Here is a 56,006-nt window from a genome sequence, read left to right as displayed (position 1 = left end):
ACGGGCCGCTTGCTAATGATTGTAGCGGGCTGCGGACGCTCGGCAGCTTCGCCGTAGCTGTAAAAGCCTTGGCCGCTTTTTCGTCCCAGGCGCCCGGCGTCCACCAGTTCTTTTTGAATAAGCGAGGGCTGAAAGCGGTTATCACCGTAATAGGCATCAAACACCGAGCAGGTCACGGCATAGTTGACGTCATGGCCAATCAAGTCAGTCAATTCGAACGCGCCCATGGCGAAGCCGCCGGCATCGCGCATCAGCGCATCCAGTGTCGGATGATCGGCGGCACCCTCCTGAAGCAAGCGCAGGCTCTCGGCATAGAATGGTCGGGCCACGCGGTTGACGATAAAGCCTGGCGTCGAGCGGGTATGCACCGGTTTTTTGCCCCAGGCCCTGGCGGTGTCGTACAGGCAGGCCGCCAGGGCTGGATCGCTGGCCAGGCCGGAGACGATTTCCACCAGCGCCATAACGGGTGCCGGGTTGAAGAAGTGCAGGCCGAGCAGGCGTTGCGGATGGCGCAGTTGCGCGGCGATGCTGGTAATCGACAGTGACGAGGTGTTGCTGGCCAGGATGCAGTGCTCGCCGCAAATGTCTTCCAGCTGCCGGAACAGGGCACGTTTGACCTCAAGGTTCTCGACGATAGCTTCGATAATCAGTGCGCAATCGGCTAGGGCTTCGATGTCTTGCACGGCTTGCAGGCGAGCAAGGGTCGCGCTGCGGGATTCGGCGGACAGCTTGCCGTTCTCGACGCGTTTACCCAACTGTCGGTCGATGCCATCGATGGCCTGGGCGGCGGCGTCCGGACGATTGTCCAGCAACATAACCGAATGGCCGGCCTGTGCCGCGACCTGGGCAATGCCGGCGCCCATGGCGCCGGCGCCGATCACCGCGATGCGCGCGTTGGTGTTCAATGCAGTCATGACTCAGCGCCCCTTGAAGCTTGGGTTGCGTTTCTCCATGAAGGCGCTGACGCCCTCACGGTAATCCTCGCTGCGCCCGGCCAGGCGTTGCAGGTCTTTTTCCAGCTCCAGCTGTTCGTCAAAGGTGTTGCTCAGGCTGGCGTTCAGGCTGCGCTTGATCAGCGCCAGACCGTAGGTCGGTTGCGTGGCCAGGTGGCGGGCGAGCGTCAGGGCTTCGTTGCGCAGTTCGGCATCGTCGACGACCCGGTAGATCAATCCCCATTGCTCGGCCTGCTCCGCCGTCAGGCGATTACCGAGCAAGGCAAGCGCCTTGGCGCGGGCCATGCCGACCAGGCGCGGCAGCGTCCAGGTGCCGCCGGAGTCGGGAATCAGGCCGATTTTGCAGAAGGCTTGAATGAAACTCGCCGAGCGTGCGGCCAGGACCAGGTCGCAGACCAGGGGAATGTTGGCGCCCGCGCCGGCCGCCACGCCGTTGACCGCGCAGATCACCGGCAGTGGCAGGTCGCGAAGTTGGCGGATCAGCGGGTTATAGAACTTCTCAATGGATTCGCCAAGATCCGGCACAGCACTGTCCGGCGCGACATTGCGGTCGCTGAGGTCTTGCCCGGCGCAAAAGCCGCGCCCTTCACCGGTCAGCAACAGGACGCGCACGTCCGGGTTCTGTCGGACCTGTTTCAACGCTTCCTTCACTTCGCCATGCATTTGCGCATTGAAGCTGTTGAGCTGGTCCGGTCGATTGAGGCTGAGCAGGGCGACGCCGGCCTCGATGGAAAACAGGATGTGTTCGTAGTTCATGGTCATGGCGCTCTCTGAGAGGTCGTTCGAATCAGTGACTGATGGCCGGGTTACTGGCCGGTGAAGGTCGGCGTGCGCTTTTCCTGAAAGGCCCGGATGCCTTCATCACGATCGCCGGTGCCGGCCAGCACGGTGAAGGCGTGGCGTTCGAAGCGCAGGCCGCTGGCCAGGTCGGTGTCCATCGCCTTGAGCAGCGCTTCCTTGGCCAGACGCACGGCCAGCGGTGCTTTGCCGGCAATGCCGCGGGCGATTTGCAGGGCGCGTTCGACGGTGAATTCCGGTTGGGTCACTTCACTGACCAGGCCGGCACGTTGGGCCTGGCGGGCGTCGATCGCCTCGCCGGTCAGGACCATCTGCATGGCCATGGATTTACCGACGGCGCGCAGCAGGCGTTGGGTGCCACCGGCGCCGGGCATGATCCCGAGATTGATTTCCGGCTGGCCGAAGCGGGCGTCTTCACCGGCAATGATGATGTCGGCGTGCATCGCCAGTTCGCAGCCACCGCCGAGGGCGAAGCCGTTGACGGCGGCGATCAGCGGTTTGTTGAAGCGGGTGATGGTCTGCCACGACGCCTGGCGTGGGTCGTCGAGAATGCCGACCAGATTGCGTTCGGCCATTTCCTTGATGTCGGCGCCGGCCGCGAAGGCTTTGCGGCTGCCGGTCAGGACTACGGCGCGGGTGTCGGGATCGGCTTGCGCAGCGTTGAGCTCGTCCGCCAGTTCACCGAGCAGTTCGGTGGTCAGGGCGTTCAGCGCTTGTGGGCGCTGCAGGGTAATCAGGCGGACGCCCGGCTCGATGAACTCGACAGCAAGAGTTAGAGGCATGGCGGATGCTCTCACGGTGCACGCTCGGCTGTAATGCCGGCTCATTATTGGATCGGCTCGGTGGGCCGGTTTTGCCTGAGTATACCTATAACGTGATACGTAAATACAATAGTCAAAGTGATTTAATGTGTCTTATTGATGGCTGGTGTGCGTTTTTATGGCGGTCTTATGAGGAGGGTGGTGACCAGATAATCGCCAGTTTTATTGGTTTCAATGGCTTAGATAGACGCATCGCTGGGCCTTCTTCAAGCGTCGGGATTAAGTGATACGGTTTTCTGTCTTTGTGCTGGTAAGAGCGATGTGATACAAGATGACTCCATATCGGCATCGCTTTGTAAATAGACCCGGCATTGCGCTTAAAGGAACGTCCCATGACTTGCTACAGCCTCGATGGCTTGACCCCGGTGGTTGATCCCACTGCTTACGTTCATCCGTCGGCCGTCCTGATCGGTGACGTGATTGTCGGCCCCCATTGCTACGTCGGGCCGCTGGCCAGTCTGCGCGGGGACTTTGGGCGGATCGTGCTGGAAGAGGGCGCCAATCTGCAGGACACCTGCGTGATGCACGGTTTTCCAGACAGCGACACCGTGGTCGAGCGCAACGGCCATATTGGTCATGGTGCGGTGTTGCACGGTTGCCGGATCGGCGCCGATGCGCTGGTGGGCATGAATGCGGTGGTGATGGATAACGCGCGCATTGGCCCTCGCTCATTTGTTTCGGCAGCGGCCTTCGTCAAGGCCGGATTCGAATGCCCCGAGCAGTCACTGGTGATGGGCGCGCCGGCCAGCGTCAAGCGCAGCCTCAGTGATGAGGAGGTGTCGTGGAAGCAGGCGGGCACCCGCGAATATCAGCAACTGGCCAAGCGCTGCCTTGAGCAGATGCAGGTCTGCGAACCGCTGACCGAGCCGGAACCCGATCGCCCACGGATCAGCGATAGCGGTTTGCGGCCCAAGGGGGCGGTGGCGCTATGAGCATGCAGCGCAATAGCACGGTGGTCACGCGGGCCGGTCGCCGGGTATATTTCAGCCTTTTTTCCTGTCTGGTACGCCCATGTCGTCCCTTGCTCCGTTGAATTCTCTTATCATACGCTTTCAGGAGCAGACGCCGATCCGCGCCAGCTCGTTGATCATCACTTTGTACGGGGATGCCATTGAACCCCACGGCGGTACAGTCTGGCTAGGCAGTCTGATCCAGTTGCTCGAGCCTATCGGTATCAACGAACGGCTGATCCGTACCTCGATCTTTCGCCTGACCAAGGAAGGCTGGCTGACCGCCGAGAAAGTCGGTCGCCGTAGCTACTACAGCCTGACCGGCGCTGGTCGGCGCCGCTTCGACAAGGCCTTCAAGCGGGTGTACAGCTCCACAGTGCCGGCCTGGGACGGTTCCTGGTGTCTGGTGATGCTCTCTCAGTTGACGCAGGAAAAGCGCAAGCAAGTGCGTGAAGAACTGGAGTGGCAAGGTTTTGGTGCAATTTCGCCGGTAGTACTGGCTTGCCCACGCAGCGACCGAGCTGACGTCAACGCGACCTTGCTCGACTTGGGGGCTCAGGAAGAGACCATCGTTTTTGAAACCACCGCCCAGGATGTGTTGGCGTCCAAAGCGCTGCGCATGCAGGTGCGCGAGAGTTGGAGCATTGAGGAATTGGCGGCCCACTACAGTGAGTTCATTCAGTTGTTTCGCCCGCTCTGGCAAGCTCTTCGCGAGCAAGAGAATTTGCAGCCTTCGGACTGCTTCCTGGCGCGAGTCCTGCTTATTCATGAATATCGAAAGTTGCTGCTGCGCGACCCGCAGTTACCCGATGAGCTATTACCCGGGGACTGGGAAGGGCGTGCGGCACGGCAGCTGTGCCGCAATATTTACCGGTTGATCTACACCAAGGCCGAAGAGTGGCTGAACAGTGCACTGGAAACGGCCGACGGCCCGCTGCCGGACGTCGGTGAAAGTTTCTATCGGCGTTTTGGCGGGCTTAAATAGCCTGCCATCGTTCAGGGAGTAATCGCTGTTCAGCGAGATCCGAAGCGTCCCGATTTATCGTGGATTGGCGTAGAAAATAAAAATAAGCCTGCGTGAGGCCTGACATGATTTCTACAACTGCACATCGCCGTGATGGGTTTGATCAGTGGATCCATCAGATCAATCAGATCTGCGGCGCCTTCAACGCACAAACCCTCGGCGCTGAGTTTTCCGGCCAGATCCGGGAATACCAAAGCGGTGCGCTGAAGCTCAGTTTTGTCGATGCCTGCCAGGCTCGGCTGTACCGCACACCGCTGGAAGTCGCCGCTGGTGAAGGGGGGAAATACTTTGCGGTATTCCAGCTCGATGGCACCGCCGGTATGGCCCAGGGCGACAATCGGGTATCACTGTCAGCCGGTGATATCACGCTGATTGACGCTTCACGCCCCAGCGACTTCACCTACAGCGAGAACTCGCGGCAGTTGTCGCTGATTCTGCCGTACCCGTTGGTTGAGCAGACCCTGCGCTTCAATCAAGTCAAGTGCGGTCATCGGATTGCTGCGACTTCACCGATCGCGGTGCTTTCTCGCCACCTGATACTGGATGCCACTCGCCAGAAAAACCTGAGCCAGCAGGAAAGCGAAGCGACCCTGTTGGCCGTTGTCAGCCTGCTGCGCCCGGCTATCGGCTATACAGAAGACTGCAGTGATTTGCATGAACGGATCTTTCGCAAAACTCTCGACTACATTGACGATCATATCCGTTCGGAAGACCTCTGCCCTGAATGGCTGGCGCGGGAAGTCGGCATGTCAACCCGTGGGCTCTATCGGATGTTTGCCAAGAAGGGGCTGGTGGTCGCGCGCTACATCAAGAATCGCCGACTGGATTTGTGCGCTGAATCCCTGCGCCAGTCGGGCATGGAGCAGAAGTTGTCGGTACTGGGTTACTCGTGGGGGTTCTCCGATTCGAGCTACTTCTCCACGGCGTTCAAATCCCGCTTCGGGATTTCTCCTGGGGAATACCGCAAGCAACACGCTTGATTGCAGTGATGGTCGCTGAACGATTGCTGTGGCATTCGGGGAATGGGCTTTAAATACGTACGAAAAAGGAGGCTCCTCAGGAGCCCCCTTTTTAGTGCCTTGTTTATTTCGGTGCGTTCAAGTTCAAAGTGGGCGTTTCATCGAAGAAATTCCAGGGTTTCAACAGTACATGAACCCATTCGGTTGGCATGATTGGCCACTCTTCGGCCCGGGCGATGTGAGTGGTGCCGGTGGTCAGCCAGACAACATCATCGGTATTTTCGATGGACTGGTTATCGTGGGTGAACTGCCCTAACCCAGCGTCTTTGTCTGAACGATTAGGGTACTTACCTTCTGGGTACTTCTCTTCAGGATTGTAGCGAGTCACCCAGAGTTGCTTGTCCATGAAGCTCAGGCGGTGATAGAGCCATTCGTCCTTGCCGAAGTTGGCGCCTTTGGCTACCGGGTGCGTACCGCCGGCATAAGGAATCAGTTGGTAGGAAACCGGGTTGCCGACTTTGTTTTCCTTGCTGAAGTTGGTCAGCAGGCGGACGGTCGAGGGGTCGAATTTCTGTGCAGCCTGCTGTTCGGTGCCGACCACTTGTTGCTCGGTCTGCATCGTACTGGTCCGCGGCCCGCCACGGTCGTTCGCGGCAACCACCGGGTTCACTTCAACCAGTGAGTTGTTTTCACCGTCAACATCCATATCCAGACGGAAGTTGTAGATGTGCTGGTGGGTGGTGCCGACGATGTTGTGGTCCAGCAGGGTGCCGTAGCGGGTGTCTTCCTTGGCCGTGGCCTCATGCATGGTTTTGGATTTCACACCCTTGACCGCTTCGATCCCGGTGGCACCGGCATCGATGCCAATGGTGCCGTTTTGCTGGAAGACCCAGTCGAAGATGTAGTCGTAGTTGCCGACGGTGCTGATCCAGCGCACCACCAGTTCACGACGCTCAGTGCTGAGGTTGGGCTGGCCCATCTCCTGGTGTTTGTACTCCGGGCCGGCGTAGCGCTCGAACACCGCCATCGCGCGCGGGATCGAAGTCGGTGCGCCGGTGTAGTCGGCAATCGTCGCGTCCAGCAGCACGGCGTTTTCCGGAGCGTCCTTGCCGCGCGCGATTGGCGAGGTCAAGGTGCCCATGCCGTAATCGCCCGAGTCTAGATAGGCCTTGAAGTACCAGCCGCCATCGGGGTCGCCGTAAGGCACGATCATGCCGCCCAGCGAGCCCTCGTACATAATCTTGCGTTTCTTGCCCTTGTCGTCATAGGTGACTGTGGACAGGATCGGGCCGACCCGCGAATCGAGGCGAACATGAAAGTCCCAGTTCTGCCAATGAATACTGTTGCCGGTAATGGTGTAGTTTTTCCCCTCGGGCTCAATGATTTCCAGCGGCTTGATCTCCGTGCCTTTGCGGCCACGCCCGTCATAGGGTGTTGGCTTCATCGGGACCGGGATGATCGCCTCGTCTTCGATCTTGATCAGCTTCTTTTGCTCAAGATCGACAATCGCGACCAGGCCCTCGATCGGATGCGCCCAGTAGTTGCCGTCATCGGTGTTGAGGTAACTGACGATTTTCAGCAGTCGTTTATCTTGCGCCAGACCGTCTTTGCCATCGAAGTAACCGACGGTCAATGGGGTGGCCACGACCTTTTTGACGTCGGTGATGCCGCGCTTGACCAGTGCTTGCGCGTATTCCGGGCTCGATTCAATGGCAGACTGCACAGTAGCGAAGTCATCCAGCAAGACCATGCCGTGAGCGCCTTCGACGGGTTTCCAGGACTTGAGTGTCTTGCTGTCGAGATCGACCAGACCCTCGATCACATGCTTGCCATCGAGCACCACGATATTGGCCTGGCGAGGTTGGGTTACGTTCTGGCCGGTGTAGACGAAATTCCAGACCTGATCCTTGGGTGGCTCATTGACGGAAACTTCGGTGAAACGAAAGCCAGGCTTGTAGTTGGCGGAATTCTTGACGACATCCACCGCCGCCTTGATTTCGTCGGCGCTCAGCGGGTTGAGCGGGTTAGGGCGGGTCTCGACGACAAAGGTCTTGTCCAGGCCGGACTGGAATACCTGGTTGATGAAGTCCTTGGACATGAACGCGGTCTTGTCTTTGAACACCACCGGTACCGACAGCTCCAGCCGCTTGCCGTTAAACATGGCCACCTTGCTGTCCGGTTTGACCTTGAGGTAGACACCGTCCTTGGCAATGACAAACAGGTTGGCATAGTTGTCCCAATTGACCGTGGCGCCAAACTCCTCAAGGGTCGATTGTAGAGGTACCATTTCGGCAGCTGCCCCGTGGGCATTGGCATTGGATATCCAGCAAGGCAACCCGAGCGTGCCCAAGGTAATGGCCAGCGCGAGTCGGGCAAGCGGTTTTGTTTTTAGCAACGCAACGGACGTGAACATTTCTGAATTCCTTGAGACGAGCCGGGGACAGGCACACCTGCACTTTGCTACAGCTGGTGGATAGCTTCTTTTTGATTCTTGCCAGAAACCTTTTGCTCTGTGCCTAAATCAATTTTTCCCGACTGGCGACTCATCGAACGTGTGAGTAGTCGGGACTGGAGGGAAGGTAAAGGTCACTGACCCACTCATAGCCACCGAGCCATCTGAATTCAAATTGGCAGGGATAGAAACCTGTCTGGCACAGACGAAAAGTCAAACGAGCAATGGCTGAATTAGTCTCTAGCTGAGAGCGCTGTTACTCATAACGTGTCGTTGGTGAGTATTACAGTGGGCCGTTGTTTCCAATCATCAGCGCGAGGCAAGGATCATGAATTATAGTAATAAGGTCGCGACCCTGGACAGTGTCAACGCCTTCTTGAAGCAACGCCGTGGTTTGTACATCGATGGCGGTTGGGTAAGCGCGCAGTCCACCAGCACCTTGCCGGTCTACGATCCTTCAACGGGCCTTCAGATTGCCTCCACCGCCGACGCCAATGAGTTCGATGTAGAACGTGCTGTGAAGTCGGCCCATGAAGCTTTTCTTTCTGGCGTATGGTCTCGCCGTCTACCCGCAGAGCGCGAACGTATTTTGCTGCGCTATGCCGACTTACTCGAACAGCATGCGGAAGAACTGGCTCAGTTGGAAACCCTGGAGCAAGGCAAATCGATTGCTGTTTCGCGGGCCTTTGAGGTGGGCTGCACCTTGAACTGGATGCGCTATACAGCAGGGCTGACCACCAAAATCTCGGGGCGTACGCTGGACCTGTCGATCCCTGTTCCCGTCGGGGCTCGATATACCGCGTACACGCGCAAAGAACCCATTGGAGTGGTAGCCGGGATTATTCCCTGGAATTTCCCGCTAATGATTGGCATGTGGAAGGTGATGCCAGCGCTGGCGGCCGGCTGCTCGATCGTGATCAAACCCTCAGAGATCACTCCCTTGACGTTGATGCGCATGGCCGAACTAGCCACAGAAGCGGGTGTTCCTCCGGGGGTATTTAATCTGGTGACAGGCAGCGGCAGCGTGTGCGGTAAAATCCTGACCACCCACCCATTGATCAGCAAAATTAGTTTTACCGGCTCGACCGCCACGGGTAAGGGTATTGCCCGCAGCGCCGTGGACCGGCTGACCCGAATTACTCTTGAGCTGGGTGGCAAGAATCCGGCCATCGTACTCAAGGACGCCGACCCGAAGCAGGTGGTAGAAGGGTTAATGATGGCCAGTTTTCTGAATCAGGGTCAGGTATGTGCCGCAAGTTCACGCATTTACATAGAAGCCCCTCTTTTCGACCAGTTGGTGGGCGATTTCGAGCTGGCGGTCAAAGGGCTTTCGATTGGGGCGGGCATGGATCCATCCTCTCAAATCAACCCGGTCGCCTCTAAAGCACATCAACTGAAAATCGAGTCCTACCTGTCAGAGGCTCGCACCCACAATGCTGAGCTGATCAGCGGCGCAATGGTGCCGAACAATGAAGGCTTTTATGTCTCGCCTACATTGGTCATCAATCCCGATGATAGGCTGTCGCTGACCCGCGACGAAGTGTTTGGTCCTGTAGTAACCCTGACGCGGGTTGCTAATGTTGAAGAAGCGCTAAGCAAGGCCAACGATACCGAATACGGGCTCACGGCCAGTTTATGGACCAGTAGTTTGTCGGCCGCCATGGACCTGACACCACGTATTGAGGCCGGTACGGTATGGGTCAACAGCCACACGCTTATTGATGCGAACATGCCTTTCGGTGGTTTCAAGCAGTCTGGTAATGGACGAGATTTCGGTGTCGATTGGCTCGATGCTTTTACTGAAACCAAATCTATTTGCATACGGCATTGAGCCTTCATGACTAACGGTGGTTCACAATCTGATCGTTGTGAACCATTGGTCGTCGTTTCCCTGGCTTGGGTGTTCTTGGGTATTGGGAAGATATTGCCCCAGGCAGAGTATATGTTGGGGATTGGTCTCAATCCGACGTCGACTTGCAAAACGATTACAAGATTCAAGAATTCTCAAATGCTTTTTTCAATGCCGGGCGGTATCACGTTGTCGCAGACCTTTGTCATGGATAAATACGTCATAGCAGCAAAGCTTCCCGCTCTGCCTCGTCATTCCGTGTTCGGCAGTCCGGAAACCCACCTGATTAATCGATTGGGACGACACCTCTGTGTCGTGCCGTGTCGATTACTAACGCTGTCACTGCAAGAGATGACGGCGTTCAAGGTTATCGGTTAAACCTTTTTTACATTCGGATCATGAGTGCTGCCTCGATCGCATCACTTTTATATTCGTGAGAGGAGCTTGCTCGTTAAGGTCAGAGGTTCGATCGCTATCAGCAAATGTCGAAGTTGACGCTGCCATGCAGCTTGTCACTATCCATTTCCGGCACAATCTTCAGGCGGTTGCTGGCGCGGAATGAAACTTGCTGAGCCTCAACCTGTAAGCCTTGAGTGCGGACAGGATTTTCCAATGAACAATAATAATGTCTTGGTACAAGCAACCTCCGGATTCTCGACGGGACCGGCCTCTCATCTTCATCGAGTGCAAACCAGCGACATTGATGAACATGCCCACAATTTGAGTGGTTGGCGGATAGAGTACGACCAGTTGAGTCCCGGTCGCTTCCAGGGCGAGTTAATCGAGTTTCGTTCTGACTGGTTGCAACTCGTCCGCGACCGCTCTAATCAGGCCATGACCAAAAAAGGTGCAGCCAGGGAGGGCACGGTTACCTTCAGTGTGCCTTTGAGTCGTCAGGGGGATGTCCATTGTTCCGGGCATCTGATTCGTGAGCCAAGTGTGCTTGTGGCACACGGCGACAACCTGCCTGAGATACGTATTCCACAGATCATGGATGTGCTGATTGTGGCTATCGAGGAGCGGGCTCTTGAGCATGTGCAGGGGTGCCAGGGGAGTCGTTTTCGGATTACTGATTTTCCCACCTGTTACCGGCTCGGTGACTCCACAGTGGATGGCGAACTTAAAGTATTACTCGATGAGCTACAGGAGGGCGGCCAGAGTGGGGATTTCCTGTTGGGATATGAGTCGATTCGCCGTGGTATTCGCGATACGGTGATGTTGCATTTACTTGACGTTGTTGAGCTTGATCAAACGCCACCGCTCAACCCCACTGCGCGTAAACGGATGGTTGACCGGGCTCGTGAGTTTGCCCTGAGCCACCTTGACGAGCCGTTCTCGATCCTCGATCTATGCAACGGCATAGGAGCCAGCCGACGCAAGCTTCAGTATTGTTTTCAGGAAACCCTGGGGATTAATCCTGTGGCTTATTTACGGGCTCTGCGCCTTAATGCTGCGCGCCGTGAATTGCGAGATAGCACGTCTTCGCTCTCTGTGCAGAAGGTCGCTGCACGTTGGGGATTCTGGCATTTGAGTCGGTTTTGCGCTGATTATCGGGCTATGTTCGGCGAGCTGCCTTCGCAGACCCTACATCGCTGAAATCTTTGCCAATATCGGATAACTCTCGCTCGCCCCCGCTCTCTAGGATGCCTCCTACACCAATATCTGCGAGCCAACCTCCTATGACGACTTCTCAAAATACTGATGCGGATCTAATTTTTTTCAATGGCGCCATCTACACGATGAACGCTGATTACCCATGGGCCGACGCGCTGGCAATACGTGACGGTCGCCTGATTGCCGTGGGAAGCGAGGCCGCTGCTCGTGCAGCCGTGTCGTCCCGGGCACGAGTCATCGATCTCCAGGGGCGGATGGTCATGCCCGGTATCATCGACGTGCATAACCATTTTCTGTTTGCCGGACGCGCAGAGCTATATGAAACGGGTTTTCCTCCCAACCTCTCACTTCAACAGGTGCTTGAGCAGGTTCGTCAGGCCGCTATGAAGCAGCCGCCCGATGGCTGGGTAGTCGGCGGTATCTGGGGCAGCGGCCTGCTCGGCGAGTTGACGTTGGAGGCCCGTAAATCCTTGGATGAGGCTGCTGGCGGCCGGCCGGTAATGCTTAGGGACGACTCGCACCACAATCGCTGGGCCAGTTCCGTTGCCTTGCGTCTCGCCGGCATCGATGCCGCCACGCCGAATCCGCTCAACGGTGAGATCGTTCGCGATCCTGCCACTGGCGAGCCGACGGGCCTGCTGCTGGAGGCGGCCTCAGCGTTGGTCGAGGCCGCCGTGGGCAATGCTCTCGCATCATCGCCGCAACTTGACATTGATGCCGGCGCGCATGCATTGCGTCGACTCAATGCTTGCGGCATTACAGGGTTTCAGGAAGCACTCACATCGCGTCCGGTGATGGATGCCATCAAGGCGCTTGCCGATTCAGAGCAGTTGACGGCGTGGGTCGTAGGTTCACTGCCCGTCGTAGAGGCGGCACTCGCGCCGGGAGAATGGGGCGAAACCTTGTTCGCGCTACGTGATAGCTATCGCAGCCGTCATTTTCGCCCCGATGCCGGCAAGATCTTCCTTGACGGTGTGCCGACCACGCGTACCTCGGCAATGCTGGAACCCTATCTACCCGATGCCCTTCACGCCTGCTGCTTTCGCGGCGCGACCCTGCTGAGTGTGCCGCAGTTGGCGCGTGCGTTATCCGACTGCGAGGGGCAGGGTATCGCTGTGAAAATCCACTGCACAGGGGATGGCGCCGTACGGGCTGCACTTGACGCCATTGAGGTTGTGCGCAGCTTCAACGGGCTCGGGTTGATGCATCAGATTGCCCACGCGAGTTTTATACATCCGGACGATATACCGCGCTTCGCCGAGCTCAACGTGGCCGCAGATTTGTCGCCCATGATTTGGTTTCCGGGCATCTTCATTGAAGCGATTCGTGCGACCGTGCCGCTGGAGAGGGTAGAGCACTATTGGCCAAATCGTGACCTTCACGAGTCGGGTGCGCTGATTGCTGGTGGCTCGGACTGGCCGGTGACCCCGGATCCGAGTCCCTGGACCGGGATTCAGGGCATGGTCACCCGACGCGATCCCAGCGGGCGGTTTCCCGGGGCGCTTTGGCCCGAACAGGCGCTTGATCTGGCCACGGTGTTGCGCGCCTACACACTTAACCCGGCGCGAGCGATGGGCATCGCAGACGAGACCGGCTCAATCGAGGTTGGCAAATCCGCTGACTTGATCGTTCTCGACCGTCATTTGTTCTACATCCCGGTCGACGAGCTGGCTGCGACTCGCGTTCTGGCGACCTGGTTCGAAGGCCGTATCGTGTATGAGCAGACGCCATGAAGGACATTGTCGATTCACGCATACCTGTGACGTTGTTGACCGGTTTTCTCGGTAGCGGAAAAACCACCGTGCTGAATCACCTGCTGCAGCTTCCCGAGTTGGGGAACACGGCGGTCATCATCAATGAGTTCGGAGAGATAGGGATCGATCACCTGCTAGTCGAAGAGGTGAGTGAAAATTTGCGAATACTAAACAGCGGTTGCCTGTGCTGCACGGTACGCGGTGACTTGGTCGATACACTCCTGGAGCTCAACGCCAGGCGTGAGCGAAAGGAAATCACCGAGTTCACTCGGGTTGTCATCGAAACCACTGGTCTGGCCGATCCAGCGCCAGTGCTGCATACCCTGATGGTCGACCCTGACATCATCAGCCGATATCGTCTTCACTGCGTTGTGACTACCGTAGATGCTGTCAACGGCATGGGCACTCTTGATCGTCATACCGAAGCGGTGAAGCAGGCTGCGGTGGCTGATTGTCTACTGCTGACCAAGACTGACCTGGTTGCTGGCGAGGTAGTCGACACCCTGAGTGCGCGTTTGCGGGCCCTCAATCTAACTGCCCCGATGCGATATGTGGTCGATGGAAATGTCAGTCCGGACGATGTGCTGGGAGCCGAAGAGTACGACCCATTACGCAAATCGGCTGACGTCAGCGCTTGGCTGTCGAATGAGAAATTCAGTGATGGTCATCACCATCACGGGCATCATCATGACGTGAACCGTCATGGTGATCGTATAAGGGCTCATTGTATTGTGCTGGATGAGCCGGTAGAGGAGGCGGCCTTTTTCCATTGGCTGGACCTGATGGCATCCATGCGCGGCGAATCTATGCTACGTGTGAAAGGTCTTGTGCATCTGGTTGAGTATCCTGAAGAACCGTTGGTCATACACGGAGTGCAGCACATATTTCATTCACCGCAGAAATTGCCATCATGGCCTTCGGCTGACCGGCGCACGCGTATCGTCTTCATCACGGAAGACATCGACTATGCCGATATCGTTCGGACCTTTCAAAAGTTCGTAGGTGTGCACCCGATCATTCCTCAGCATCTCTGATTTCCTGGAACGCAACTCCCTGGCTGTTGCATTCTTGCCAGGGAATTGGTCGAGAAGTAAAGGGCTTTCACGCGTCCATGCGATGCGACAGTGGCGTGGCAGGCAGATGAAGGAACACGACCCCCAAGCGAAGAGACCAGGCCATAATCGAGACTGTCGATTCAAGCGCCCACGAGCAGCGGCAGGCCGGTGGTCAGAGCGGCGGCGAAGGGCATCTGCCAACGCCTGCCACTAGGGGGTGATAGTTAACAACAGGCGTAGTTGTTCTCCCAGTAGACGCCATCCCCTGGGGCTAGCGGCGATTGAAAGATGCTCAGGCTCGCGGTTCTCACCAATGCTCAGTATTCAACGTCCGCTCAGGACCAACGACCTCTCACTACCAGCCCCAGCAATTCTCGATGTCCGCTGACTCCCACCTTTCGATAGAGCCGTTTGATGTAGGTAGCGGCGCTAGAGCGCTGGATGCCCATCAGGGGCGCGATATCTTCAGCCCCAAGACCACAAAGTAAATACTTAAGTAGTTCACGGTCCCGACGAGTCAGTTCAGGATAGAGCAACTCGACGCGTTGACTTAGTAAGGACGGCATCTGATTGGCTTCGATAAAAGCGCGATAGTGCAATCGCGTGACTTGAATCAGTAACGGCGCAACCGACTCGATAAATTCAATTTCGCGCTGATTGAAGTTGCCGTGCTCGCGACCTCGATAGAAGTTGATCGACAGCCAGGCCCCGCCCTCGTCCTGATGATTGAGCAAGGCCATGCGCTGGGAGATTTTCGGTTGTTCGTAGCAGATCCGCCGATAGTCGCGATGGGTGATGTCTTCAGCTGACTGAAGCTGAGCCAGGATTCGCGCGCCGCCGTATTTTGCCCGGTGACCGAGCATCGCTTGGCGGTTGCCGTCCAGGCTGTGAAAACGCTCGACGTAGTCCCGGGAGATACGCGATATCTGCACTAGTCTTGCCTGATCGGAACACGACAACACCTGCGGCTCCTGGCCTTTTCGCTGGCGCTCAGTGCGGCCATTGGGTTCTAAACGGATGGGCTGAAACGCTTAATTTACTAGCTATCCGTCCGCAGCCTTAGAGATAATCTTTCGCAGCGTCAGCAGGGCAAGTGCGCTAACAGCCTTACAGATCATCTTGCAGGTGTTTATGATTCCCCCCGATCAAGCCCCCCAAAAGTCACTTTTTTTTTCTTGGCCTGTCGTTTGGTCTGGTGCTGAGTCTGAGTCTGAGTACCACGCTGGTGTTGATCTGGCTTCCTGACCAGACCCTGGCCCACAGTTATGCTGAACTGGCACTGATCGTTCAAACGCTTTTTCTGGGTAGTCTTTGCGTTTCCACACTCCACCGCCAGAAGCAGTCGGAGGCGCAGTTCAACGAATTGATTGCACGGAAAAACCAGATCAGATTCTTGAACGCACGTATCACCAACCTGATCAATGCAGCGACCCAGGTGGCGGTCGTCACCACCGACCCCGAAGGCCGGATAAAGCTGTTCAGCGACGGTGCCCAGGCCTTGTTCGGCTTCAGCCGTGAAGAGGTGCTGGGGCGCAATAACGTCGAATTGCTCTACGTTCAGGAAGACATCGCTACCCGTCGTACCTGCGCCGCTCCGACGTTTCAGGCCCTGACCGACAAACAACTGATCGGCCAACTCGCCCTCGATGACATGGGATCCAGCAAAGCCATGGAGTGGCATTATCAGCGCAAGGACGGTAGCCGGTTCACCGGCGAACTGCGCCACGCCCGATTTAATGACGCCAGTAGCGGCGAGGTCGAACACATCAGCGTGATCATCGACGTCAGCGAGCGTATCGAGTTGCTCAACCGGATCAAGGAAAGCAAAGCACTGTTGACGCTGCTGACCCAACGCATCCCCAACGTGCTCTACCAGTACCACTTGCGGCCACCGGGCGACGGTTACTTTTCATTTTGCAGCCCCAGCGTCGAATACGTTTTCGAGCTCAAGGCCGAAGCGGTCATCGGTGTCAATTTCGCCGGCAGTCCACTGTTCCAGCGCCTGCACCCCGAGGACCTGCCTTTGATCAGGGCGGTCACGGCTCAATCGGTAGAAACCGGCGAGGGCTGGACCTGCGATTTTCGCGTGTTGCTGCCGGTCAAAGGTCTGCGCTGGTTGCGCGGACAGTCCTACGCCGAGCGTCAGCCGGACCAGACATTCGTCTGGTATGGCTCGTTCAGTGACATCACCGAGCTCAAGGATCGCGAAGAAAAACTGCGAACCCAGGCCATCACCGATGAGTTGACCGGCATTTATAACCGTCGTCACTTCATGAGTTCGCTGGAGCATCTGGTGGACACCGGCAAACGTTACGCCGCCGGTTTTTCGTTGATCATGCTCGACCTCGATCACTTCAAATCCATCAATGACCGGTTCGGCCATGAGGTGGGTGATTCTGTACTCAAGCAAACCTGCACATTGATCCGCCAACGCTTGCGCGCCAGCGACGTGTTTTGCCGGATCGGTGGTGAAGAATTGGCTATCCTTTGCCCGTTCACGTCACAGGAAAGCGCCGAACAATTGGCCATCGTGTTGTGCCAGTCCCTGGCCAATCACGAGATCGCAGTCGCAGGCCGCGTCACCGCCAGTTTCGGTGTCGCCACCTGGACGGTAGACCTCAGCACCAAAGAATTGCTGCGCCGTGCCGACTTGGCCAGTTACAGCGCCAAACAGAATGGGCGCAACCGGGTTGTCAGCGCTTAGCATCGTCAAATTGTCTGAATACTGGTTAGCATGGCCTGACTATGCCGCCAGCCCTGATCACCCCCAGAACAGTAACAGTCCGGCGAACTCCATGAGCAACAGGCCAGTCGACTAAAGCATCTGGTGGACAGCTTGCGTACTTAAGTTGAAGGCATCGAAAGATGCCGATTATTTACAGATTTTACTGCTTGGGGGCAGTCTTGATCTCGGGCGAAAAGACTACGGATTTTTAGCTAAAGAGGCGACGGCCACGTGGGCCGTCGCAAGAGCGTTAAACTGAATGCAGTCGTCCTCTCACTACGTAATCCGGCGTACTGCTGCGGTCACATCGGATTAGAAGGAAAGGCTGGTTTACGGTGCATTTTATCTCAGATATTTCGCTTCCAGATCGCGCATTTGCGTATCGCCTTGCAGGGCGATGATATCTTTGACGGAGGGCAGGGCCTCATCCACATTCTGGATGCCTCCTTGCGCTCTAATCTGTGCGAACACGTTGCGCATTGCGCCGACGGCAGCCCTTATCGCATGGTTCCCGTAAATCACGATACCCACCTTGCCCAATGCGGCGATATCTGCTTCGGTCAATTGAGGATAGGCTGTTGGCACCAATAACAAAGGCACGGACCCGTTCCATGCATCGATAAACGCGAGCACTTCATCAGGTGTCTTCTGCTTTGAATGGATCAGGATTGCATCGGCGCCAGCCTCTACGTAGGCTTCGGCACGTCTGATGGCTTCTGCCTGCCCTTGGCCCGCAATCAGCGCCTCGGTGCGGGCAATCACCACAAAGTCCTTGTCGCGGCGAGCACCGACGGCAGCTGCTACTTTCCCCTGAAACTCTTCGATTCTGACTAGCTCCTGGCGGCCATCGGCTCGCAAGCTCGTGTCTTTGGGAAAAGTCTTATCCTCCATGACGATTGCGGAGGCGCCGGCCGCCTCGTACTGCGGGACGACATAGCTGACGTTGACGGCGTTGCCGAACCCGGTGTCGATGTCGGCAATCAGTGGAATAGAAACAACAGACGCGATTGCCCTCATCATTTCAAGGTGCGTGCCTGCGAACAGGATGTTGGCATCGGGTACGGCGTAGCTTGCGGAAAGTTCAAAGCCGCTCCCCCAGATGCCCGCAAATCCAGCCTCTTCAGCCAACTTCGCCGCCAGCGGGTTGTGGGCGGCCATCGCCGTGAAGAGCTTGCCAGTGGCAAGGGCGCTACGAAGGGTTTGATTCTTGGTCATGGTCAAAACTCGGCATAAAAAAATAGGTCGTGTGCTCTATGACATGATTCAGCGCAGTGCTGAACATGCCGCTGCGATGCGCGTCATGGCTTCAACCAGTTCGGCATCCGATGCGGCGTACGACACTCTGAAATGGCCTGGTAGTTCAAACGCACTGCCAGGTACTACTGCGACGCCTGCGCTGCGCAAGATGTACAAGGCGAGATCAGTATCGGTCTCGATCAAGTTGCCTGATTGATCGCGGGTACCGAGCAGTCCTTGGCAGCCAGGAAACGCGTAGAAGGCACCTGGGGGGACGTCGCACGTCAATCCTTTGATGGCTTGAAGCGCAGCGACTACCTTGTCTCGTCGTTGGCGGAATGAGTCGACGAATCCAGGCAAGAAATCCATAGGGCCATCTAGTGCCGCGACCGCTGCGGCCTGGCTGATCGAACTGGTATGTGACGTTGACTGTGACTGCACCAGATTCATGGCTTTGATCAGCTCCAGGGGGCCTGCGCCGAATCCCACACGCCAACCGGTCATTGCATAAGACTTTGACACCCCGTTGATTGTCAGCGTGCGTGCTGCCAACTGGGGGGTAACCATGGCGGGCGTTGCAAATGGCGTGTCGTCGTAGCGAATTTTTTCGTAAATATCATCGGCCATCACCCATACATGGGGATGGCGTAGGAGTACCTCGCCCAAAGCTGCCAGCTCGGCATGGCTATAGATGGCGCCACTGGGGTTCGATGGCGAATTGAGCATCAACCATTTCGTACGCGGCGTGATGGCCTCTTCCAGTTGCGTCGGGGTGATCTTGAAACGGGTGGAGGCGCCGCAGCGTACGATCACCGGTCGTCCACCGGCCAGCAACACCATCTCGGGATAGGACACCCACGCAGGCGTCGGCACGACGACCTCATCGCCCGGATTGAGGGTTGCCTGCAAGGCGTTGTACAGCACCTGTTTTGCTCCGCACCCCACTTGAATTTGATCAGGGCTGTAGTCAAGGCCGTTATCGCGTTTGAACTTTCGCACCACGGCTTCGCGTAATGCGAGCGTGCCCGCTACCTCGGTGTATTTCGATTCATTGCGCTCAATAGCCGCTTTCGCTGCTTCTCGGATGTGTTCTGGCGTCGGGAAGTCTGGCTCACCTTGGCTCAGTGTGATGACATCGTGACCCTCAAGCCGAAGTTGGTTGGCAAGCCGGGTCATTTCTTTGGTGGCCGAAGGTTTGGCTCCCAATACCCGTTGGGCTAGAAAATTTTGGGTGGCAGTAGTGGTCATTCAACAGTTCCTATTTTCAGGCGAAAGAGCCATCTGGCGATTGCCAAGGGAATAAAGATGGTCAGCAGCAGTACCAGGCTGTAAGCACACGCGAGCGCCAGGCGATCGCTATCCACCTGCTGGAATATCTCGATTGGCATCGTGCTCATGCCTCCGAAATACAGGACGATGGTTGCGGAAAGCTCTGACAGGGTGGTAACCCACATGAGCACGGCAGCAGCAGCAACCGAAGGGCCAATGACTGGCAAGACCACTTGGAAAAAACTTCGAATCGGGCTCACCCCCAGACTCATGGACGCTTCTTCAATTGAGTCCTTGAGGTTGTGCAGGGGGCCGATGGCTGCGCGAACGCTGGTAGGGACGCGGCGCAAGAAGTAGGCCAGCGCCATGATGACCCAGCTCCCTGTCAGCACCAGCCAGCCACTGCCGAACGTATTGATCAGCGCAATGCCTAACACGGTGCCGGCGATCGTCAGCGGCAACGTCACCAGGACATCGAGCATATGGGTAAGCGCCGAGCGTCTCTTGACGATGAGATACGCTGCGATGATGGTGAACAAGGTGCCTGCAATCGTCGCAACTGTCGCCAAGAGCAAGGAGTGGTAGAGCGGCTCCGGCGCGCGAATCAATACATGCGCCATGTTGCTCAGGGTGAAGCTGCCATAGCGCAGAACAGGCCCGGATGCTGGTGTAAATGCTGTGATGCTCACCACCACTGCGGGCAGCATCGACAGTGCGACCACCAAGAAAACGCTGAGCGCAGCGGCAATCGCACGCCAGCCGACAATGGGCGATGCAGCCGGGCTGCGCCCCGACTCCATCTGAAATTGTCGGCGTTCAACGAAGAACTTCTGTACCAGCAGTACGAGGGCGCCCAGGCCTACCAGCAGCGAAGCCATGGTCGTCTGCATTTGTGCATTACCGCCCATTTCACTCACGAACTCGTTGTAAGCTTTAACCGCCAACACAGGTGTTCGCGCGCCAAGGATGGCCGGTACGCCAAAGCTGCCGATAACCTGGGTGAATACGATCATCGCGCCGGCGAAGATCGAGGGCATCAACATCGATAGGGTTACACCGCAGATTACCCGCCCTATTGGGCGCCCCAGGCTTTGTGCAGCCTCTTCCAGATTCCGGTCCATGGATTTCAACCCGATGAATACGGCTACGAAGGCATACACGTAGTTGTTGAGCGTCATGACAAATACCAGACCCCACCACGAGTAGATGGACGGCAACGTCACACCCAGCGGTGCAAGGAGAGTATTCACAATGCCTTGCTTGCCCAGGATCAGTACCCATGCCGCCGCCACCACTACATCCGGAATAACCAGTGTGATGAGTGGCAGTGCGGTGACCAGGCCGACCAGCGGGAATTTGCAGCGAGCAACGACGATAGCAAGGCTGCCACCGACCAGCATGGAGCTGAAGGTCACAGCGACCCCGAGAATCAGCGTGTTCGAAAACGCTTCGCGATAGGACCGGTCCGAGAAAAAACGTACGTATCCGCTGAGGTTCACTGAACCATCGGGGCCTATTAGTGATTTGCCCAGCATAGTTGCCAGAGGCCAGACCAGAAAAATGGCAAGCGTGCCAATCGCCAGAATGGCTAAAGCAAGCCATACTGCGTCGCGTCGTAAAGTGCCTAGCATGGTCGACCCTCGACGATGTGCGCCGTGTGCGGGATCTCCAGCGCGACGGCGTCGCCGCGTTGGTGCAGTTGCGCGTTTTGCGAAGCCCAGGTATCGACATGAAGTGCACCGATAGCGGTTTGTATGGTGTAACCCACCGTACTTCCGCGATATTCAACGTGCTGAACCACCCCCGGCACTTTGCCGTCCTGTGTGGTGCCGGGAGTGTGCAGCAGGATTTCTGCGCAACGTACTGCCAGAAGTGCCCCGGGTAGACAAGGTGCGTCACTGTTCGTAAACAGCGTTCCTGCAGGTGTCCTCAATCGTCTTGTTCCACCACTGGCTGCAGGAAGTTCCTCAAGGATTGGAATGAGATTCGCGTTGCCGACGAAATCAGCGGCGAACGCCGTGCGTGGTTGTGCGTAGATTTCTTGGGGTGTACCGATTTGTACGATTTGCCCACGATCCATCACTGCGATCTGATCGGACATCACCAGCGCTTCTTCTTGATCGTGCGTGACGAAAACAGTGGTGATGCCGGCCTCTTGCTGCAGCTCCCTGATCATGTAACGTAATTCGACACGCAGTTTCACATCCAGCGCCGACAGTGGTTCGTCGAGCAGGAGCAGCCTCGGTTTTATAACCAGTGCCCGGGCCATCGCCACGCGCTGACGCTGACCACCAGAAAGCGCTGCCGGTGCGCGGTCCTTGAAGGCCTCCAGGCCGACGCGCTTGAGCATCGCTGCCGCCCGGTCCGCTGCCTCAGCCTTGGGCACACGACGGGCGAGCAGGCCGTAAGCGACATTTGCCAGAACAGAGCGATCAGGAAACAGCGCGTAGTCCTGAAACACGATGCCCACGCCCCGATGGTGCACGGGTACCGAGGTGACATCATCCTTGCCGAAACGTACACGTCCTGCATCGGGCCGAACAAAGCCCGCAAGCATGCGTAACAATGTGGTCTTGCCGCAGCCGGAAGGGCCCAGCAGCGTAAAGAACTGGCCGCTCGGGATTACCAGATCCAATTGAATGAATAGTGTTTGGTTGTCGTAACTTTGATCGATCTTTTCGAATGAAACTTGCATGTGATAACCCTGGCGCAGATATCAGTTGGAGGCCAGAAGTTGGCGCCATTGCGCAAGAAATGCGGCGCGGTCTGTTTCCATCTCATGATCATCCAGAGGGATTACCTTGATGTTCTCCAGCGCGGGTAGATCGGAAAGCTTGCTGACATCGATGTCCGTACGTACTGGGCGACGAAAAGCGCTTTTGAAAATGTTCGTCTGCACCGCTTGCGACGCCAGGAAGTCGTATAGTTTGCGTGCCTGCGCGGGGTGCTTGCCGCCTTTGATCAACGCCATGCCTTCGGGAGATAAGAACGTCCCTTCGACTGGATAGACCAGCTTGATGTCTTTCATCCCACCGGCCACGTATTGATAAGCGGCGTATTCCATCGTTACGGCCACCGCGAACTCACCGTTGGCGACACCTTGGTAGGCCGCGGAGGTGGTGCCGACAATGACGGCGTTGCGGACAATTTTCGCATAGAGGGTGTCGCCGAGCGTCTTCCTCAGGCCATAAAGGGCGACGTAGGAGGCACTGCTGAACATTGGGTCCGGAATGACCAGCTTGCCTTTCCACTTCGGATCAGCGAGGTCAGCCCAGCCTATGGGGAGTTCACCGTCCGGGGCTTGTCGCGCGTTGACCATGAGCACGGTGACATGGGTATTTGTGGCCAGCCACTGATCGTTCGGTGCGCGGTATTGGGCGGGTACAGCGTTTTCTGCAGCCGATTTGTAAGGCTCAAGCTGGTCTTGAAACGCACCGATCGTCGAAAGTCCGCCCGACCAGAAGATATCGCCCAATGGGTTGGCCGCTTCGGCCTTGATGCGCTGCATGAGCGCGCCTGTCCCGGCGCGGACTACCGATACGTTGATGTCAGGGTATTGCTGCTCGAACTGATCGACAAGGGCGCTGACAGTTTGCACGTCGTTTGAAGAGTAGAGCACGACATCCGAAGCATTTGCTACGCTGGCTTGAATGCCGAGGATGAGTGCTACGCATGATAAAATATTTTTACTGAGCATAAGTCTGACTCTTGGTTAATGGACAGTGGTCGAGTCGATGTTATGGTTTAGAGTGTGAAGCTTAGATGTCACTCGTTATCTACTATCTTGTTTTTAACCATCAATGATGAGTATTACTCATGGTGAAGAAAGTTGGCGTCCCGATGGTTGCGATTCGGGTGTTTGCAGCGGCGGGCAGGTTCGGCAACTTCACGCAGGCGGCCCAAGCACTTGGTATTACGCAGAGTGCCGTGAGCAGGCACGTCGCCGCGCTTGAGTTACTGGCAGAGCTGAAACTGTTCGAACGCCGTGGCCCTAACATCACGCTCACGCCCTCGGGTTCGCAGTTCTACGAAGCGGTGAGAGATGCCGTTTCCACGATTGAGTTGGCGACGCACCAGATGGTGCAGGGCCAGAAAAACCATGATCGGCTGATCGTGCGAACCTCTATGCCGAGTTTCGCCATGACGGTTGTGGTCCCGATACTGGGGATTTTCATGGACAGCCATCCAATAAAGGTCGATCTCATTACGTCCTTGTCTGCACCCCAGCCCCAGGAAGAATTTGACGTCTTGATTACCCGCGATCTGATCCTCCATGGAACGGAGAGCTGGGAGCTGATCAGGGAAGATTTGGTCTGTGTAGGATCGCCAGCGATGGTCGCGACGCATCGCGCGCAAACACTGAGCACATGGCCACTGATCGCCTCGAAGTCTCGACCTGATGCGATACCTGTATGGGCGGTCGCCAAAGACATTCCGGTGGATCGGCTACAAGTAGGCGCCGTCTACGACCATCTTTTTTTGGCAGTGGCGGCAGCAATCGGCGGCTCAGGGCTGCTGGTGGTGCCGCGTGTGGTGGTCAGGGATCAATTGCGTAATGGCACATTGATTTTGGCCGACGACGAGCCGGTGGCCTCTGGGGCTACCTACCTGGCCTATGTGAATACCCAGAGCACGCACGTCGACCTGGCGCGTGAGTTTTGTCGCTGGCTCAAGAGGATCTTGCGTGAAAGTGAACAGCATTTTTAAGTGTGGCGCATCTCCGGTTCACTGGATTTGACTGATCCATCGAGAGCCAAAGAGTACGGCGGCGATGTTCTGGCCCTGCTGCACTTCCCGGGCGCAGCGGGTGGCCAGAAGTCACCCTTTCGTTACTAAAAATTGAGTGTCAAGACTTTGTGATGGTCTTCAGCGCAGCGACCAGGCGGTCGAGGTCGGACGTCTTGGTGAACAGTGCAGTAGACACCCGCACACAGTCACCGCCAGCCACGCCGCCTCGCCGTACCGTGAAGATATTGTGTTTTTCACGCAGCTCGTTGGTAATTGCAGCATTGTCGGCTTTCGACACCTTGCCGGTGAGCCTGAAAGACGTGATCGCGCCGTAGCTGCCGGGCTCATCGGGCGTGAGTATGTTCATGCCCTTGAACTCCCTGACCCGCGAAACCCAATAATCACGCAGAAAACGCAAGCGAGCCTGCTTGTTCGCCGCGCCTAGGCTGGTGTGCAGTCCCAGCGCCGTGGGTACCGTCATAACGTTGGCCGTATTGGTGGTGCCAGAGTGCACACGAGAACGAATGTCGGTAGCCGCCGAGTCTTCATCAGCAAATGCCCGGTCAATGTCTGCAAGGCGGTTCTTGCGAATGTAGAGAAAACCGACGCCCAGAGGCGCACCCATCCATTTATGGAGGTTGAACGCGGCAAAATCCACGTTCAGATCAGGAATACTGAAATCCATTTGGCCCCATGAATGGGCAGCATCCACGATCACATCAATGCCTTTCGCTTTGGCCATGGCTGATATTTCAGCGATGGGCATTACCCTACCGGTACGATGGCTGATATGTGTCAGTAGCAGTAGTTTGGTTTTTGGGTTCGCGGTAAAGGTAGCCGCATAAGTATCCAGAATGTCTTGTTTCGATGCAGGCTCTGGAATAGTGAGGGTCACAACGTTGGCCCCTCGACGCTCGTGAAGATAGTTCATCGCATACTGCGCGCTGTCGTAGTCGAGATCCGAGTACATGACAACATCACCGGGCTTGATGAGGTTGTAGTTAGTGATCAGGTTTTGCAGGGCTTCAGTGGCACCACGGGTGATTGCAATTTCCTCTGGCAAGACACCAGCGATATTGGCAATCTGCGCTCGAACAGCCAACATGTCGGTCTCGTAAGCGGTCCGCATATAATAAGAGTTGTTCAGATTAAGCATCTCGATATTGCGGTGGTACTCCGCCAGGACGGTGTTGGTCATAATGCCGTAGAAGCCGTTTTCAAGATTGGTTATATCAGGAGACACCTGATACTGAGCAGCAATATTGACCCAGTAGCTTTCATCACTGGAACTAACGGTGGTCAGGAACTTCGCCTCCACGCCACCGCGGTCTGCAGCGAAAAGCGACCCGGTAGACGCCGCTAAAGCCACGCAGGCCGAGCGATTAATAAACGATCTTCGGGAAATTTCTATAGCCATGAAATTGATTTCCGATGTATTAATTGGCCGCAGATAGCGGATACTTGAACATAAACGTCAGGAGGCAAGCAGCCATCTGGTCCGCCACACGCCGGTGGTAGTCGCATAAAGGGCGTTCATCACGGCGAAGTTCATTTCTTACAGCGGTGGACGAGTCAATTTTAGGGTTTGGAATGTGAACCTTAGAGGTCACTCGTTATCGACTATCTTGTTTCTGCCCATCAATGATGAGTATTACTCATGGTGAAGAAGGTTGGAGTACTGATGGCTGCGAGAAACAATTACGAATGTCGAGAATTTGGGTTGCAGATACAGCCGAGGGTTCAGGTCGAAGAGAGGAGGTAGATCATCAATTTCTTGCAGCGCGGTGAAAGTGTCAAATCGACTATATGCCTGGGATGATTCCGTAATTGACAGGAGCTATCTCCACTGATTATTGCCCGTCCGCCCGGCTAGACGCGACTATCCGGCCATAGGTCCACTGTCCGCGGCCGAGACTCTAATGCCGCTGCGACTGATGGCCTTTCACTTATGGTGACCGCTGTTGGCAACAAGCAGTGCATATTCCGGTGCTACTGGGAGGGCGCCAGCAGCGCATGTCCTTCGGCATCTATCCTGAAGTCAGCCTCAAGCAAGCGCGTGCTCGGCGTGATGAGGCATGAGCGCCACACTGACTATTTCCGCCGAAATCACCCAATATGAAAGTCATCAATTTCAGTCATTCGGTATCCGTTTTGGAGCCGACGGCAGCAGCGCCCCGCGTTGTGCAAAATACTGTGCGGGCGTGCTCCCCAGTGCCTTTTTGAACATGGTGATAAAGGCGTTGACCGAGTTATAACCCAGCTCGGTCGCAACGTTCTGCACCTTTGCCCCACTGGCCAGCTCTCGAAGCGCAACGACCAGGTGCAACTGCTGCCGCCAGCGTCCAAATGTGAGGCCCGTCTCACGAATCATCAAGCGAGCCAGCGACCTCTCGCTCATCGCCACGCGTTTCGCCCATTCAGCTGACGTACTGCGGTCGGAAGGTTCGATCGTCAGCGCATCGGCTATCGCACGAATTTTAGGATGACTGGAGATGGGTAGGTTGAAGTGCTCACGCGGCATTTCGACCAGTTCGTCAAGGATCACTCTCGCAAGCCTGGCGGCATGGCCATCCGAAGGATAATCGGCAGGCTCACGAGCCAACCGATCGACCATTTCCCGGATCATTGGGGAGATGGACAAAGTGCAGCAATCCTCGGGTAGCTTTGCCGCCCCGGGGTTCACGAACAGATAATTGAGCCGAGCATTTGCTGTCGCCCGAGCGCTATGCGGCACCCCGCCCGGAATCCAGACGCCACAGTTGGGCGGCACGATCCAGATCTCGTTGTCCGCAGTACAGGTGACCGCCCCATGCAGCGCGAGGATCAGTTGGCCCTTGCGATGCACATGCATCGGCACTTCCGCTTGGTGATCTGCAAAGTCGAGCTGCCGCGCAACCGCCGGCCGATCCGTGAGGTCGGGGTCGAAGACAGAGACGGCTGATGGTGAGAGTGACATCGATTGGCAGCTTTTAGGTATATTTTGGAAGAATACTGAATTTATTTGCCTTTGCAACGCAGTAATAATGGTTCGCATGAACACCCTACCTTCTGCGAACAGACCACTGGAGAGAGCTCGCGTCGCAATAGCACGCGCGGTTTCGTCTCTCCTGCAAGCCCCTGCTGTGAAGGCAGATGTGGATGCGTTGCTGTTCTCGGCGAAGAGTTTTGCCGCAGCGATGCTGGCCTACTATGTTTCGCTGCGTATAGGACTTGCCAATCCTTACTGGGCAATAGTGACTGTCTATATCGTCTCGCAAACCTCGGCTGGTGCGTCGCTCAGCCGCGGTGTCTATCGCTTTGTGGGGACCCTCGCCGGGGCCGTGGCAACGGTGGCGATCATTCCGAATTTCGTGAACGACCCTATTGCATGCAGCGTGGTGCTCGCCTGCTGGATCGGTCTGTGTCTCTACTTCTCGCTGCTGGATCGCACGCCAAGAGCCTATGCCTTCGTGCTGGCTGGCTACACCACGAGCCTGATTGGGTTTCCCAGTGTGCTTGATCCAGGCGCGGTGTTTGATACGGCATCGGTGCGGGTCCAGGAGATCTCCATCGGGATACTGTGTGCCGTTCTGGTGCATCGCTACATCCTGCCCAAACGTATGACGGGCCAGTTCACTGGCAAGCTGTTGGCAGCGCTGCGGGACGCCCGTCGGTTGGCAGCTGACGCCTTGAAGGGAACGCCGAGAGAGAACCGTCGCGACCGCACCCAGCTCGCAGTGGATCTTCTTGCCCTGCAGGGGCTTGCGACGCACCTACCCTATGACCCGGCCCCTGTGATGCGGCACGAGTCGGTGCAACTGATTCATGACCGGCTCGCGCGACTGCTTCCGCTCGCTGCGGAGATCGAAGACCGGATCCATTCCCTTGGCATCGGCGGCGGCAACTCGCCTGATGAACTGATCGCTTTGCTCGATGATATCGTGACGTGGATCCCAGCCGTCGAGGCGGCCGAACGGGAGGGCGACGCAATTTGTTTGATCGCCCGCGCGCAGGCGATCCACAAACGTTTCGGCGCAGACGCCGCAACGCCTGGCGACAGGCTCGCGGGTAATCTCGCCGGTTATCTTGCCGAAATGATCGGCCTGCTCCAAGACTGCGACAGCCTAGGGCGCCACATCGTGACTGCAGACCGATCACACGAGGCGGCAGTGCTTCATTGGCCGAAGCCTGCGAAGGGCTACATCTATCACCGTGATCGCTGGATGGCGGGCCGGGCCGCGTTGGGTGCCATCGTCGGTATCCTTATCGGCTGCGCTTTCTGGATCTGGTCGGCCTGGCCTGAGGGCGGGACAGCCGTTTCCATTTTTGGCGTTTGCTGCACCCTGTTCGGGAATGTCGACGCGCCAGCCCCTAACGTCATCAAATATATGGTCGGCTCGATCTATGGGGTGGCAATCAGCTTTGCCTACAGCTTCGTCATTCTTCCCCAGGTCACGGACTTTGTTCTCCTTGTCGCGGTGCTCGCACCGGCATTCCTGTTAGCTGGCTCCCTGCAAGCGCGTCCCCCGACGACGTTCATGGCGCTCGGGATCACCCTGACCATTCCGATTCTTTCGGGCCTGCGCGCTACCTACGCCGGCGACTTTGCTGCCTCCCTCAACACCGTTGTCGCGCTCTTTGCAGCGGTCGGATTCGGGGTGGTAAGCATGACCTTGTTCCAGACCGTCCCGGTCGACGCGGCGATCAGCCGACTGCTTCGATTGAGTCGCAGGGACGTCAGCCGACGAGCCCTCGGTGATGCAACCGATGACATGCATTGGACGAACCTGATGATCGATCGGACGGTGCTGCTCCTACCAAGGTTACGGGTGTCCAACAAAAGCTATTTAGACGTTCTCGACGATACCTTGCACCATCTGCGCATCGGTCGCGCTGTTGGGCCGCTGCGCAAGATGATCCCGCAGGTCAACTGCGACATTGCCGAAAAATTAGGCGAGCTTCTTTGCGCGATCACCTTACGCTTCGGCGCCAGAGGCCTTAAGGGGCGTGTTGATTCGATCGGTTTTGTTCAGCGTATCGAGACGTTGCAGGTGATGATCGCCGACAGCTCGATCAACGACCGCTCGCGGATGGTCGACCTGCTCATCGACCTTAAGTTTGCACTAGGTCCCAGTAATGCAGCGAGCGCGGCTCATGATCGTTGATCTCGATGTTGGTGGTGTTCTCATCCCCGGTTTGCTGGCGCTGGTTTTCGTCGCGCTGTTTGCCACCCTCGCGATAATCCGCCTTCTCTCGGTCGTGGGCATCTACCGCATATTCGCCTACCGGCCGCTCATCGAACTCGCCACTTTCGTACTCATCTACGGCCTGCTCGTGCAGCACCTGCCATCAATCGGACGCTTATCTTGAAGCCTGTTCTATCCCTGCTCAGCCGCTATGCTCTGACTCTTTGCCTCGTTGCTGGCGCCACGCTCATTGCGCTGGGGGCGTGGGACCGCTACGAGCGGGCTCCCTGGACTCGCGACGGGCGAGTGAGCGCGGATGTTGTGCAAATCGCACCGGAAGTCTCCGGCCCGGTCAGCGCTGTCCCCGTTATTGATAACCAATATGTCCATCGGGGTGACATTCTTTATGTGATCGACCCGGAGCGGTACCGGCTCGCATTGGCGTCGGCTGAAGCCGACGTCGAGGCCAAGCGTCAGGATAGGCTGGTTCGTCAAGCGGCGGCGCGGCGGCGCAGCCAACTCCGAGATATCGTGTCCCAAGAAGATGTTCAGCAAACAGGAGGCGCGGCAGCAGTGGCGGGCGCCACCTATCAAGCAGCGGTGGCGACTCTCGACCTCGCCAAACTCAATCTCGCCCGCTCTACTATCCGCTCGCCGGTTGATGGCTATGTCACTAATCTGAGGCTGCGGCCTGGTGACTACGCGACGGCCGGTTCGACGACGGTTGCTGTCCTCGATGCGGCAAGCTTCTGGATCACTGGTTATTTCGAGGAGACGAAGATCCGGCAAATCCGCGTCGGCGACCAGGTGCATATCATGCTGATGGGCTTTGATCAGCCTGTGTCGGGGCATGTCGAAAGCATCGGTCGCGGTATCGAGAACAGCAACGATTCGCCGGGGCATCTCGGCCTGCCAAATGTGGCGGCGACCTTCACCTGGGTGCGTCTTGCGCAGCGGATTCCGGTTCGTATCCATATCGATCGGGTTCCACCGGACGTTGAGCTGGCGGCAGGTATGACAGCGAGTGTCGAAATCATCCCCCCGAAGACCGAGCTTGCTACGGATAATCGCTCATGAAACACGCGCTTCCACTCTCACCGACCCCTCTGCTTGCCAGTTGGTGGGTTCAAACCCTCATGTCCCACACCGCCGAATGGCATCCACCAATGCTCGTCAGGCCTCAGAACTGCGTTCTTAAGCGACTCGGCGTGCGTATATCCATGGACGATTACTGGACGGCGTATTCCTCGCTGAGCTACTGCGGGCAGTTTCTTTCGATGGGCTGAAGATAGACCTCAGTTTTTTTGAATAGGTTATCGCCGCACACAGAGACTGGTTGTGACTGGATGACGGCTATTTCAGCCTAGGTTGCGGAAGCTTCGCTGAGCTGTCTGTCGGTTCCTTAAGGGATGTGCCGGCTCCGGGTTCACTTGAGACGTGGAGGCATGAGGATAGTGTGTGCGGGGCCGCGTGGATAATCCGTGCGCCGGGTCTACGAAGACGCCAGCGCGCGTAGGTTGACTTATGTCAGGACGTCCATTGTTCGCCGCCCGGCCAATCTTTCGTCGGGATGTCGCTGATTGTGCCGTCTTTGACACCGTCGATACCGTAGCGCTCGATCGAGCCGCCGAGCACTTGGGCAAAATCATCAGCCTTGGCCTGCTGCTGACCTTCCCTGACCAACCCAGGGATCAGCGCGGCAAGCACGGCCACGCCTCCGGCCAGGACGCCCAGAACTCCGGCTGTACCGGCGACACCGGCCAGGTAAGGGATAACCCGCGGCAGACTGCTGCTGAGCAGCCCAAGGCCTCCTTCGACGGCTGACGCCGCACCGGCCAGGGCTCCCAGCGAGCCGGCCGTGATCCCGAAACCACCGGTCAGATTGTCGCCGCGACGAATCGCCTGTACGCCGTCAAAGATGCCGTAGGCGCCCATCGCCATACCTGCGAGACCACCCAGACCTTTGGCGCTGTCCTCGAATTTAGTGGCAATGACCTTGGCGTTCTTGCCGTCCTTGACGTTGTCCTTGACCTGCTGGAGCAAATCGCTGGGTAGTTTGCCGGTCCTCATGTCGTCGAGCGACTGTTCTCCGTTTTTGATCGCCGTGTCCAGGTACACCTTGTAAGCCTTGGCGCCGCCTTCGGTGAGCACGGTTGCGGTCTGGACCGAACCGGTCGCAATATCCACCTTGTTCCTTTCGGTCAGCTTGCCTGCGCCCTGGACGCCACGGGCAATCGTCACGCCAGCCAGGAACAGGCCGCTCACACCGTGCAGGGTGCCGCTGCTGTACGCGCCTTTGCCATCGCCACTGATATCGAATTTAGCCAACGAATTCATACTGTCCAGGGACTTGATACCCTGCCGGAACATGTCCCAGTTGCCGCGGAAACCCGCCAGGATTTGATCGGTTGTGGCCATGGTGCCGTCTTTGTTCATCAGCAGTTCGGGTGATTCCCGACGTATGTCGTCAATCAGCTTGCGCACTTTGTCTTCGTCTAGATCCGCGCCGCCATCCTTGCCATAGGCGGCTTTCAGATCATCGAAGGTTGCGCCCTTGAACGCGTTTTCCTGAACGATGCTGGAGAAGTTGTCGTTCAGCTGCTTGTCGAGTGTGCCAGTGAATTCCGGGTCCAGCGTGCCGTTATAGAGCGCCACTTCCATGCTGAAAGCGCCGGCGGCCGCTTCCGGGGGTTCGGTCTTGAGCAGCTCGCGCAGACGATCGCCCGAGGCCAGTGTGTCTTTGTAGTAAGCCTTGAACTCTTCGCTGTGTGAGGACTTGCCCACGCCTGCCTGGATCTCGGCGGCCTTGTCGATGCCCAGCATCGTCTGAAGGCTGCGCGCAGTGGCATAAAAGTCCGCCAGCGCCTTGGGTTGATCGACCTTGCCATCCTTGGTGGCGGCATCCCAGGCTTTGTCCAGCGCCTTACCGGATTTGATCTGGTCTTCGTAGGTTTTGGTCACCGCTGCCTTGAGCTCCGGGCTGTCATCGAACAGCGCCTTCATGGCCTCATCGCCACGTGTCTGGAGGAACTCAGCCGTAGGTTTGTCGTTCTGGAGAAGGGCGATGTGGTCGTTGATATCCTGCAGCACCTTGTCCGGTTGCCAGAACGCGCCGGAGCCGTTGGCAATGGCGACCTTGCCGTAATCGTCGCCCCACATCCCGGCGGTGGCGCCGCCGACCACCAGCTTTTGCGCATTCTGCAGGTCCATCAGCACGGCGGCCTTTTGCTCTGCGGTGTAGTTTTCGGGGTGTTCGAATACATCAGCACCCAGCTTGCTGGTGTCGACATTGTGGGTCACGTTGCCCGATATCACCGTCGACAACAGACTGGTCAGCCCTGGGGCATCAGCCGGGGCAGTGTTCTTCAGCCAGTTCTGGATGTCGGCCTTGCCGACCTTTCCGTCGGCGGTATTGGCCAGCGGGTTGCTGGCGGCGTCGAGCATTTTGAACGCGCCCGGCTGGGCCCAAAAGTCCAACGCTTCCTGCTCCTTGGCGCTGAGTTGGGGATTGGCGTCTTTGTAGTCCTTGATGTTCTGTTCGGTGAGCGCGCCATCGGCGCCGGTCTTGCCACGAATCGAGTCGTACTTCTGCTCAAGAATGGCAGCGTACTGGGCGATTTGTTTGGCGCCTTCGTCGGCGTCGGGTTTGGCCTTGAGAAAGTCCTTGTAGCTGGCGATATCCTCGCTGGCCTGGGCCTTGGGCAGTGACTCGAAGCCGAACTTGCCGAAATCCTGCAAGCGTCCTGCTTCGGTGCCGTTTCGGGCTTCGCCGCTTTTGGTGAACCCGTCGACACTGCTGTTGGCAACGTCGCCGCCGTTGAGGACCTTGCCGCTCTCATCGTAGCCAACAACTCGATCAAGCACCTGGCTGGCGCGGAAGGCGGCGTTCGGGTCATTCTCGAAGTCGCCGACACGTTCCTTGAGGGTGTCTTTTACACCGCTCTGGTTACCGAGGTTCTTCAGTAGGGGGTTGGCGTCGATGATATCGCTGGCAGAGCGCTTGTCGCCCTCCGGCAGCTCCCAGACGATACCGGCTTTCTCGCCTGCCTCGCGGGCCTTGGAATCGCCGCCAACGTTGGCGGCACTTTCAAGTTTGCCATTGAGACTGTCGAAGCCGCCCTTGCCGAAATCCTGCAGGCGACCGGCTTCAGTGCCGTGTTTGGCTTCGCCGCTTTTGGTGAAGCCATCTACGCTGTCATTGTTGACATCTTTGCCCGCCAGGCGTTCGCCATTCCCGTCAAAACGCACAACGTGGTCCAGCACCTGCTTGGCGCGATAGGCGGCGTCCGGGTCATTTTCGAAGTCGCCGACCTGCTCCTTGAGCATATCTTTCACGCCACTCTGGTTACCCAGGTTTTTCAGTAAGGGGCTGTCGTCGATTATCTGCTGTGCGGAGCGTTGGTCATTCTCCGGGCGTACCCATTGGATGCCCCGAGCGTCGGCCTTTTCACGCGCGACCGGGTCATCGGCAACCGCGTCGACGTTCTTGAGTTTGCCCTCGAGGTTATCGAAGCCGTATTTGCCGAAGTCCTGCAGGCGTCCGGCTTCGGTACCGTGCCTGGCTTCGCCGCTTTTGGTGAAACCGTCCACTCGGCTGTTGTTGACGTCTTTGCCGGCCACGCGACTGCCACCTTCGTCCAACTGCTCGATGTGTTCCAGCACCTGCGTGGCGCGATAGGCCGCGTCGCGGTCGGTTTCGAAATCGCCCACTCGCTCCTTGAGCTTCTCTTTTACGTCACTCTGATTGCCGAGGTTCTTGAGCAATGGGCTGCCATCGATGATCTCTTGTGTCGAGCGATGATCGTTTTCGGACAGTTGCCATTCGATACCGGCTTCCTTGGCCTTGGCGCGCTGAACCGAGCCGTCCCACTGGGATTCGGATTGGTTTACAGCTGGGTTTTTTTTCAAATCCGTCACAGAGATGGACATATTCAGGCTCCTGTATCGATGAATAACAAGTCAGTCACTTGTTAAGAGTAGGTGGCTGCGTAAATGCAAAGTGGCCGGCACTGCGGGGGTATTGTTGTGGTTGATAAATACAGCTAACTCATCGTTTGTTCGGCTGGTTAATTATCAGTGCACGATAAAAGTGTGATGTGGCGCACATCTTAGTTTCGCGGATCACGGGTCTGGTGAAGCGAGATGCGAGTATTTTGGGTGTTCAAGTCACGCTGGGAGGTTACTCGTCGAAGCAGCTTCAGTTGTTGAGCCTCAACTAGCGATGGACGAGGACATTATCAGAGTGGGGCGCAGGTGAGGGGCTATGCAGGGACGTTTTCACAACGTTTCACAACCGGATAGTCGCTGAAGCATTGGGCTTTGGCCGGCGGGTGGCAAATTACTGGTGGCTATTTGATCTCCTCCTGCTAAGGGCGAAAAAAAAGGCAGTTATTTAAAATAAAGTTCCACAAAAAGCTAAAGAAACATTTTGAATTATATTAAGTTTGGCGCTCATGAGTGAAGGCCAAATGATATTGCTTCGAACCTGGTTAGTTGCAGGCGTGAGGTTTCACAAGTTTTCACAGCGTCGAATGATTTCATCTGCGTAATATCGATTCGTGCGGAGCGGTGAGCTGAAGTTTATTTGTAATAAAGCTGCCTTACTGTGATGCCTGAAGTATTAGCACGCCGCTTTGCGGCTGAAGACATCCCATCTAAAGCAAGGAGATCCAAAATGAGTGAAGTCCCTCCAGCAAGCTCCGGCGGCGGCGCAGATGCAGCAATCGCAAAAATGGAAGCCACTTTCAATATGGCTATCGAGAAGTCGGCAAAAATCACCGAGCTGACCACAGCCAAAAAAGCTGAGCTCGATGCGACCAAGCAACGTCCGCAGAACTGACGTCGCTGCGCGGGCAGCTGCAAGGCTGCTCGCCTACCTGGCCCTTACGCTGCATTTCACTCTACGTTTTTCGGTGTCTGACTCGCCATTGCCTGCGCGCACCACACGGGTAACCCGATATGACAGCCCTGATTTCCCTGATCCCGGCGCCTGGTTCATCGGCTTCGGGAATGAGCGTTCCACTGCTCTGCATCACCCACGGCCTGCATCAAGGGGTAAATCTCTCCCTCGATAAAGCCATCTACATTATTGGAAGTGCCGGTAACGCTGATTTGTTGCTCAGTGATACCGGCATCGCTGAGCGGCACATGGCCCTGCGTTTCTCCAACGGCCAGGTGGCGGTCGAAGCCCTTGGCGGCGATGTCATCGTCATCGGGCGTGATGCCCGGGAGATCAGGATTCCCGTCGGCAGCGGCCATCGCGCGCGTTTTCCTCTGGCTGTCCGCATTGGCGGTGCTCGCCTGACCCTGAACGAAGCCTGCGATCAATCCGAGCCTGTGGACCGCGCCCTGCGTGCCTCGCGCCGCGCGCCGCAATGGGTCATCGCGCTGCTGTTGATGTTTTTATGCGTCGGCGCGTTTGCCTTTCGCGGTCAGCCCGTTTCGCCAATGGAGCTGGCGACCCACAGTCAATTGAGTTCGTCCGTCGATGCAAAACACCCAAGTACAGCAACGGCTGCGCAAGCCGCGTCCTGGCTTGAGCAGCAATTGGCGGCAACCAGTCTGAATCAGATAAAAGTCAGCGAATCCGATGGACAGCTCAACGTGCAGGGCAACTACGACCCCGCGCAGAAAAAACAGTGGATGCGCGTGCAACAAGCCTATGACGGCCGCTTTGGACAGCAAGTGGTGCTGCATTCTGCTGTCGTCCCTCGCGCCGAAATCGCCAAGCCACGGGTGCGCTTTCAGGCAGTCTGGTTCGGCACCAATCCTTATGTCGTCAATGAGAGCGGCAAACGCCTGTACCCAGGGGCCGCGCTGGCTGATGACTGGACGTTGGAGCGCATCGAAAACAACCAGGTGATTCTCGCCCGGGGTGAAGAACGATTCACCTTCACCCTATGAAAATCGACCCGCGCCCGCTGCTGCCGGTCACCGCCGAGAAAACTCCTGCGGTTGACGCTGTCCAGCCAGCGACCTCGCGTCAGGGGGCGCGTTTCGAAGCGGTCCTGAGCAAGCGTGAAGTCCTGGCACGTCGCTCATTACGTGGCGATGTCGAGCAGTCTTCAAGTGCCAACGGCATCAGTCCGGAGCTGTTCGGCAGCACCCGTTCGCTGGAGATACTTGAATATGTCCTGCACAACGTCCTGCCTGCCCTGGACGCAGAATCAGAGATAAAGATCCTGGCCCATGACCTGATCAGCGAGGAAATTGACATGCGACGCAGCCTGGAACAACAGCGCGTCGAGGTACAGGCCTGATGCGCCGCGAAACGCTCAGCCGTGAAGAGCAGGACGCCGTCGAGTTGCTCAAGGGCATGGGCGAGTCGTATCGCCGTGGCGGCCAGTCGCAGAAAGGGTTGGTGATGCTGCTGATTGCGGTGCATCTGGCGCCGCGCGATCCCATGCTGTTGCGTGGGCTGGCGATGGCCTTCACTGACAGCGCTCAGCCAGACCGCGCATTGAGTGCACTGGACCGCCTGGTGGTTGCCGAAGGCGAGTCGCCGGGCGTGTTGCTGCTACGCAGTCGCGCGTTGTGGGGCGCCGCCCGCGAGGACGAGGCGCGCCAGTGCTTCAAACGCTATCTGACCGCTCGGAGAGCCGCTCGATGATGCGGGTCATGAACCACCTCAATGCCCTGGCACGCATCGCCGCCAAGCGCAGCGACGTGATCATTGTTGCGTTCATGCTGATGGCCATTGTGATGATGATCATCCCGCTGCCCACCTGGCTGGTCGATGTGCTGATCGGCATGAACATTGCGTTGAGCATCCTGATCCTGATCGTCGCGTTTTATATTTCGCACTCGGTGGAGTTCTCCGCGCTGCCACCGCTGATCCTGCTCAGCACGCTGTTTCGCCTGTCCTTGTCGATCACCACCACACGTTTGATTCTGCTGGATGGCAACGCCGGTCACATCGTCAAAGCCTTCGGCGATTTTGTCATTGCAGGCCAGGTGGTGGTTGGCCTGGTGGTGTTCTTGATCATCACGGTTGCGCAGTTCGTGGTGATCACCAAAGGTGCCGAGCGCGTGGCTGAGGTCGCGGCGCGTTTTACCCTGGACGCGATGCCTGGCAAACAGATGAGCATCGATAACGACCTGCGTAACGGCGACATTGATCAGCCCGAGGCTCGTCGCCGTCGCTCGCGACTTGAACGCGAAAGCCAGATGTTCGGCGCCATGGACGGCGCGATGAAGTTCGTCAAGGGCGACGCTATCGCCGGGCTGGTCATCCTGTCGGTCAACCTGTTGGGCGGCATGCTGATCGGCATGCTCGAACGGGGTATGTCATTCGGTGACGCGGCGCACACCTACTCGCTGCTGACGGTTGGCGACGGGCTGATTGCGCAGATTCCAGCGCTGCTGATTTCAGTGGCGGCGGGGACAGTGGTCACCCGCGTCAACAGTGACAATGCCGAAGGCAATCTGGGCACCGAGATTCTGCAGCAACTGGGCGCCAGTCACATGGCGCTGGGTTTGACGGCCTTGATTCTGCTGGGCGTTGCATTGCTGCCAGGGTTTCCGGCGCTGGTTTTTATCGGCCTGGCGGCGGTGCTTGGGGGCGCGGCATTCGTCATGTATCGCCGTGGCCAGGTGGTCGAGGTGCTTCCCGCTGAAGCTGTCAGCGAAGCGGCCGACGATCTGGCACACCTGCCCGAGCAGCCCCAGGTGCTCGGCAAACCGCTGGACAGCCGCCTGTTGCTCAGCATGGGTTCAGCGTTGGGCCAGGCGGCACCGCAGTTCCCGCTGCGCCAGCGTCTTGAAGCCTTGTGTCATGAGATCCGCGCTGACCTGGGCATCGAAGTGCCGGTGCCAGATCTTTACATCGATCCATCGATGCCCGCCAACCGCTTTGTCATTGAGCTTGAGGGCGTGCCGGTCAACGAAGGTGAGTTACCCCCCGATTGCCTGTTGCTCAAGGACGATCCGGTGCATGCGCACTTGCTGGACATTCCTCTGCTGGAAGTCGACTCGCCGTTGAGCCGCCAGCCGGCGCAATGGATAGAACTGCATCATCAGGACAGCCTGCAAGAGGCGGGTATCGGTTTCATGTTGCCCGACGAGGTGCTGCGCACCATGGTCGAACGTACGGTGCGCCGCTACGCTGCTGATTTTCTCGGGATTCAGGAAACCCGCGCGATCCTGGAGCGCATGGAGGGCCTGTACGGCGAGCTGGTCAAGGAAGTGCTGCATATCGTGCCGTTGCAACGCGTCGCCGAGGCCCTGCGCTTGCTGATCGCTGAAGGTGTCTCGATTCGCAATCAACGCGCGTTGCTCGAAGCAGTGGTCGAATGGGGCGCTCGGCAAACCGATGCACCGGGTCTGGCCGAGCGACTGCGCGCCGCGCTGGCACGCCAGATCAGCCATCAGTTCGCCGATCGCAACCGGGTCATCAGTGCTTTCGTGCTCACGCCAGGTCTGGAAGAACAGTTGCGCGCGAGCACACGGCGTCTGGAGAACCCTGGCGATTCGTGGCCCGAACACACCAACCGCGCGCTGCTCACACAAATGCGTCACGCCTGCGAGCGCTTGCCTGAGGAAGGCCAGACGGTATTGCTGGTACATCCCGAATTGCGGCGTGGCATGCGTCGCCTGGTGCTGCGCGGTGAGCTTGAATTGGCGGTCCTGTCGTTTCGCGAGCTGGCCGGCGAATACAACCTGCAAGCGCTTGGCACCCTCAGCCTGAACGAAATTATTCATCGACGCCCAGCCAGCGGCGTCCCGATTACTTCAATGGCGAGCGCCTCATGACGTGTTTTGCGCAGTTTCGTGGCTTCTGGATAGCCGCTGTTGCAGCCCTGGCGCTGCCCGTGATTGCGTGCGCGCAGACCATCGCCGAAGGCAGTACCGGCAACCTTGACCTGGCCTCCGGCGAAGGGCGCATCCTGAGCTTCAAGGCACCCGTCGACTCAGTGCTCGTCGCAGACCCCGGTATTGCCGATCTGCAGGTGGTATCGCCGGGGGTGATTTACGTGTTTGGCAAAGCACTAGGGCAGACCAGCCTGATCGCCCTCAGCCCTGATGGCGAGCAACTGGCGGCGTTGAGTCTGTCCGTCAGCAGCGGCACCCAGGCCATCAGTCACCCGCTGAAAGAGATGCATCCGAACAGCAGCGCGCACATCTCTGCGGCAGGTAATCGAGTCGTGGCCAAAGGCAGCCTCAAGAGCGTGGGCGAGGCCACCGACCTGAACGCACTGCTGAGTACCGAGGGCCAGGATTTCAAGAGCGCAATCAACGGCGCGTCGTACGAAGGCTCGGCGCAGGTCAACATTCGCGTACGGTTTGCCGAGGTATCGCGCTCCGAACTGCTGCGCTACGGCGTCAACTGGAATGCGCTGTTCAACAACGGCACGTTCTCATTCGGCCTGCTCACAGGCGGCGCGTTGGCGGCAGAGGCGGCCAGCGGTGGCTCCAATGTGGTCAGCGCCGGGCTGGCGTCGGGCAATGTGAATATCGACGCGATGCTTGAGGCGCTGCAAAGCAACGGCATCCTAGAGATCCTTGCCGAGCCGAACATCACGGCCATGACCGGTCAGACCGCAAGTTTCCTGGCCGGTGGCGAAGTCGCCGTGCCGGTGCCGGTAAACCGCGATCTGGTCGGCATCGAATACAAGCAATACGGTGTGTCGCTGCTGTTCAGCCCGACGGTGCTGCCCAACGACCGAATCGCCCTGCAGGTGCGTCCTGAAGTCAGCAGTCTGATGGGCTCCAGCACCGTCAGCGTGGGCGGTTATCAAGTGCCGTCGTTCAGGGTACGGCGTGCCGATACGCGGGTTGAGGTCGGCAGCGGCCAGACCTTCGCGATAGCCGGGCTGTTCCAGCGCGAAAGCAGTCAGGATGTCGACAAGGTACCCATGCTGGGCGACATGCCGATCCTCGGCAGTCTGTTTCGCTCCAAGCGCTTTCAGCGCAATGAAACCGAACTGGTGATTCTGATCACGCCGTATCTGGTGCAACCGGTACGTGCGCGAACCCTTGCCACGCCATTGGACGCCCGCCCCGCAGATACCGCTACGGCATCTGCGGGGCCGCGCAACGGCGGGATGTTCGGCTTCTACATGAATTGAACAAGGAACAACCATGAATCGCGTACTGCTACTGATCAGCCTGACGCTGACACTGCTGGCGGGCTGCAAGACCCACCTGGCCCCCGCGAGCTATTCGCCGGATTACCAGGCGCTGGCCCGCGCCGACGGCCGGGTCGAACTGGTCCCGGTGGAATGCTTGAAGCCTTCAGCCGAGGATCAGTTGGGTACCGATGAAGTAACGCATGTGCCGTTATTGCCACCCGGCTGCGCCAACAACCTTACGCTGTTGCAGATGGTCGAGCAGCGCTCGGATTTGTTCCAGGGCAGGGCGACCGGTCCGACCATGGCCGCGCCCGTGGGGCGTGCGGCGCAGGTTTACATTGATGGTTACGACCGCGAGGAGCTGCGCCGGCGTCAATCCGAACAGCAGGCCAGGGCCGACAAGCAGGAGCGCCAATGACTGTCGCGGCTCTAATGCGTATCGACCAGCCCCAGTTCGCGCGCCTGGGCTTGCGGGTCTTTGATGGCCTGGATGCGTTGCGCTTCAGCCAACAGCTTCTTGCGTTCTGCGTTGGAAATGTCGTCAAGGCCCAGGGTGCGGATGTCCTTTTCACGGCCGGCGAGCACGCTGATCAACAATGCGTTGCGTTGGTGCCGGGGCAGGGCGCGTGCCGACTCAACGACGCTATGAATAGTGTCCAGCGCCAGTTGCGGCTTGCCGCCCAGGGCATAGGCCAGGGAAAGGTTGCAACGGGTGTCGAGGTCGTTGGGGGCCAGCGCGAGACTTTGGCTGAACGCCGCCTGAGCCGCGTTGGCCTGACCTCGCAGAATCTGCGCGATGCCCAGCCGGTTGAACGCTTGGGGTTGATCGGGTTGCGCACTCGCTTGGGTCAGAACCGTCACCGCGCGGTCCAGTTTGCCCTGGCGCAGTTGTGCGGTGCCCAGGCCCAACAGGGCGGCTGCGCTGTCCGGTTGACGTTCCAGCGCTTGTTGATAGGCGCGCTCGGCACCCCGCGCATCGCCATTGGCCAGTCGTGTTTCGCCCAGTTTGAGCCAGGCATCGAGTTGCGCCTGCGGCAGTTGCGTGGCCTTTTCATAAAGCCCGGCGGCGGTAACGGTGTCGCCGCGTTTTTGCAGGTCGGCAGCCAGGCCCATGAAGCGTTCGTAGCTACCATCGGAGGCGGGCGGGGTGCTGCAGGACGCGAGCGCGACGCTGCCAAGCAAAATCAACGTGGAGGCAAAACGACTGGGCATGGAAAAGGCTCTTTGGTCGAGGACGGTGGGGCAATTGCTCAATCGACCGCAGGGGCCGATCAACCGAAACAGCTCACCCGACGGGAAAATCATTTTATCGACTTGAAGCGCAATAGCGAACGTTATGTGCGCGGTGTTTCCCACTCCGCTGTCGCGACGTGTGGGGGACGACGTCATGGGTAATCGCCGATTCATAAGGTGCTCTTTCTGGATACTGATGGTGGTTTTGACCTCGACCGGCGTACGGGCTGAAGACGCGTCGACCGGCGATGCCCCGAAGTGGTTCGCTGAGCCGTATGCCTACGTGCTGGTCGAGCAGGATGCGCGTGCCGCACTGGAAGAGTTCGGTCACAACCTGGGGCTGATCGTGGTTATGTCAGACAAGGTTCGTGGCAAGTCACGCAGTAGGGTTCGCAGCGAGTCCGCGGGGGATTTCCTGACACAACTGTGTGATACCAACGGCCTGAGCTGGTACTTCGACGGCAACATCCTCTACCTGAGTACCGATGCGGAAAACGGCACGCGCCTGTTCAAGGCTCAGGCGCACAACCTTGAACAGCTTGAAGATTACCTGGGCAGCCTGGACGTCTATGGCAAGCAGCTTTCATCCCGGGTGAGCCCCGATGGCGACGAGTTGTTTGTCTCGGGGCCACCGGGGTATTTGAACATGGTTGAGCAGCATGTCGACCACCAGCAGCGCCCCGTCACGGCCCCCGTCGCGCGTGAGCGCGGTGTGCGCGTATTTCGTGGGAGCGTGGTGACCACTGAAGCCAGTAACTGAAACCCCACAAGCACAATCACCCACTGGTAAGGAGCAATACGATGTCAGTCAGCCCTGTCGACAGCACCACCCACGTCACCCCCACGCCGGAAGCGCAGTTCAATGCGGCGGTGGACAAATCCAAGGCAGAAATGAGCGATGACAAACTCACCGAAGCCCTGATTACCCAGGCCGTGACCGTTGGCGGGCAGTTCATCATCATGCCCAAGGCCCAGGAAATGCTGAACGAAGCCCAGTCATCCGAAGACGACGAAGAGTAGGCCACCGCCATGACTGCAAGCCTCGCAGCACCCGCCACGGCGGCATTGCCGCCGTCAGGCGGACCGGGAGGGCTTCAGGCCTCCCAGAACCTCTTCGAACACATGGCCGGCAACGCCAAAGGCATGCCCCAGGGCGCGAGCCCGCATCAAATCGGTGAAGGCTTGATGGAGCGCCTGAACGGATTCATCGACCGCTCACGCAGTTTTTCCGAACGCGCCGATGCGCTCACCAACGGCTCACCGCCGGGCGCTTCCGCAGGGCCGGGGAGTACGCCGGCGGCGGCGGGCGCAGATAAACCGGCGTCGGCGCAAAACCCCACCGGCAGCGGGCAACCGCCGAAAAAAGTCGGTGAACAGCAGGTCGATCAGATCGTCCATTCGCTAGGCAAAATGTTCGACTATTCCATCGAAACGCAAATGGTGGTGCGCGGCGCGACGCAGATATCCGGCTCCGCCAACACGCTTTTGAAAGGTCAATAAGCCATGTCCAACCGCTGCCGTACCCTGCGCTTGATGATCGTCGTTGCCCTCGCCGGGTTGTTGCAGGCCTGCGATATCGACCTGTACACCAACCTGGGCGAGCGCGAGGCCAATGCCATGGTCGCCGTTCTGCTGCGCGACGGTGTTCCAGCCTCACGCAAGGTGCAGGACAACGGCCAACTGACGGTGGTGGTGGACGAAAAACGTTTCTCCGAAGCGATGGCGCTGCTCGATGACGCAGGTTTGCCGGGCCAGTCGTTTTCCAATATGGGCCAGGTCTTCAAGAGCAACGGCCTGGTGTCGTCGCCGGTGCAGGAGCGCGCGCAAATGGTCTATGCGTTGAGCGAAGAGCTGTCCCACAGCGTGTCGCAAATCGACGGCATTATCTCCGCCCGCGTGCATGTGGTGCTGCCGGACAACGACTTGCTCAAGCGCGTGATATCGCCTTCCTCTGCCTCCGTGCTGGTGCGCTATGACCCGGCCACGGATATCAATCAACTGATCCCGCAGATCAAGACGCTGGTCGCCAACGGGATTTCCGGCCTGAGCTACGAAGGCGTTTCGGTGACCGCCATCAAGGCGGCTATCGCCAGCCATCGCACCGGTGCCCAGCCACGTCTGGCGAGCTTCCTGGGCGTGTGGATGCTGGAAGACAATCTGCCTCGGGCGCGGCTGCTGTTCGGTTGCCTGCTGCTCTGCACCCTCGGGCTTGCCGGCGTACTCGGCTGGCAGCACTGGCAACGGCGGCGTGCGGAGTCGGTGTACGTGCTGGAGGACGCACTATGACGGCGGCGCCAAACCCACGGCAGCAAGCCTGGCAAACCTTGCTTGAGCAACCGCTGAATTTCGTTGATACGCGCCATCTGCGTGAGTGCTGGCCGCAGCCGCCCACCGCTCAACAGCAGGCGATGTTGTACGCAATGCCCCGTTTCCAGGCGCGTCTGTTACAGCAGTTGATGCACCATTTTCACCTGCCGGCGCTGGCGCTCGTGCCGCCGCCGCAGGAACAGGACTTGCCGGTACTGTTGCTGTCCGGCGAAGCGTTCAAGCGCTTGCCGCGCCTGTGCGGGGCCATCTGGCATGCAGAAGCGTTGAGCCACGAAATTCTCAGCGACAGGGTCAACGCATTGCGCGATGCGCTGGGCAGCGAGGTATTCGCCATGGCGCTCGCGCATCGCTCGCTGGCCGGCGCTGCGGACCTGTTGCGCCAACCTGCCGAATTGCTCGACGCCATTGACCGCGATGGCGCCGGTTGTGTAGTGGCCTGGCTGCAGCGCCAGCCGCCGGGGTTGCGTGACTGGCTGCGTCTGCGTCTGGAGTTGCCGCCGGTCGATGGCTCGCCCACAACGGTTGACGCGGACATCGTGCGCCGCGCCGCCGCAACGTTTGACCCGCCAGCCGGGGAGGCCGCCTGATGAGCGAGCTACCCACCCGTCCCGCTGCGCGCATTCTTCGCGCCGAACAGGCCGACCTGTGGATTGATGGCTATGCCTTCGTCCAGGCCGCGAGGGAGGAGGCGCAGAACCTGCGCAACGAGAGCGCGAGCTGGCTGGAGCAGGCTCGCGAGGCGGGCTTTGAAAGCGCTCGCCAACAGGGCGCCCAGGAAGTTGGCGCATTACTGATCGAGACGTCGTTGAAGGTCGATGCCTGGCTGTCCGGTCTGGAAGTGTCCATGGCAGATCTGGCCTTGGGCATCGTGCGCGAAGTGCTCGACGACATGAACGATGCTGAACGTATCGTGCGTTGCACCCGCAAGGCGCTGAACGCATTTCGCCAGGATCAGTCCCTGAGCCTGTTCGTACCTCGCCAGGACGTCGAGGCGGTACGTCATCGTCTGAAATCGGAGCTGGATAACCTGCCAATGATCACGCTCGAATCCGACGATCAACTGGCGCCCGGCCAGGCGCGGCTGAGCAGTCCTGTGGGTTCTGTGGAACTGGGCCTGGAGACGCAATTGAATAACCTGCGCCGCTATTTGCTGCCGTTTGCCGATGGGCAGCAGCCGTGAGCGTCGATGTGCAGGCGATTATTCCGCACCTGGCCGAGCGCCTGGGCGAAGCGCGGCTGCGGCCCATGAAAGGCACCGTGCGCAGTATTCGCGGCGTGCTCCTGCGTGCCAGTGTCGCCGGCGTGCGTATCGGCGAGCTGTGCCAATTGCGCGATCCGAGCAGCGGTCGCAGCCTGGCGGCGGAAGTCATCGGGTTTGAACAGGACGAAGCCATTCTGTCGCCCATCGGTTCAATGGAAGGCCTGTCGACCCGCACCGAAATCCTTGCCACCGGCGAGACGCTGGGCGTCAGTGTCGGCGATGCACAGTTGGGCCGGGTGATTAGCCCGATGGGTGATTATCTGGATGGCAACGGCATCCTGCCCCTGGGGGGCGTGGTGCGCTACCCGCTGCACGCCGAACCGCCGCCGCCGTTTTCGCGACAATTGATTGTGAGGCCGATGTCCCTTGGCGTGCGCTCCATCGATGGCTTGCTGACCCTGGCCCAGGGACAGCGCATGGGGATCTTTGGCGAACCGGGCGTGGGCAAGTCGTCGCTGCTGGCAAGCATCGTGCGCCATACCGACGCAGACGTGATCGTCATCGGCCTGATCGGCGAGCGGGGTCGGGAAGTGCGCGAACTGCTGGATGTACAACTGGATGCCCAGGCGCGTGCGCGCACTGTTGCCGTGGTCGCGACCTCTGATCGACCCGCCGCTGAGCGGGTGCGCGCGGCCTACGTCGCCACGGCGCTGGCGGAATATCATCGGGACCAGGGGCGCAACGTGTTGCTGCTGATGGACAGCCTGACCCGCTTCGCCCGTGCGCAACGGGAAATAGGCCTGGCGGTGGGCGAACCACCGACCCGGCGCGGGTATCCGCCCTCGTTCTTTTCCGCGTTGCCGCGTCTTCTGGAGCGCGCAGGGCCTGGCCCGGTAGGCAGTATCACTGCGCTGTACACCGTGCTGACCGAAGGCGACGTGTCCATGGACCCCGTCGCAGAAGAGGCGCGCTCGATTCTCGACGGGCACATTGTGCTCAGTGCTGAACTGGCCCAGCGCAATTACTTCCCCGCGGTGGACGTGTTGCGCAGCCGCAGCCGTTTGATGGATCAGGTGTGCAGCGATGAACAACGTCACCTGGCCATGCGCATCCGTGAACTGATGGCGCGGCGCAATGAAATTGAAATGCTTATCCGCGTCGGTGAATACGCTGCCGGCAGCGACCTGCTGGCCGACGAAGCCATCGCCCGGCATGCCGCCATCGAAGCGTTCATGCGCCAGGGCGCGGCTGAACCGAGCAGCGCCGAACAGACGCTCGACCACATGCGCAAGGTCTTGGCATGAAGATTCCGGAGGCTTTATGAAGACCAGTGATTTACGCAGCCTGCAGGCCTTGCGTCAACTGCGCGAGCAGCGTGCCGCCAGCCAGTTGGCCGCTCAGCAGCGGCGTTGTGGCGACACGCACCATGCTCTTGATGACGCCAGGGAAACGTTGCGTCTGCACCGGGAATCGCTCGCCCGCGAGGCCGAGCGCATCTACGGCTCGTTCAATGACGGGCTTTCGATTAACGCCTGGCACGCAGCCCAGAAACACCTGAACGAGCTGGTGGGCAGTCGGTGTCAGCTGGAAGAATCAGTCGAGCAGACCGCGCGGCTGCTCCAGGTACAGGAGCAGGAGCGCGAGGTATTTCGCGCTGCCCGCATGGCGCGCCAACGTCAGGCTGATGCCTGTGACTCCCTGCTTGAGGGACGTCTACACAGCGAACGTCGCGCGGGGGAGTCCCGGGACGACGCCGAGGATATTCCGGCTGCGGCGCCAGGGGGCGTTGCATGACGTGCCGCGAGCACGAACGCCTGGCGCCGGTGCCAGACACTGATACCGCGCTGAGCGGGTTGCAGATTTACGATCCGCAATGGCTGACGCTGCACAACCGATTGCATCGCCATCGCGAACCCTGGCGGGGGCACTGCGCCGATCAGCCGGTCAGCGTGCTGTGGGCCGGTGTCACCCCGCCTGTCGAGCCACTGCTCGACATCCATTTATCGCTGAGTAACACCTCGCTTGTGCTGCATCTGCCGACTCCGGCGCTGGAGGTTCTGGGGCTGGCCGATTATCCGCTTGAGTATTTGAAGAGTTTACCCGGCGCGCTGTTGCTGGAATTGGCCTTGCTCAGCCTGATCGAGCCCTTGGAGCAACTGACGGGCCAGTCGTTGCAGATTGTAGATCCGTGTGACGTGGCTGACTCACCGTGCGTGCTGAGCCTGACGCTGCAAGTGCAGATTGCCCGCCATTCACCCTGGGCGGTGCCGCTGCAGATGAGCGTTGATGCAGCCCGGCTGATCGCCGAACTATTGGATCAGCACGCCGCCCCCGCCACCCAGCCATTGGCCGCCATGTATTTGCCGCTGACAGTGGAAAGCGGCGAGGCCTGGTTGAGCGTGGCCGAGCTGCGCGGCCTGCGGCCGGGCGATGTGCTGATGCTGGAGGACTGGCCTGATACGCAGGTTCGGCTGGTGCTCGGCGCTCGCCTGCAAGCCCGTGCTGAACGCGATGGCGACAGCTTGAAGCTGCTTGAAAAACCGACTGCCGTTAACTTTTTGAAGGAACCTCCCATGTCTGAAACCGCTGTCGGCTCCCATTTGGACACCACGCTGGACGACCTGCCGCTCAAACTGGTGTGTCAGGTCGGCAGTGTAGACCTGTCGCTGGCCCAGTTGCGTGAATTGGGCGAGGGAAGCCTGGTGCAACTGGCGCCGCAGTTGCACGCCGGCGTCGACCTGATGGTCCACGGTCGACGCGTCGGCCAGGGTCAACTAGTGAAGATCGGCGACGGTCTGGGCGTGCGTCTTCTGAGCTTCTGCACGGCATGAATGGCTACCAGCCCAACCTGATCGAGATCATTCTCGTCGTCGCCACCATCGGCCTTATTCCGCTGGCCGTGGTGACCCTGACGGGTTTCATGAAGATATCCGTGGTGTTGTTTTTGATTCGCAACGCGCTGGGTGTGCAGCAGACCCCGCCGAACCTGGTGCTGTATGGCATTGCGCTGATTCTTTCGGTGTACGTGACGACGCCGTTGATTGGCGACATGTATCGCCAAGTGGAAGGGCGCGACTTGAATATGGAAAACGTCGAGCAACTACGGGAGTTCGGCGATGCGCTCAGGCCGCCATTGCAGGCGCATCTGTCGCGGTTCGCCAACGAAAGCGAGCGCGGCTTTTTCGTGCAGGCCACCGAAACCATTTGGTCGCCCGAAGCCCGCGCCGACCTGCGCGACGATGATCTGGTGGTGTTGGTACCGGCCTTTGTCAGTTCGGAGCTGACACGCGCCTTTGAGATCGGCTTTCTGCTGTACATCCCGTTTCTGGTGGTGGATTTGCTGGTCGCCAATGTCTTGATGGCGATGGGCATGTCGATGGTCTCACCGACGCTCATATCGATACCGCTGAAGATTTTTCTCTTCGTTGCGTTGAGCGGCTGGTCGCGCTTGATGCATGGCCTGATTCTAAGTTACGGGTGAATGTATGGGGCAGGACGTTTTTCTTTCGTTGATGAACAAGGCGCTGATGACCGTGCTGTTGCTGTCAGCGCCCGCGCTGGGTATCGCCATTGTTGTCGGCCTGGGTGTCGGCTTGTTGCAGGCCCTGACGCAAATCCAGGACCAGACCCTGCCGCAGGTGGTAAAGCTGGTTGCCGTGCTGCTGGTGATCGTGTTTGTCGGGCCGCTGTTGGCCAGCCAGGTCGCCGAACTGGGCAGCGAAGTGCTGGATAACTTCCCTTTGTGGACGCGCTGAGCCGGCATGGATGCCAATGTCGCCAACGCCTTCCTTGAGGTTGCGTACCCGGTCATCAGCTCTGCGGCGCTGGCGGCCAGCCGTGCCATGGGCGTGGTGCTCATTACTCCGGCGTTCAATCGCCTCGGCCTGACCGGCATGATCCGCGGCTGCGTCGCAGTGGCTATCGCCATTCCCATGTTCGTACCGGTGTTCGGGGCATTCACTGCGTTACCCGAGCACGGTAGCTTTTTTCTCGCGGGCTTGATGATCAAGGAGATACTGATCGGCGTGCTCATCGGCCTGTTATTCGGCATTCCGTTCTGGGCGGCCGAAGTAGCGGGGGAACTGGTCGATCTGCAGCGTGGCTCGACCATGGCACAACTGGTCGACCCCTTGTCGTCCGGCGAGTCCAGCGTCATGGCGACGCTTTTGACAGTGATGCTGATTACGCTGTTCTTCATGTCAGGCGGTTTCATCCTGTTGGTCGACGGCTATTACCACAGTTACCAGTTGTGGCCGGTAACCGCGTTTACCCCCTTGTTCGCCAGTTCGGCGGTGATGGCAGTGTTGTCGATTCTCGACCAGGTGATGCGCGTCGGCGTGATCATGGTTTCGCCGCTGATCATCTGTTTGCTGGTCACCGACCTGATGCTCGCGTACCTGTCGCGGATGGCGCCAAGCCTGCACATTTTCGATATGTCGCTGCCGGTAAAGAACCTGTTCTTCACGGTGTTGATGGTGATCTACATCGGCTTCCTGATTCCGGTGATGCTCGACCAATTGGCCGAGTTTCGCGGCACCGTGGAGTTCCTCAAAACACTGCCAGGTTCTTTATGAGCCTTTCTTCATCGCGGGCCTTGCATGGGCGATAGCAGCGAAGAAAAATCCCAGCCGGCCACGGACAAGAAACTGCGTGATGCGCGGCAGAAGGGGCAGGTCGCCAAGAGTCAGGATCTGGTATCCGGGATGGTCATTCTGTTCTGCACACTGTGCATATCGATCCTGTTACCGCGGGCCCAGGCTCAAGTGTCGGCGTTGCTGGACATGGTTGCATTGCTTTACGTCGAGCCGTTTCACTCCGTTTGGCCTCGGGTGTTGGATACCGCGCAACAGCTTGTGCTGACGATCACCTTGCCGGTGGTTTCGGTAACGGTGGGCGTGGTCATTGTGACCAACATCGTCTCCATGCGCGGCGTTGTATTTTCGGTGGAGCCGATCAAACCGGATTTCAAGCGCATCAACCCGGCTGAAGGGTTCAAACGTATTTTTTCGATGCGCAGTTTCGTGGAGTTTCTCAAGGGGCTGGTGAAGCTGGTCATGCTGGCTTTGGCGTTTTACGTGGTCGGCCGGCACGCCTTGCAGGCACTGATGGAATCATCGCGCTGTGGTGCAGAATGTATCGAGTCGACGTTTTACCTTGTGCTCAAGCCCCTGATGCTGACCGTGCTGGCCGCCTTTTTGCTGGTCGGTTGCGTCGACGTGCTGATGCAGCGCTGGTTGTTTGGCCGCGACATGAAAATGACCCGCAGCGAGCAGAAACGCGAGCGCAAGGATGTCGATGGTGACCCGCTGATCAAGAGCGAACGCCAGCGCCAGCGTCGTGAAATGCAGGCACTGGCGACCAAACTCGGGCTGGGTCGTGCCTCACTGATGATCGGCACCGGCGGCGGTTGGGTCGTCGGCGTGCGTTATGTGCGTGGCGAGACACCCGTCCCCATTGTGGTTTGCCGCGCCGAGCCACATGACTCGTTTGCAATGCTGACCGAAGCGGCGACATTGGGTATCGCCCACGGCATGGCCCCCAAGCTGGCCGCAGACATTGCCAAGCGTGCAGTGCCTGGTGACCCGGTGCCTGATCATACCTTCCAGGCTGTGGCCGACCTGCTGGTGGCGGCGCGGTTGATTTGAAGGTTCAACGGGCGCTGCAGGCGCGCGCCTTCAAACGGTCAAGGTCCGCGGCAATACGCGTCGACCAGAAATGCGCACCCTGGTGTTCGGCTTCGGTCCATGCATCCTGCAGCACGCGATGTGTCAGCGGGTTGCCTTGTTTGAGCAGAAGCTGCGCCTTGATGCGCAGCAGCTCCGGAATAAACCAGCGCTCCTCGCGGCTTCGAGCGGTTTGCAGGGTTTCATCGATAATATCAAGGCCACGATGCTCAAGTCCGAGCATCGCCAACCCCAGGGCGTATTCACTGCGAAGCAGGCTGTAAAGTGGGCTGCCACCCTGATCCTGTAACTGTGCCAGTACTTCGCCCAGGCGCGGTACGCCGTCTTCCGACGCGCCCTGGTGGATCCGCAGTATGTACTCGAAACACCGGCTGAACTGGCGCCACAAATAAAGATCATGACCTTCCAGGCTGTCTTGCAGCACTGACAGGTAGTAGCGCGCCTTTTGCTCATTGCCCAACAATAAAGCCGTCGGAATTGCGCCAACGCACAGCGTGTACCACAGCGTGGCGGGATGATTAAGGCTGATGGCCTGGTGCATATTTTTTTCCAGGGTCGACAGAGCCGCCGCGACATCCCCCTGCAATAACTGGATTTTCGCCTTGAGTGATCGCGCGGCGATACGTTGGTCGAAATGCAGGTCGATCATGTGGGTGTTCGCCGAGAGCGGGGCGCTCAGGGCTTCGACCACCGAGCGTCGTGCCTCTTCAAGCCGGCCCATGTGGAACAGCGCATTGGCGCGCATGCGCAGGCCGAGCAACTGGCGCTCGCTGTGGGCCGCGCTTTGGCTTAACGCCACATACTGGTCGGCCAGTTCAAGTGCGCCAATGTACTGATTCGCGCAGCTTTTATCTTGCCACAGGCCCCACAGCGCACGCAGTTGATGCTCAATGTCATTCAACGTCAGGGCGTCTTCGCTGACTTGCAGCCAGGCTTCGCGGATCTTTGCACCGCCACCAAAGGTCAGCACCATGACGCTGGCCGAAGCGGTCAATAACAGCATGCGTTGGCAGGGCTGAATGGGTGCACTTTCGTACAGGGGCTGCAGGCCGCGGTTGACCCAGTCGTAGCATTCAGCGCTGAGTGAAAGGCGCAACCAGAGCGGGAGGCTGACCAGCGTCAGCTCCACCGCCAACCCATAGTCGCCTCGCGCTGAATAGGCCCAGTCGAGCGCCGCGCGAACACTGTCGACTTGCGGACCATACCGAGCCAGCCAGGTTTGTGGGGTGGTCTTGACGAGGTCTTGTACAGACGCCTTCAGCTCATCCAGCGTCCAGGTCGCGTGACGCAGCGCGGTGGCATTGGTTTCATCCTGCTCTGCGAGTTTCTGTGCGGCATAGAGCCGGGTGGTTTCCAGCAGCCGGTAGCGTCTGGCCGAGCCTTGCCCGCATGAGATCACCAGCGACTTGTCCAGCAGGCTTTCCATCAGTTGCGCCGGGGTCTGGGCATCGACGGTAATCACGGCCTCTACTGCGCGCAAGGTGAATACGCCGGTGAACACCGACAGCTGACGAAGCATGGCTTGTTCAGCGGGCGAGAGCAGCGCGTGGGTCCAGTCCAGCGCGGCCCCCAGGGTGCGATGCCTTGGCAGAGCGGTACGCTGGCCAGTCATTTGCAAGCGAAAGCTGCCGTCGAGCATCTCCACCAGAGGCTCAATGCCGAATGCTCGTACCCGTGCGGCGGCGATCTCAATCGCCAGCGCATTGCCGTCGAGTTTGCGGCAAATAGCGGCGGCTGCATGGACATCCTGATGCGTAAAGACGTAACCCAGATCGTGCGCCGCGACGCGCTCGACCAGCAACGCGATGGCGGGGTAGGCCAACGCTTGTGACGTGTCCAGGCGGGCACCCTGCGGCGGAAACGGCAGGGGGGCCAAGTCATGCACGAACTCGCCTTCGGCATGCAGCGGCTCACGGCTCGTGACCAGCACCGAGCATTGCCGGGCATTGCGCAGGATCGTCTCGATGGCCTTCGCGGTTTCTTCGAGGACATGCTCGCAGTTGTCCAGAATGAGCAAGGCCTTGCTGGTGGCTAGGCTATTGGCGATGACGAGCAACGGATCATCGGTCGTGCAGTCGATCCCCAAGGCTGCAGCGATGACGACATGCACAAGTTGACCGCGACTAACCGGGGCCAGATCGATAAAACTGACGCCTTGCGGATACTGGAGCAGCATCCGGTTCGCCAGGGCCAGAGCTACAGTGGTTTTGCCAGTGCCTGCAGGGCCTGTGATGGTCACGAAGCGACGTTGCTCGAGCTGTTGTTCGAGCGTGTTCAGCAGTTCTTCCCTTCCGAATATCTGCTTTATCGTGCGTTGAAGTTCAGTGTTCGCAGCCTTGTTGGGCTGCTGGGCGCAGATCAATTGCGCGGTTATCGGCGCGACGAAACGATAGCCGCGACCCGGGACGGTTACGATGTAGCCGAGGTCGCCATTTGCACCAAATGCACGACGCAACGTCAGGATTTGCGCCCGCAGGTTACATTCCTCGACCACCACCCTGGGCCAGACGAGCGTGAGCAGCTCGGCTTTCTCCAGCAACTCACCGGCGCGGGTGGCCATGGCGATCAACAAAAGCATCGCGCGGCTGCCCAAGGGTACGGGCTCGCCGTTTTTCAACAACAAATGATGCTGCGGGCTGAGTACATACGCGCCGAAACAGATCGCATCGCCCGGAACAGGTAGGTCCGGGCTGCTGTCGCAGAGTGTTTTTGCGGGGCTGGGTCTGTCGAGATTCATCGTATACCTGTCAGACTGAGGCCTTGACAGCGCCTTTCCATGTTCATTAGGTAGTTGGCAGTATCCGGCAGAATCGTTACTGTTTTGGTACGACTTTCAAACGGCGACGGTACCCTTGTGGCAAGCCCAGGTATCGGTCAGTTAAGATTTTTTGTGCGTTGTTGACCAAGTCGCAATGCATAAGACGTCAGGCCTGGTCGCAAAACAGACAGGTCTTCCTTGACCTGTAATGCTCAGTGCATTCACTTCAGACCGGCAGTGCGAGCTGGGCGGCGAAGTCTCTATAGGTGTGCAGCTCACGCCCCAGGATTTTGGTCAGGCGCTCTACGTCGCCGGTCTCGGGAATCATCCCGTCGCTGACATAGCGCTCGGCCATAAGGCGCATTTCATAGGCCATCCATTTCGGCATGAAGTTGGCCACGTTCTGTTCGAAGCCGCTGGGATCATCGCCGCTATAAACGACGGGGCGGTCCAGCACATCAGTCCAAATCGCTGCGACGTCCGCACCCGTCAGCGTATCGGGCCCCACCAGGTTGAGGGTTACGATTGGCAGCTTGCCCGAAGCCTGATCGCGGCGGATCAGCTCGATGGCCGCCACCTCGGCGATGGCACCAGCTCAGTCCGAGAAAAGACTTAACGTCGTGTCCGGGATCAGTTGATCACTACATAGCAATCCTTGGCCGGATACGGGCGCTAGCGCTCAGCGAGCGTTCCAAGCTGAGCTTAGGGGGGCAGTCTGAACCGACAAATTTTCGTCGGTTCAGATTGATAAATCCGGGTTATTCAGATCAGTATCACTGCAGGCTGCGGATCAAGAATCCCGAGCAGCATCTGGTCGTGCTCCTGGCGAGTTGCGCTGTAGAACATGCACCGATCAAGCAGGATCCGTTTCATGCTTCGAGCTGAGGCAAGATGCACGGGCTCTACAGAAATCGCTTCGATTTCGCCGCTTCGGATATTGGTCACTTCGAGGTGGTATCGCCCAATCAAGCCATTATGTCGCTTGGTGTGACCGAGGTATGCAAAGGTGATGGTGGGTTCTGGCACGTCGGCCTCCGGGAAAAGAGGTGGGCGGTGAGGCGCACACACACATGTTTCCCCATTCTATACCTTATAGAATGGGGAAACAGGTATGCGGTCCATAGCTGGAGATGCATGGCCAAGCTTGAATCAGGCAAAGGAAGCCAGTTGATGCGGGCCCTTGGGTGCCCGGAGTTAGTGCTTGAGGTCGCGGGAAACGGCAAGCGGATGCCTAGATGCGCAACAGGTGTTTGTCTGGCAGCTAGGGATTGCGTCCCATGGGGACGCCTCAAAACCTAAATCCTTCATCGACAGTATGCCCGCTGAGTAGCTGCCTGGATTGCCAGCAAAGCTGACCTTCTCTTCACTGTCCCGACGAACTTTTCCGTTGAAAACTTCAATGGGCGATCCGTTTTGAGGTGTGAGAGAGATAGTAATCCGTCCTGACCTCCGACATGCAACGGTAAGAACGGCATGCGTTTGGTATTCGCTTATGCCAGTACCAATATTCTCCACCAGAACGTTGCCGTTGGAGCGACAGTCAGAACTTACTAAATTTGCTGATACATTTTCGCTGGTGGCTTCACTATCCTTCGTCGTTATGAAAAAGCGTAGGTCTATCGCAACCATCTGATCCTTCTGCATTGAGAAAGCCAGATCTTCGAAGATGTACATCGCTGCTTTCATTGTTGGGACAAATCTCTCCTGAATGGCAGTGGAGGAGCCGAGTATCACCGCTCCGCCAAGGGCAGCTGCAGCGTATTTCAAAGCAGATTTGAGTGCCGCCATTATGGCTGTCATTCGTGGCTATTCCTTCGGGTAGCGCTTGCAGGGTGCCAGGCCAGACTATTCCTTCTTATCCCATCCGACCACGATGCCGTTTTCGAGAGTGACACGAAGCCGATACCGGCTTCCACCTTGGTTATCGTACTTCCATATTTCGCGGGAAACCTTCTTCAGGTACTTCTGGTCGACGGCCTCGGTGACATCGATCAGTTGCTGCCGCAAAGGTGGCACCCGCTGTACTCAAGCAAGGCGTGATTCTCGAGCACATAAGATCCTAATCCAAGAATATTAAAATGATGGTATTGTGGGATCATTCGGAATGATTCACACCCCTTTTCGCTGGTGAGGTGATGGGCCTTTTGGGGGAGGGGTTCAAAACGGAAACTGTTTTGTCGGGAGGCAATCAAGACATTGCCGTCTTCGAATACAGATGCCTAAGTAACGCCCACATCAAATCTCTGACTAACTATGCTTGAGCACTCGTCCTACTGCCTATGCCGACCCCTCGCGCCGTTCATCTCTCTGCCGGCACCAAGCAGTCAAAAACCACCGTCTTCGCGATCGTGATTGGCAATGGTCTGGTGATATACGACTTC

At 58.3% G+C, this 56,006-nt stretch carries 54 protein-coding genes (2 of these 54 cut by a window edge); 35 read left to right on the top strand and 19 right to left on the bottom strand.

The genetic code is table 11. The features are described from left to right. The 3 genes in view from paaH to paaF are tightly spaced (at most 50 nt apart) and all read right to left on the bottom strand, a layout consistent with a single transcriptional unit that may run on beyond the window. Positions 1 to 914: the 5' portion of a 3-hydroxyacyl-CoA dehydrogenase PaaH gene (paaH, locus tag ACP7E4_RS19710; protein WP_426117197.1), read on the bottom strand. The gene continues 604 nt to the left of window position 1, outside the view; 914 of the gene's 1,518 nt are visible here — the first part of the coding sequence; the start codon lies at positions 912 to 914; its stop codon lies off the left edge, out of view. A gap of 3 nt (positions 915 to 917) precedes the next feature. Beyond that, complete coding sequence (paaG, locus tag ACP7E4_RS19705) at positions 918 to 1,709, bottom strand: 2-(1,2-epoxy-1,2-dihydrophenyl)acetyl-CoA isomerase PaaG (protein WP_426117252.1); 792 nt, start codon at positions 1,707 to 1,709, stop codon at positions 918 to 920. Positions 1,710 to 1,759: 50 nt separating this feature from the next. Next, complete coding sequence (gene paaF / locus ACP7E4_RS19700) at positions 1,760 to 2,533, bottom strand: 2,3-dehydroadipyl-CoA hydratase PaaF (protein ID WP_426117195.1); 774 nt, start codon at positions 2,531 to 2,533, stop codon at positions 1,760 to 1,762. A gap of 371 nt (positions 2,534 to 2,904) precedes the next feature. Here paaF and paaY point away from each other — a divergent pair, with 371 nt between their 5' ends. From paaY to feaR, 3 genes are all read left to right on the top strand, one after another. Further along, positions 2,905 to 3,504, top strand: coding sequence for a phenylacetic acid degradation protein PaaY (gene paaY, locus ACP7E4_RS19695; protein ID WP_426117193.1), 600 nt, complete (start codon positions 2,905 to 2,907; stop codon positions 3,502 to 3,504). A 79-nt stretch (positions 3,505 to 3,583) separates the two neighbouring features. After that, positions 3,584 to 4,507, top strand: a complete 924-nt coding sequence (gene paaX / locus ACP7E4_RS19690; protein WP_426117191.1) for a phenylacetic acid degradation operon negative regulatory protein PaaX — start codon at positions 3,584 to 3,586, stop codon at positions 4,505 to 4,507. Between the two features lie 104 nt (positions 4,508 to 4,611). Continuing rightward, positions 4,612 to 5,526 carry a transcriptional regulator FeaR gene (gene feaR / locus ACP7E4_RS19685; RefSeq protein WP_426117189.1) on the top strand — a complete coding sequence of 305 codons (915 nt, stop codon included), beginning with the start codon at positions 4,612 to 4,614 and terminating at the stop codon, positions 5,524 to 5,526. Positions 5,527 to 5,629: 103 nt separating this feature from the next. On the opposite strand, the gene tynA is transcribed toward feaR, so the two are convergent. Then, positions 5,630 to 7,918: a primary-amine oxidase gene (tynA, locus tag ACP7E4_RS19680; RefSeq protein WP_426117187.1), complete on the bottom strand. Its 2,289-nt coding sequence runs from the start codon at positions 7,916 to 7,918 to the stop codon at positions 5,630 to 5,632. 367 nt (positions 7,919 to 8,285) lie between these two features. Here tynA and ACP7E4_RS19675 point away from each other — a divergent pair, with 367 nt between their 5' ends. The 5 genes from ACP7E4_RS19675 to ACP7E4_RS19655 all read left to right on the top strand — a co-directional run bounded on the left by ACP7E4_RS19675 (position 8,286) and on the right by ACP7E4_RS19655 (position 14,208). After that, complete coding sequence (locus tag ACP7E4_RS19675; protein ID WP_426117185.1) at positions 8,286 to 9,788, top strand: aldehyde dehydrogenase family protein; 1,503 nt, start codon at positions 8,286 to 8,288, stop codon at positions 9,786 to 9,788. Positions 9,789 to 9,794: 6 nt separating this feature from the next. Further along, complete coding sequence (locus tag ACP7E4_RS19670) at positions 9,795 to 10,184, top strand: hypothetical protein (RefSeq protein WP_426117183.1); 390 nt, start codon at positions 9,795 to 9,797, stop codon at positions 10,182 to 10,184. 234 nt (positions 10,185 to 10,418) lie between these two features. Further along, a complete protein-coding gene (locus ACP7E4_RS19665; protein WP_426117181.1) occupies positions 10,419 to 11,402 on the top strand; it encodes a helix-turn-helix domain-containing protein in 984 nt (327 codons plus the stop codon). A gap of 143 nt (positions 11,403 to 11,545) precedes the next feature. After that, entirely contained in the window at positions 11,546 to 13,153 is a 1,608-nt protein-coding gene (locus ACP7E4_RS19660; protein WP_426117179.1) for an amidohydrolase, read from the top strand. Then, a complete protein-coding gene (locus tag ACP7E4_RS19655; RefSeq protein WP_426117177.1) occupies positions 13,150 to 14,208 on the top strand; it encodes a CobW family GTP-binding protein in 1,059 nt (352 codons plus the stop codon). The genes ACP7E4_RS19660 and ACP7E4_RS19655 overlap by 4 nt, the downstream gene beginning before the upstream one ends. 356 nt (positions 14,209 to 14,564) lie before the next feature. Here the strand turns inward: ACP7E4_RS19655 and ACP7E4_RS19650 are convergent, their stop codons facing one another. Next, on the bottom strand, positions 14,565 to 15,161 hold the full coding sequence (locus ACP7E4_RS19650) for a helix-turn-helix transcriptional regulator (RefSeq protein WP_426117175.1): 597 nt from the start codon (positions 15,159 to 15,161) through the stop codon (positions 14,565 to 14,567). A gap of 461 nt (positions 15,162 to 15,622) precedes the next feature. On the opposite strand from ACP7E4_RS19650, the gene ACP7E4_RS19645 reads away from it, so the two are divergent. Further along, complete coding sequence (locus ACP7E4_RS19645; RefSeq protein WP_426117173.1) at positions 15,623 to 16,933, top strand: sensor domain-containing diguanylate cyclase; 1,311 nt, start codon at positions 15,623 to 15,625, stop codon at positions 16,931 to 16,933. A 363-nt stretch (positions 16,934 to 17,296) separates the two neighbouring features. Here the strand turns inward: ACP7E4_RS19645 and ACP7E4_RS19640 are convergent, their stop codons facing one another. From ACP7E4_RS19640 to ACP7E4_RS19620, 5 genes are read right to left on the bottom strand one after another with little or no spacing between them, the layout of a single operon-like run. Beyond that, positions 17,297 to 18,169 (bottom strand): phosphonopyruvate hydrolase, encoded by an 873-nt coding sequence (locus ACP7E4_RS19640; protein ID WP_426117171.1) that lies wholly within the window; start codon positions 18,167 to 18,169, stop codon positions 17,297 to 17,299. A 48-nt stretch (positions 18,170 to 18,217) separates the two neighbouring features. Next, the gene (locus tag ACP7E4_RS19635) at positions 18,218 to 19,438 is read right to left on the bottom strand and encodes a pyridoxal phosphate-dependent aminotransferase (protein WP_426117169.1); all 1,221 of its coding nucleotides are present in this window, start codon (positions 19,436 to 19,438) and stop codon (positions 18,218 to 18,220) included. Next, positions 19,435 to 21,090: an ABC transporter permease gene (locus ACP7E4_RS19630; RefSeq protein ID WP_426117167.1), complete on the bottom strand. Its 1,656-nt coding sequence runs from the start codon at positions 21,088 to 21,090 to the stop codon at positions 19,435 to 19,437. Before ACP7E4_RS19630 ends, ACP7E4_RS19635 begins: the two co-directional genes overlap by 4 nt. Continuing rightward, on the bottom strand, positions 21,084 to 22,154 hold the full coding sequence (locus ACP7E4_RS19625; protein ID WP_426117165.1) for an ABC transporter ATP-binding protein: 1,071 nt from the start codon (positions 22,152 to 22,154) through the stop codon (positions 21,084 to 21,086). The genes ACP7E4_RS19630 and ACP7E4_RS19625 overlap by 7 nt, the downstream gene beginning before the upstream one ends. A gap of 21 nt (positions 22,155 to 22,175) precedes the next feature. Next, positions 22,176 to 23,156, bottom strand: a complete 981-nt coding sequence (locus tag ACP7E4_RS19620; RefSeq protein ID WP_426117163.1) for an ABC transporter substrate-binding protein — start codon at positions 23,154 to 23,156, stop codon at positions 22,176 to 22,178. A gap of 119 nt (positions 23,157 to 23,275) precedes the next feature. Between ACP7E4_RS19620 and ACP7E4_RS19615 the strand changes: the two genes are divergently transcribed. Continuing rightward, complete coding sequence (locus ACP7E4_RS19615) at positions 23,276 to 24,166, top strand: LysR family transcriptional regulator (protein WP_426117161.1); 891 nt, start codon at positions 23,276 to 23,278, stop codon at positions 24,164 to 24,166. Positions 24,167 to 24,305: 139 nt separating this feature from the next. Here ACP7E4_RS19615 and ACP7E4_RS19610 read toward each other — a convergent pair whose 3' ends face one another. Next, positions 24,306 to 25,604 carry an aminotransferase class V-fold PLP-dependent enzyme gene (locus ACP7E4_RS19610; RefSeq protein ID WP_426117159.1) on the bottom strand — a complete coding sequence of 433 codons (1,299 nt, stop codon included), beginning with the start codon at positions 25,602 to 25,604 and terminating at the stop codon, positions 24,306 to 24,308. Between the two features lie 557 nt (positions 25,605 to 26,161). Between ACP7E4_RS19610 and ACP7E4_RS19605 the strand changes: the two genes are divergently transcribed. Continuing rightward, entirely contained in the window at positions 26,162 to 26,266 is a 105-nt protein-coding gene (locus ACP7E4_RS19605) for an Arm DNA-binding domain-containing protein (protein WP_426117157.1), read from the top strand. Between the two features lie 52 nt (positions 26,267 to 26,318). Here ACP7E4_RS19605 and ACP7E4_RS19600 read toward each other — a convergent pair whose 3' ends face one another. Beyond that, positions 26,319 to 27,143 (bottom strand): AraC family transcriptional regulator, encoded by an 825-nt coding sequence (locus ACP7E4_RS19600; RefSeq protein WP_426117250.1) that lies wholly within the window; start codon positions 27,141 to 27,143, stop codon positions 26,319 to 26,321. Positions 27,144 to 27,321: 178 nt separating this feature from the next. Here ACP7E4_RS19600 and ACP7E4_RS19595 point away from each other — a divergent pair, with 178 nt between their 5' ends. From ACP7E4_RS19595 to ACP7E4_RS19585, 3 genes are read left to right on the top strand one after another with little or no spacing between them, the layout of a single operon-like run. After that, positions 27,322 to 29,331 carry an FUSC family protein gene (locus ACP7E4_RS19595; RefSeq protein WP_426117155.1) on the top strand — a complete coding sequence of 670 codons (2,010 nt, stop codon included), beginning with the start codon at positions 27,322 to 27,324 and terminating at the stop codon, positions 29,329 to 29,331. Beyond that, positions 29,321 to 29,536 carry a DUF1656 domain-containing protein gene (locus ACP7E4_RS19590; protein WP_426117153.1) on the top strand — a complete coding sequence of 72 codons (216 nt, stop codon included), beginning with the start codon at positions 29,321 to 29,323 and terminating at the stop codon, positions 29,534 to 29,536. The genes ACP7E4_RS19595 and ACP7E4_RS19590 overlap by 11 nt, the downstream gene beginning before the upstream one ends. Next, positions 29,533 to 30,429, top strand: a complete 897-nt coding sequence (locus tag ACP7E4_RS19585) for an efflux RND transporter periplasmic adaptor subunit (protein WP_426117151.1) — start codon at positions 29,533 to 29,535, stop codon at positions 30,427 to 30,429. The genes ACP7E4_RS19590 and ACP7E4_RS19585 overlap by 4 nt, the downstream gene beginning before the upstream one ends. 450 nt (positions 30,430 to 30,879) lie before the next feature. Here ACP7E4_RS19585 and ACP7E4_RS19580 read toward each other — a convergent pair whose 3' ends face one another. Beyond that, entirely contained in the window at positions 30,880 to 34,281 is a 3,402-nt protein-coding gene (locus ACP7E4_RS19580) for a type III effector HrpK domain-containing protein (protein WP_426117149.1), read from the bottom strand. 745 nt (positions 34,282 to 35,026) lie between these two features. Here ACP7E4_RS19580 and ACP7E4_RS19575 point away from each other — a divergent pair. The 7 genes from ACP7E4_RS19575 to ACP7E4_RS19545 all read left to right on the top strand — a co-directional run bounded on the left by ACP7E4_RS19575 (position 35,027) and on the right by ACP7E4_RS19545 (position 40,839). Further along, the gene (locus tag ACP7E4_RS19575; RefSeq protein ID WP_162835389.1) at positions 35,027 to 35,191 is read left to right on the top strand and encodes a hypothetical protein; all 165 of its coding nucleotides are present in this window, start codon (positions 35,027 to 35,029) and stop codon (positions 35,189 to 35,191) included. Positions 35,192 to 35,310: 119 nt separating this feature from the next. Beyond that, positions 35,311 to 36,255 (top strand): SctD/MshK family protein, encoded by a 945-nt coding sequence (locus tag ACP7E4_RS19570; protein WP_426117147.1) that lies wholly within the window; start codon positions 35,311 to 35,313, stop codon positions 36,253 to 36,255. Further along, the gene (locus ACP7E4_RS19565; protein WP_426117145.1) at positions 36,252 to 36,611 is read left to right on the top strand and encodes a hypothetical protein; all 360 of its coding nucleotides are present in this window, start codon (positions 36,252 to 36,254) and stop codon (positions 36,609 to 36,611) included. Before ACP7E4_RS19570 ends, ACP7E4_RS19565 begins: the two co-directional genes overlap by 4 nt. Beyond that, positions 36,611 to 36,961 (top strand): tetratricopeptide repeat protein, encoded by a 351-nt coding sequence (locus tag ACP7E4_RS19560; RefSeq protein ID WP_426117143.1) that lies wholly within the window; start codon positions 36,611 to 36,613, stop codon positions 36,959 to 36,961. Before ACP7E4_RS19565 ends, ACP7E4_RS19560 begins: the two co-directional genes overlap by 1 nt. Continuing rightward, on the top strand, positions 36,961 to 39,102 hold the full coding sequence (sctV, locus tag ACP7E4_RS19555) for a type III secretion system export apparatus subunit SctV (RefSeq protein ID WP_426117248.1): 2,142 nt from the start codon (positions 36,961 to 36,963) through the stop codon (positions 39,100 to 39,102). Before ACP7E4_RS19560 ends, sctV begins: the two co-directional genes overlap by 1 nt. Then, positions 39,099 to 40,418 (top strand): type II and III secretion system protein family protein, encoded by a 1,320-nt coding sequence (locus ACP7E4_RS19550; protein ID WP_426117141.1) that lies wholly within the window; start codon positions 39,099 to 39,101, stop codon positions 40,416 to 40,418. Before sctV ends, ACP7E4_RS19550 begins: the two co-directional genes overlap by 4 nt. Positions 40,419 to 40,431: 13 nt before the next feature. After that, complete coding sequence (locus ACP7E4_RS19545; RefSeq protein WP_426117139.1) at positions 40,432 to 40,839, top strand: hypothetical protein; 408 nt, start codon at positions 40,432 to 40,434, stop codon at positions 40,837 to 40,839. A gap of 11 nt (positions 40,840 to 40,850) precedes the next feature. Here ACP7E4_RS19545 and ACP7E4_RS19540 read toward each other — a convergent pair whose 3' ends face one another. After that, positions 40,851 to 41,633 carry a tetratricopeptide repeat protein gene (locus ACP7E4_RS19540; RefSeq protein WP_426117137.1) on the bottom strand — a complete coding sequence of 261 codons (783 nt, stop codon included), beginning with the start codon at positions 41,631 to 41,633 and terminating at the stop codon, positions 40,851 to 40,853. Positions 41,634 to 41,850: 217 nt separating this feature from the next. Here ACP7E4_RS19540 and ACP7E4_RS19535 point away from each other — a divergent pair, with 217 nt between their 5' ends. From ACP7E4_RS19535 to ACP7E4_RS19475, 13 genes are read left to right on the top strand one after another with little or no spacing between them, the layout of a single operon-like run. After that, positions 41,851 to 42,414, top strand: a complete 564-nt coding sequence (locus ACP7E4_RS19535; protein ID WP_426117135.1) for a type III secretion protein — start codon at positions 41,851 to 41,853, stop codon at positions 42,412 to 42,414. Between the two features lie 41 nt (positions 42,415 to 42,455). Further along, positions 42,456 to 42,674: a hypothetical protein gene (locus ACP7E4_RS19530; RefSeq protein ID WP_426117133.1), complete on the top strand. Its 219-nt coding sequence runs from the start codon at positions 42,456 to 42,458 to the stop codon at positions 42,672 to 42,674. A 9-nt stretch (positions 42,675 to 42,683) separates the two neighbouring features. Continuing rightward, entirely contained in the window at positions 42,684 to 43,154 is a 471-nt protein-coding gene (locus ACP7E4_RS19525) for a hypothetical protein (RefSeq protein WP_426117131.1), read from the top strand. A 3-nt stretch (positions 43,155 to 43,157) separates the two neighbouring features. Next, positions 43,158 to 43,940 (top strand): type III secretion system inner membrane ring lipoprotein SctJ, encoded by a 783-nt coding sequence (sctJ, locus tag ACP7E4_RS19520; RefSeq protein WP_426117129.1) that lies wholly within the window; start codon positions 43,158 to 43,160, stop codon positions 43,938 to 43,940. Next, a complete protein-coding gene (locus tag ACP7E4_RS19515) occupies positions 43,937 to 44,569 on the top strand; it encodes a type III secretion protein (RefSeq protein WP_426117127.1) in 633 nt (210 codons plus the stop codon). The genes sctJ and ACP7E4_RS19515 overlap by 4 nt, the downstream gene beginning before the upstream one ends. Continuing rightward, positions 44,569 to 45,162 (top strand): FliH/SctL family protein, encoded by a 594-nt coding sequence (locus ACP7E4_RS19510; protein WP_426117125.1) that lies wholly within the window; start codon positions 44,569 to 44,571, stop codon positions 45,160 to 45,162. Before ACP7E4_RS19515 ends, ACP7E4_RS19510 begins: the two co-directional genes overlap by 1 nt. Continuing rightward, on the top strand, positions 45,159 to 46,487 hold the full coding sequence (locus tag ACP7E4_RS19505) for a FliI/YscN family ATPase (protein WP_426117123.1): 1,329 nt from the start codon (positions 45,159 to 45,161) through the stop codon (positions 46,485 to 46,487). The genes ACP7E4_RS19510 and ACP7E4_RS19505 overlap by 4 nt, the downstream gene beginning before the upstream one ends. A gap of 16 nt (positions 46,488 to 46,503) precedes the next feature. Further along, on the top strand, positions 46,504 to 46,977 hold the full coding sequence (locus ACP7E4_RS19500; RefSeq protein WP_426117121.1) for a hypothetical protein: 474 nt from the start codon (positions 46,504 to 46,506) through the stop codon (positions 46,975 to 46,977). Beyond that, positions 46,974 to 48,014 carry a type III secretion system cytoplasmic ring protein SctQ gene (gene sctQ / locus ACP7E4_RS19495; protein ID WP_426117119.1) on the top strand — a complete coding sequence of 347 codons (1,041 nt, stop codon included), beginning with the start codon at positions 46,974 to 46,976 and terminating at the stop codon, positions 48,012 to 48,014. Before ACP7E4_RS19500 ends, sctQ begins: the two co-directional genes overlap by 4 nt. Further along, positions 48,011 to 48,664: a type III secretion system export apparatus subunit SctR gene (gene sctR, locus ACP7E4_RS19490; RefSeq protein ID WP_048726511.1), complete on the top strand. Its 654-nt coding sequence runs from the start codon at positions 48,011 to 48,013 to the stop codon at positions 48,662 to 48,664. The genes sctQ and sctR overlap by 4 nt, the downstream gene beginning before the upstream one ends. 4 nt (positions 48,665 to 48,668) lie before the next feature. Then, the gene (locus ACP7E4_RS19485) at positions 48,669 to 48,938 is read left to right on the top strand and encodes an EscS/YscS/HrcS family type III secretion system export apparatus protein (RefSeq protein WP_048726514.1); all 270 of its coding nucleotides are present in this window, start codon (positions 48,669 to 48,671) and stop codon (positions 48,936 to 48,938) included. A gap of 6 nt (positions 48,939 to 48,944) precedes the next feature. Next, positions 48,945 to 49,757, top strand: a complete 813-nt coding sequence (gene sctT / locus ACP7E4_RS19480) for a type III secretion system export apparatus subunit SctT (RefSeq protein ID WP_426117116.1) — start codon at positions 48,945 to 48,947, stop codon at positions 49,755 to 49,757. Between the two features lie 24 nt (positions 49,758 to 49,781). Further along, complete coding sequence (locus ACP7E4_RS19475; protein ID WP_426117114.1) at positions 49,782 to 50,828, top strand: EscU/YscU/HrcU family type III secretion system export apparatus switch protein; 1,047 nt, start codon at positions 49,782 to 49,784, stop codon at positions 50,826 to 50,828. A 4-nt stretch (positions 50,829 to 50,832) separates the two neighbouring features. On the opposite strand, the gene ACP7E4_RS19470 is transcribed toward ACP7E4_RS19475, so the two are convergent. The 5 genes from ACP7E4_RS19470 to ACP7E4_RS19450 all read right to left on the bottom strand — a co-directional run bounded on the left by ACP7E4_RS19470 (position 50,833) and on the right by ACP7E4_RS19450 (position 55,632). Beyond that, positions 50,833 to 53,604 carry an ATP-binding protein gene (locus ACP7E4_RS19470; protein WP_426117112.1) on the bottom strand — a complete coding sequence of 924 codons (2,772 nt, stop codon included), beginning with the start codon at positions 53,602 to 53,604 and terminating at the stop codon, positions 50,833 to 50,835. A 247-nt stretch (positions 53,605 to 53,851) separates the two neighbouring features. Then, complete coding sequence (locus ACP7E4_RS19465) at positions 53,852 to 54,202, bottom strand: hypothetical protein (protein ID WP_426117110.1); 351 nt, start codon at positions 54,200 to 54,202, stop codon at positions 53,852 to 53,854. A 185-nt stretch (positions 54,203 to 54,387) separates the two neighbouring features. Then, a complete protein-coding gene (locus ACP7E4_RS19460; protein WP_426117109.1) occupies positions 54,388 to 54,651 on the bottom strand; it encodes a hypothetical protein in 264 nt (87 codons plus the stop codon). Positions 54,652 to 54,819: 168 nt separating this feature from the next. Next, positions 54,820 to 55,425 carry a hypothetical protein gene (locus ACP7E4_RS19455; RefSeq protein WP_426117107.1) on the bottom strand — a complete coding sequence of 202 codons (606 nt, stop codon included), beginning with the start codon at positions 55,423 to 55,425 and terminating at the stop codon, positions 54,820 to 54,822. A gap of 45 nt (positions 55,426 to 55,470) precedes the next feature. Beyond that, entirely contained in the window at positions 55,471 to 55,632 is a 162-nt protein-coding gene (locus tag ACP7E4_RS19450) for a hypothetical protein (RefSeq protein ID WP_426117105.1), read from the bottom strand. A 272-nt stretch (positions 55,633 to 55,904) separates the two neighbouring features. On the opposite strand from ACP7E4_RS19450, the gene ACP7E4_RS19445 reads away from it, so the two are divergent. Then, positions 55,905 to 56,006: the beginning of an MFS transporter gene (locus ACP7E4_RS19445; protein ID WP_426117103.1), read on the top strand. It continues 1,203 nt past the right edge of the window; 102 of the gene's 1,305 nt are visible here — the first part of the coding sequence; the start codon lies at positions 55,905 to 55,907; its stop codon lies beyond the right edge, outside the window.

The sequence above is a fragment of the Pseudomonas sp. DSP3-2-3 genome, assembly GCF_049898225.1.
In the GTDB taxonomy this organism is placed as follows: domain Bacteria; phylum Pseudomonadota; class Gammaproteobacteria; order Pseudomonadales; family Pseudomonadaceae; genus Aquipseudomonas.
This window is presented reverse-complemented; position numbering and strand designations above follow the sequence as displayed.

Bases quoted from the DNA above. Each gene is read 5' to 3' on its own strand.
- paaG (WP_426117252.1), bottom strand. From the start codon at position 1,709: ATGAACTACGAACACATCCTGTTTTCCATCGAGGCCGGCGTCGCCCTG.
- paaF (WP_426117195.1), bottom strand. From the start codon at position 2,533: ATGCCTCTAACTCTTGCTGTCGAGTTCATCGAGCCGGGCGTCCGCCTG.
- paaY (WP_426117193.1), top strand. From the start codon at position 2,905: ATGACTTGCTACAGCCTCGATGGCTTGACCCCGGTGGTTGATCCCACT.
- paaX (WP_426117191.1), top strand. From the start codon at position 3,584: ATGTCGTCCCTTGCTCCGTTGAATTCTCTTATCATACGCTTTCAGGAG.
- feaR (WP_426117189.1), top strand. From the start codon at position 4,612: ATGATTTCTACAACTGCACATCGCCGTGATGGGTTTGATCAGTGGATC.
- tynA (WP_426117187.1), bottom strand. From the start codon at position 7,918: ATGTTCACGTCCGTTGCGTTGCTAAAAACAAAACCGCTTGCCCGACTC.
- ACP7E4_RS19675 (WP_426117185.1), top strand. From the start codon at position 8,286: ATGAATTATAGTAATAAGGTCGCGACCCTGGACAGTGTCAACGCCTTC.
- ACP7E4_RS19670 (WP_426117183.1), top strand. From the start codon at position 9,795: ATGACTAACGGTGGTTCACAATCTGATCGTTGTGAACCATTGGTCGTC.
- ACP7E4_RS19665 (WP_426117181.1), top strand. From the start codon at position 10,419: ATGAACAATAATAATGTCTTGGTACAAGCAACCTCCGGATTCTCGACG.
- ACP7E4_RS19660 (WP_426117179.1), top strand. From the start codon at position 11,546: ATGAACGCTGATTACCCATGGGCCGACGCGCTGGCAATACGTGACGGT.
- ACP7E4_RS19655 (WP_426117177.1), top strand. From the start codon at position 13,150: ATGAAGGACATTGTCGATTCACGCATACCTGTGACGTTGTTGACCGGT.
- ACP7E4_RS19640 (WP_426117171.1), bottom strand. From the start codon at position 18,169: ATGACCAAGAATCAAACCCTTCGTAGCGCCCTTGCCACTGGCAAGCTC.
- ACP7E4_RS19635 (WP_426117169.1), bottom strand. From the start codon at position 19,438: ATGACCACTACTGCCACCCAAAATTTTCTAGCCCAACGGGTATTGGGA.
- ACP7E4_RS19630 (WP_426117167.1), bottom strand. From the start codon at position 21,090: ATGCTAGGCACTTTACGACGCGACGCAGTATGGCTTGCTTTAGCCATT.
- ACP7E4_RS19625 (WP_426117165.1), bottom strand. From the start codon at position 22,154: ATGCAAGTTTCATTCGAAAAGATCGATCAAAGTTACGACAACCAAACA.
- ACP7E4_RS19620 (WP_426117163.1), bottom strand. From the start codon at position 23,156: ATGCTCAGTAAAAATATTTTATCATGCGTAGCACTCATCCTCGGCATT.
- ACP7E4_RS19615 (WP_426117161.1), top strand. From the start codon at position 23,276: ATGGTGAAGAAAGTTGGCGTCCCGATGGTTGCGATTCGGGTGTTTGCA.
- ACP7E4_RS19610 (WP_426117159.1), bottom strand. From the start codon at position 25,604: ATGGCTATAGAAATTTCCCGAAGATCGTTTATTAATCGCTCGGCCTGC.
- ACP7E4_RS19600 (WP_426117250.1), bottom strand. From the start codon at position 27,143: ATGTCACTCTCACCATCAGCCGTCTCTGTCTTCGACCCCGACCTCACG.
- ACP7E4_RS19590 (WP_426117153.1), top strand. From the start codon at position 29,321: ATGATCGTTGATCTCGATGTTGGTGGTGTTCTCATCCCCGGTTTGCTG.
- ACP7E4_RS19580 (WP_426117149.1), bottom strand. From the start codon at position 34,281: ATGTCCATCTCTGTGACGGATTTGAAAAAAAACCCAGCTGTAAACCAA.
- ACP7E4_RS19575 (WP_162835389.1), top strand. From the start codon at position 35,027: ATGAGTGAAGTCCCTCCAGCAAGCTCCGGCGGCGGCGCAGATGCAGCA.
- ACP7E4_RS19570 (WP_426117147.1), top strand. From the start codon at position 35,311: ATGACAGCCCTGATTTCCCTGATCCCGGCGCCTGGTTCATCGGCTTCG.
- ACP7E4_RS19565 (WP_426117145.1), top strand. From the start codon at position 36,252: ATGAAAATCGACCCGCGCCCGCTGCTGCCGGTCACCGCCGAGAAAACT.
- ACP7E4_RS19560 (WP_426117143.1), top strand. From the start codon at position 36,611: ATGCGCCGCGAAACGCTCAGCCGTGAAGAGCAGGACGCCGTCGAGTTG.
- sctV (WP_426117248.1), top strand. From the start codon at position 36,961: ATGCGGGTCATGAACCACCTCAATGCCCTGGCACGCATCGCCGCCAAG.
- ACP7E4_RS19550 (WP_426117141.1), top strand. From the start codon at position 39,099: ATGACGTGTTTTGCGCAGTTTCGTGGCTTCTGGATAGCCGCTGTTGCA.
- ACP7E4_RS19545 (WP_426117139.1), top strand. From the start codon at position 40,432: ATGAATCGCGTACTGCTACTGATCAGCCTGACGCTGACACTGCTGGCG.
- ACP7E4_RS19540 (WP_426117137.1), bottom strand. From the start codon at position 41,633: ATGCCCAGTCGTTTTGCCTCCACGTTGATTTTGCTTGGCAGCGTCGCG.
- ACP7E4_RS19535 (WP_426117135.1), top strand. From the start codon at position 41,851: ATGGTGGTTTTGACCTCGACCGGCGTACGGGCTGAAGACGCGTCGACC.
- ACP7E4_RS19530 (WP_426117133.1), top strand. From the start codon at position 42,456: ATGTCAGTCAGCCCTGTCGACAGCACCACCCACGTCACCCCCACGCCG.
- ACP7E4_RS19525 (WP_426117131.1), top strand. From the start codon at position 42,684: ATGACTGCAAGCCTCGCAGCACCCGCCACGGCGGCATTGCCGCCGTCA.
- sctJ (WP_426117129.1), top strand. From the start codon at position 43,158: ATGTCCAACCGCTGCCGTACCCTGCGCTTGATGATCGTCGTTGCCCTC.
- ACP7E4_RS19515 (WP_426117127.1), top strand. From the start codon at position 43,937: ATGACGGCGGCGCCAAACCCACGGCAGCAAGCCTGGCAAACCTTGCTT.
- ACP7E4_RS19510 (WP_426117125.1), top strand. From the start codon at position 44,569: ATGAGCGAGCTACCCACCCGTCCCGCTGCGCGCATTCTTCGCGCCGAA.
- ACP7E4_RS19500 (WP_426117121.1), top strand. From the start codon at position 46,504: ATGAAGACCAGTGATTTACGCAGCCTGCAGGCCTTGCGTCAACTGCGC.
- sctQ (WP_426117119.1), top strand. From the start codon at position 46,974: ATGACGTGCCGCGAGCACGAACGCCTGGCGCCGGTGCCAGACACTGAT.
- sctR (WP_048726511.1), top strand. From the start codon at position 48,011: ATGAATGGCTACCAGCCCAACCTGATCGAGATCATTCTCGTCGTCGCC.
- ACP7E4_RS19485 (WP_048726514.1), top strand. From the start codon at position 48,669: ATGGGGCAGGACGTTTTTCTTTCGTTGATGAACAAGGCGCTGATGACC.
- sctT (WP_426117116.1), top strand. From the start codon at position 48,945: ATGGATGCCAATGTCGCCAACGCCTTCCTTGAGGTTGCGTACCCGGTC.
- ACP7E4_RS19475 (WP_426117114.1), top strand. From the start codon at position 49,782: ATGGGCGATAGCAGCGAAGAAAAATCCCAGCCGGCCACGGACAAGAAA.
- ACP7E4_RS19470 (WP_426117112.1), bottom strand. From the start codon at position 53,604: ATGAATCTCGACAGACCCAGCCCCGCAAAAACACTCTGCGACAGCAGC.
- ACP7E4_RS19455 (WP_426117107.1), bottom strand. From the start codon at position 55,425: ATGACAGCCATAATGGCGGCACTCAAATCTGCTTTGAAATACGCTGCA.